The sequence below is a fragment of the Pseudomonas sp. LF-5 genome (assembly GCF_037626295.1).
GTDB lineage: Bacteria > Pseudomonadota > Gammaproteobacteria > Pseudomonadales > Pseudomonadaceae > Aquipseudomonas > Aquipseudomonas monsensis.
In genome coordinates this window covers 342,682-384,885 of the sequence record NZ_JARKMT010000004.1, presented here as the reverse complement: position 1 = coordinate 384,885, position 42,204 = coordinate 342,682, and the positions used below count along the sequence as shown (strand labels likewise).

Here is a 42,204-nt window from a genome sequence, read left to right as displayed (position 1 = left end):
GATCTCTCGTTAGCGGGAGGCGAATTCTACAGCGTTACTCGCTGTTGTCAACACCTCTTTTTCTCCGCTTTCGACCGAGAAGATCGAACCGTTGAAAGCGCCAGATCAACCGGCATTTCCAACTCCTTCCAGACTTCGATCAACTGAAGCAAGTCGCTGTCGAAAACTGCGTAACTCATTGAATCTCAAGGAGTTTTCCGTTTCGACTGCGCCGGAAGTGGGGCGAATTATAGACTTCCAGAATCTGCCGTCAACACTTAATTCTGTTTTTCTATCGCTCCAAGAAAAAACGACCTATATATAGACGCCACCGCACTGAATGCGCAGTATATTGCCCAATATCTACAACAATACCCTGCTCTTACCTTGGACGATGCCGCGCAATGAATGACCAACCTCGCTCTCTTGCCTCAATGCTGTTCCCGGTTGGCCTGCTGTTAATAGCCATGGGGTCAATCCAGTCCGGCGCGTCTTTGGCCAAGAGCATGTTCCCGGTGGTAGGCGCCCAAGGCACCACCACGCTGCGATTAGTCTTCGCCAGTGTAATCATGTTGCTACTGCTGCGCCCATGGCGTGCCAGGCTGACCTCCAGATCATTGCGCACCGTGATCGTCTACGGCATGGCATTGGGTGGCATGAACTTCCTCTTCTATATGTCCCTGCGCACCGTGCCGCTGGGAATCGCGGTTGCGCTTGAGTTCACCGGTCCATTGGCGGTTGCCATCTATGCATCGCGTCGAGCCATCGACTTTCTATGGATCGGCCTCGCCGCCATCGGATTGCTGCTCTTGATTCCGACGGGCGCAACCTCCAGCGGGATTGATCTGCTGGGTGCCGGTTATGCGTTAGGGGCCGGCGTCTGCTGGGCGCTCTATATTCTGTTCGGTCAAAAGGCTGGGGCTGACAACGGCGTCACCACCGCGGCTCTAGGTGTAATGATCGCGGCACTGTTTGTTGCGCCGATCGGTATCGTGCATGCCGGCACTGCGCTGCTGACACCGTCACTGATACCTGTCGCCATTGGCGTCGCCATCTTGTCCACCGCCCTGCCCTACACCCTGGAAATGGTTGCACTCACGCGCATGCCCGCCCGTACTTTCGGTACGTTGATGAGCATCGAGCCTGCATTCGGCGCATTGTCTGGCCTGTTGTTCCTGCAGGAATACCTCTCGCTGTCACAATGGATGGCCATCCTCTGCATTATTATGGCTTCCGTCGGCGCCACCCTGACCATGGGCAGCGCCGCCAAACCTGCCATTGCGGCAGATTGAAGCGGGATTTCACGAAGGTCTGGCAATTGGCGCTCATTTAGGCCATGTTTAGGCCTTAACTTGATGCCATACATGGATTTTTCGAGCAGGGATTTGAAAGCGCTCAGAGCGCAAGCGAAGACAGGCAGACCCGAGCGTCAGACTCGCGGCCGCTATAAGGACGGTAATGAAACGAATTTTGATACTTATCGCTGTACTCGCGATTGCGGGCTGTGCGGCGACGTCGAAGACCCAGGTAAAACACGGCAAAAAAGGGCTGCATATCAATTGTTCTGGACTGTCGTCCTCTTGGGACAAGTGCTACACCAGCGCAGCCAACTCCTGCGCTCCAAAAGGCTACAAAGTCATCGCCAAGTCCGGAGACACCGTAGAAGAGCCGGGTGATTATCCGTTTGGCCTTAACCCTGCGGGTTATACCAGCCGCAGCATGATCGTCATTTGCAAATAGTTCAGCCCTGCCCGGCGAGCTGGCGACCGATTTCTTCATGGCTGGACTTCAGCACTTCGCGCTGAATGTCCGGCGTGGCCAGCATCCGCGCCACCACCAATGCCCCGACACACTGCGACAGAATCGACCACGCGAGGCTGTCGCTTTCCAGTATTTGCGCCCAGCTTTTCTGCAGCCGACAGATCCACAACTCGGCCTGCTCGCGCACCTGCAATTCGGAACGGGCGATTTCCGCGCCCAGCGCCGGCAACGCGCAGCCGGCCTCGGGCTGCTCAACATGAGACATGCTCAAATAGTGTTTGAGACAGCGCTCCAGTCGCGTCCGGTCCTGCGTGCCCTGCCCGCCCAGGCGCTCCAGGCTTTGACCCAGTTCGCGCTCAACGATGGCCGTAAACAACGCATCCTTCGAAGAGAAATGACTGTAGAACGCCGCGCCACTCAGTCCAATCGCCTTCATCAAGCCATCGACGCCTACCGTGGAAAACCCGGAACGCTTCGCCGAGAGCGCACTGCTGTGCAATAGCTTCTCCCGGGTTTCCTGTTTGTGACTGGCAGAGTAACGCATGAATGTGCCCCGAATTGCTCGTCTTGACGTTGCCCGGATCCTAGCATAACGTTCGTTCACTTAACGATCGTTTACTAAAGGGAATCCCCCATGAATAACAACAAGGTCGTATTGGTGGTCGGTGCAGGCGATGCGACGGGCGGCGCCATTGCCAGGCGTTTCGCCAGGGAAGGTTACGTCGCCTGTCTGACCCGACGCAGCGCCGACAAATTGCAGCCACTGGTAGAGGCGATTAATGCCGAAGGTGGCGAAGCCCACGGATTTGCCTGCGATGCGCGCAAGGAAGAAGACGTCATTGCACTGATTGAAGACATCGAAACCCGCTTGGGGCCAATCGAAGCGTTCGTCTTCAACATCGGCGCCAATGTGCCTTGCAGCATTCTCGAAGAAACCGCACGCAAGTATTTCAAGATCTGGGAAATGGCCTGTTTCTCAGGTTTCCTCAATGCCCGTGAAGTGGCCAAACGCATGGTCACCCGCCAACGCGGCACGATTCTGTTCACCGGTGCGACCGCCGGGCTGCGCGGCGCTTCCGGGTTTGCCGCCTTCGCCGGTGCCAAGCATGGCATTCGTGCTCTGGCGCAAAGCATGGCGCGGGAGTTGGGGCCGATGAACATCCACGTTGCTCACGTGGTGGTGGACGGCGCCATCGACACCGACTTCATCCGCAACAGCTTCCCCGAAAAATACGCCACCAAGGATCAGGACGGCATACTCAATCCCGAACACATTGCCGAGAATTACTGGTATCTGCACAACCAGCCACGGGACGCGTGGACATTCGAGCTGGATCTGCGCCCATGGAACGAGCGCTGGTAAGCCCTACTTCATAACAATAAATAGAGAGAAGCGACGATGCGTAAAACCGTTGAGTTCTATTTCGACCTAGGGAGCCCGGCCACTTACCTGGCTTATACCCAGTTACCGAAACTGTGTGCCGAAACCGACAGCGAGTTGATTTACATCCCGATGTTGCTGGGAGGTGTGTTCAAAGCGACCGGCAACGCCTCTCCGGCGATGATTCCGGCCAAAGGCCGTTACATGTTTCAGGATCTGGATCGCTACGCCAAACGCTACGGCGTGCCGTTGACATTCAATCCGCACTTTCCGATCAACACGCTTATGTTGATGCGCGCCGTCACCGGTATCCAGTTGCGCCAGCCTGAACGCTTTCACGCGTTTATCGATTGCCTGTTCAACGCGTTGTGGGTCGAGGGCCGTCCTCTCGATGAGCCGGCGACCGTCGCGGCGCTGTTGAGCGAGCACGGCTTCGATCCCGCCGAAGTCCTGGCGTTGACCAACGACGAAACGGTAAAGGCTGCGCTGAAGGAAAATACCGAAACCGCCGTTAAACGCGGGGTTTTCGGGGCACCGAGCATGTTTATCGGCAACCAGATGTTTTTTGGCCAGGATCGTCTGGACTTTGTCGAGCAGGCATTGCGCCAGCTTTAGCCCAAACCGGTGACTCAGGCGCTGGTGTCAGCGCCTGAGCTTCAGCCGGTCAGATGGCAGCGGTGCGGGTGTTCAGCCACTCGAGCGCAGGGCCCTCGAGCAGCGGGCTCAAACGCTCGCGCACTTCGGCGTGGTAAGCGTTAAACCACTGCTTTTCTTCCTGAGTCAGCAGTGACGGCAACAGGCAACGCGTGTCGATCGGGCACAGCGTCAAGGTTTCAAACTTGAGGAACTCGCCGAACTCGCTACTCCCGGCCTCGCGGTTCATCGCCAGGTTTTCGATGCGCACGCCCCAACGACCTGGACGATAAGTGCCGGGCTCGATGGAAGTGATCATCCCCGGCTGCATTGCCGTCTGCGGAGCGGGCGCCGCCTGATAGGCAATCACCTGCGGGCCTTCGTGAACATTGAGGAAATAGCCGACACCGTGACCGGTGCCATGACCGTAATCCACACTTTCTGCCCAGATCGGTGCACGGGCGATGGCGTCCAGCAGCGGCGACAGAATGCCTTTCGGAAAATGTGCCCGCGACAATGCGATGACGCCTTTCAACACACGGGTGCAATCGCGTTTCTGCTCTTCGGTCGGCGTACCGACCGGCACCATCCGCGTGATATCGGTGGTGCCGCCCAGGTATTGCCCCCCGGAGTCGATCAGCAACAGCCCATCCCCCTCGATCACCGCGTGTTCTTCTGCGGTGGCGTGATAGTGCGGCATCGCGCCATTGGCGTTGAAGGCGGCAATGGTATTGAAACTCAGCGATACATAATCCGGACGACGTTCACGGGCTGCGGTGAGTTTTTCGTCGATAGTCAGTTCGGTGATGCGCTCGCGGCCCCACGCCGATTCCAGCCAGGCGAAGAACTCACACAACGCGGCACCGTCCTGCTCCATCGCTTTGCGGATGTGCTGCGCGTCGGCTTCACTCTTTTGCGACTTGGCCAGTGTCGTCGGGTTGAGGCCTTCAACAAGTTTCACACCGCTGTCGAGGTTATCCAGCAAACCGCAGGTGACTCGCGCCGGGTCCACCAGCAGGCTTGCACCACTCGGCACAGCGCGCATCGCATCGGCGACTTCGCTGTAATCGCGCAGCGTCACACCATCCTTCTCCAGCACCGAGCGCAAATCAGCATCGACTTTGCTAAGTGTAACGAACAGCGTGGCGTGCTGTTGATTGATCAACGCAAACGAAACAAACACCGGGTTGAACGACACGTCGCCGCCGCGCAGGTTGAACAGCCAGGCGATGTCGTCGAGGGTGGCGATGAAATGCCAGTCAGCCCCGCGTTCCTGCAAGGTTTCGCGCAACCTGGCGAGTTTTTCGCCACGGCTGACGGTCGCCTGCGGCGGCAGATGTTGATAAATCGGTGCGTTTGGCAGGCTCGGGCGATCGCTCCAGACGTCATTCAACAGGTCGATATCGGTACGCAGACGGGCGCCACGCGCCTCGAGTTTGCTGCTCAAGGTGCGCGCCGAGGCCACAGCCATGACCGCACCGTCGACCGCGACTACGCCCCCTTCCGGGGTCTGCTCGGCCAGCCAGTCCAACGGGCTCGGTTGACCCGGTTGCAATTTGACCAGCTCGATACCGCTGCCTGTGAGTTCCTTGGTCGCCTGCTCCCAGTAACGACTGTCGGCCCAGATACCGGCGAAATCAGGAGTGACAATCAAGGTGCCAACCGATCCGTGGAAACCCGAAAGCCATTGGCGGCCCTGCCAGTAACCTGGCAGATATTCCGACAAATGCGGGTCGGCGGACGGCACCAGCAGCGCGTGGATGCCTTCGCGACGCATCAGTTCACGGGTGTGCGCCAGGCGCTGGGGCACCGATCCTTCGGTCGAGGTCTGGGTACTCATCATGTCTCCTGCTAATCACTTCATCGTTATTGTTCGTCGCCGTCAGGCGGCTGGTTAATGCCCGGTCGCCCAGAATGCCGGAGCACTGGCGCAGGCGGTCTTGATCAGTTCGACAGCCTTGTCGATATCTTCGGCCGTGGTGAAACGACCGAGGCTCAAGCGAAGGGTACGCGCGGCCAGTTGCGCGTCATGCCCCAGCGCCAACAACACGTGGGAAGGTGCGTTGCTCGCGGAGTTGCAGGCAGAGGTCGCAGAGAATGCAATCGAATGACTCAGCGCCGCGCTGTTGAACTCGCCTTCGCTGAACGTCAGGCTCAAGGTATGCGGAATGCGTTGGCTGGCGCTGCCATTGAGGCGCACGCCCGGCAGGCTCAGCAATTGCTCAAGCAGACGCTCGCGCAGGGCAACGATGGACTGTTTTTCTTCATCGAATGCTTCTGCAGCCAGGGCGAACGCGGCGCCCATGCCGGCAATCTGATGGGTCGCCAGGGTGCCGGAGCGCAAGCCGCCCTCGTGACCGCCACCGTGAATCTGTGCCTGCAAACGCTGCTGCGCCCGCGGGCCGACGTACAACGCACCAATGCCCTTGGGGCCATAGAGTTTGTGTGCCGAAAAGGACATCAAATCGACCGGCCAGCGCGCCAGGTCGATCTTCACTTTGCCCGCACCCTGCGCCGCATCGACATGGAACAACGCCTCGCGGCCGCGCACGACTTCGCCAATGGCCTGCACATCGTTGACCGTGCCGAGTTCGTTGTTGACCAGCATCAGCGACACCAGAAAGGTGTCATCGCGCATCGCTTCGCTGACCGCTTGCGGGGTGATCAGGCCATCGGCGTCCGGCACCAGATAAGTCACGGCGATGCCGGCGTCCTGCAACTGGCGGGCGGTATCGAGGATGGCCTTGTGTTCAATCTGACTGGTGATGAGGTGACCGCCGGACACGCCGCGAGCCTGGGCGACACCCTTGAGGGCGAGGTTGTTGGATTCAGTGGCACCGGAAGTCCAGACAATCTGCCGGGCCTCGGCGCCGACCAGTTCGGCGACTTGCCGCCGCGCCTGCTCGACCGTGTGCCGGGCCTGCTGGCCGAAGGCGTGGGAGCTGGAGGCCGGGTTGCCAAAGTTACCGTGAAAGCCCAGACACTCGATCATCACCTGGATGACCCGCTCGTCCACCGGAGTGGTGGCGGCGTAATCGAAATACAACGGACGTATGTTCATAAAAGACTCGCAGAGCGTGTTCCGGGATCAGGAGGCTCGTGTCTGCAAACGGCAAAGCGCAGCCTTGTGAGCTGCGCGTCGGTTCGAGAGCGTCATCAATACCTGATCGGATGCCGTTAAAGAAGAACAACTTCATTTAAAAGTGCGTAGGAACGCTCCTGAAGCCGAGCTTAACAGGCATCGGGCCGGCGGTTGAAGCAATGCGTCAGCTAAAGCTTTCGAGAAGTAACGGATACAACGAGATCACTAACAACGCCGCCATGCCCCAGTTGAACACGCGCAACCAGCGCGCCTCCTTCAGCACATTGCGCAACAGCGTGCCGCACGCCGCCCAGAGGCCGACACTCGGCAGGTTGATGATGGCGAACACCGCTGCGATGACCACGACATTGGTGAAGTAACCCTGCATTGGCGTGTAAGTGCTGATGGCACCGATGGCCATGATCCATGCCTTGGGATTGACCCACTGAAAGGCTGCTGCGCCGAGGTAGCTGATCGGTTTTGCCTCGCCGTCAGCGTTGTCTGCGACCGGCCCCGAATGGGCAATTTTCCAGGCCAGGTACAGCAGATACGCTGCGCCGACGTAACGCAGAACGCTGTAGAGCAGTGGATATGTCTGAAACACCGTGCCCAGGCCAAAGCCCACCGCGAGCACCAGCACGAAGAATCCACAGGTGATGCCGAGCATATGAGGGATGGTGCGGTTGAACCCGAAGTTAACGCCCGATGCCAGCAACATCGTGTTATTCGGCCCCGGGGTAATCGAGGTGACAAGGGCAAACAGGGCAAAGCCCAACAAAAGATCAAGCGAGAGGGTCATGGCAGCAATCCGGCAGGGTCATTCAGGTGTTGACCCTATCCCACGCGACGCGGCAAACCCACGGACAGTTAGCGAAAATTTCGAGCAGTACAATTTCTTTTCAGCTTGGACGGCCGTGCAACTGTACGGCACGCCCGGCGCTCATCTCACCCTTCTGGTCGAAACCGAGCGTCTTCTGTGGCTGACCGACTAATTGCGCTTTTTTCGCGTGGTATTCGTCGAAGGACAGGCCGCTGCGATTGAGCGCCTCCATCGCCAGTTCTCGGGATTCTTCCGCGGTGTAGGGGCGCAGTTCCGGGGATACATGGCTGGCACAACCGGCGAGTACGGAGACAGCGAGCATCAGGGAAACAGTCAGTAAGCGATTCATGGGGAGCGTCCTGGCGAGCAATGGGAGTCGATGGACAAAGGCTACGCCCGCCCCCGCTCGCGCAAAAATCAACACGCTCAATAGTGGCTATCAGGAAATCCACAGAAGCGTCGCATATCTCCGAAAGCTCTATAAATATCAATTAAGGTTCTTTTGCGGAATAACAAACAGCCTTTATAAATCCCTGCATGCCCTGGCGACTGTTGCTCCAGCAACTGTTGCCTAGCCAACAGTCATTCAACAAAGCCACCTGAAACTCACACAGCAGATCATCACGATAACGCTCAACGCCCCGTAAACCGGGCGCTCCAGGAATTGGTACAGCGTTTGCTCAAGTCCGGTGACTTACTCACTGCTCGTTGAGCAACTGTTGAAAAAGGAACTGAACATGTCGCGTCCCCTGAAAGTCGTCGCCCTCTCCGGCGGCACCTGGCGTCCGTCCCGTACCCTGGTGCTGACCCAGGCGCTGCTCGCCGAACTGGCCGGACATTTGTCGATCGAGAGTCATCTGATCGAACTCGGCGACATCGCCCGTCCGCTCGGCGGCGCCCTTTCGCGTCAGGAGTTGAGCGCCGAAGTCGAGGCCGAACTGCGCGCCATCGAACAGGCCGACCTGTTGATTGTTGCTGCGCCGGTTTATCGCGGGTCCTACCCGGGTCTGCTCAAGCATCTGTTCGACCTGATCGACCTCAACGCACTGATCGACACCCCCGTCCTGTTAGCCGCCACCGGTGGCAGCGAACGCCATGCGCTGGTGCTCGATCACCAGTTGCGCCCGCTGTTCAGCTTCTTCCAGGCAGTCACCCTGCCGATCGGCGTTTATGCCACCGAGGCCGATTTTGTCGATTACCAGATCACCAGCGAACCGCTGAAGGCGCGTATCCGTCTCGCCGCCGAACGCGCCGCGCCGCTGTTCGCCACACAAATCAAACCGTTGCTGAAGATCGCTTAAGGAGCTGTTCATGGATGTTTTCTGGTTCCTGCCGACCCACGGTGACGGCCATTATCTGGGCACGACACAAGGCGCCCGCCCGGTCACCCTCAATTATCTGAAACAAGTGGCCCAGGCCGCTGACAGCATCGGCTATCACGGCGTGTTGATTCCCACCGGGCGCTCCTGCGAAGACTCGTGGGTGATCGCGTCGGCGCTGGTGCCTTTGACCGAACGCCTGCGCTATCTGGTGGCGATCCGACCGGGGATCATTTCACCCACTGTCTCGGCGCGCATGGCGGCAACGCTGGACCGACTGTCCAACGGCCGCCTGTTGATCAACGTCGTGACCGGTGGCGACCCGGATGAGAACCGTGGTGACGGCAGTTTCCTCAGTCACAGCGAACGCTATGAAGTCACTGACGAATTCCTGCAGATCTGGCGCCGGGTGTTGCAAGGTGAGGCGGTGGATTTCGAGGGCAAGCACCTGAAGGTGCAGAACGCCAAAGCGCTGTATCCGCCGGTGCAGAAACCTTACCCGCCGCTGTACTTCGGCGGTTCGTCCGACGCGGCCCATGACCTGGCCGCCGAACAGGTCGATGTCTACCTGACCTGGGGTGAACCACCCGCCGCCGTCGCGGAAAAACTCGCTGATGTGCGCGAACGCGCCGCGCGGCACGGACGCAAGGTCAAGTTCGGCATTCGCCTGCATGTGATCGTGCGCGAGACCGCCGAAGAGGCGTGGAAAGCCGCGGACAAGCTGATTGAACACATCAGTGACGAAACCATTGAAGCCGCGCAGAAATCCTTCTCGCGTTTCGACTCCGAGGGTCAGCGGCGCATGGCGGCGTTGCACGATGGCCGTCGCGACAACCTCGAAATCGCGCCAAACCTGTGGGCCGGTGTCGGTCTGGTGCGCGGCGGTGCCGGTACCGCGCTGGTCGGCGATCCGCAACAAGTGGCGACGCGGATCAAGGAATACGCGGACCTGGGCATCGAGAGTTTTATCTTTTCCGGTTATCCGCACCTGGAAGAGGCTTACCGTTTTGCCGAACTGGTGTTCCCACTGTTGCCGGAACCTTACGCGAGCCTGGCCGGGCGCGGCGTGACCAACCTCACCGGGCCGTTTGGCGAAATGATCGCCAATGATGTGCTGCCCACCAAGTCCTGACCCGCGCCCACAGAGGGACTGCAATCGATTTCGAGGAACACCGTGTGACTGCCAAACCGCAAAGTACCCTGCTTTCCCCACTTCAGACCGCCCGCCAACTGGCCGCCGAATTTGCCCTGACAGCCGTCGAGCGCGACGAACGTGGAGGCACGCCGAAAGCTGAGCGCGATGCCCTGCGCGACAGTGGCCTGCTGGCCCTGAGCATTCCCGTTCGCTACGGCGGCCTCGGCGCGAGCTGGAGCGAAACCCTGCAGATTGTGCGCGAGTTCGCCAAGGTCGACAGCTCCATCGCCCACGTCTTCGGCTTTCATCACTTGATGCTCGCCACCGTGCGCCTGTTTTCCCGCCCGGAACAATGGCAACCCTGGTTCGAACAGACGGCGCGACAGAACTGGTTCTGGGGCAATGCGCTCAATCCCCTCGACACCCGCACCGTGGTCAAGGATCTCGGCGGCTGGCGCGAGTTTTCCGGGAAGAAAAGCTTCTGCTCCGGCGCCAGCGACTCGCAGATGCTGATCGCCTCGGCGGTGGATGAAAACGCCGGCGGCAAGTTGCTGATCGCAGCGATCCCCAGCGGGCGCAGTGGCATCACCCTGCACGACGACTGGAACAACATCGGCCAGCGCCAGACCGACAGCGGCAGCGCCACGTTCGAACGGGTGCGGGTCGAGGAGTCGGAATTGCTCCTCGATCCCGGCCCGCTGAGCACACCGTTCGCCTGCCTGCGGCCGTTGATCGCGCAACTGACCTTCACCCACATGTTTCTCGGCATCGCCGAAGGCGCTTTCGAGGAAGCGCGGCAATACACCCTCAAGGAAACCCGGCTGTGGCACAAATCGTCGGCCCGCGATGTGCGCGAAGATCCTTACGTGCTCGCCCATTACGGCGAATTCTGGGTCGCCCTGGAAGGCATCCGCCTGCTGGTCGAGCGCGCCGCGGCATTGCTCGATGCCGCGTGGGCCAAGGGTGCGAGCCTCAGCGCTGAAGAGCGCGGCCATGTCGCCACCGCGATTGCCACGGCCAAAGTCGCGGCCAGCCGCCAGGGCCTGGAGATCTGCAGCCGTCTGTTCGAGGTGACCGGCGCACGTTCCACCCATGCCTCGCTGCGCCTCGACCGCCACTGGCGCAACCTGCGTACGCAAACCCTGCACGACCCGCTGGATTACAAACTCCACGAGTTGGGCGACTGGGCGCTGAACCAGTCCCTGCCAGTGCCGACGTTCTATTCCTGATCCTGCCTCCATAAGGACGCGCCCATGCAACTGCTGACCCTACCGCCCTCACCCGCCCTGGCGACGTCGATTCGCGCTACCGCGCAGGTGTTCGAAGACCCGAAATCCCAGGCATTGCTCGCGCACCTGCAACAGGTCGCGCCGAGCGAGGCCAGCGTGCTGATCATCGGCGAGACCGGCACCGGCAAGGAATTGGTGGCGCGGCATATTCATAACCTGAGCCATCGCCGTCATCGTCCATTCATCGCCGTCAATTGCGGAGCGTTTTCCGAATCGCTGGTGGAAGCCGAATTGTTCGGTCACGAAAAAGGCGCGTTCACCGGCGCCCTGAGCGCCAAGGCCGGGTGGTTCGAGGAAGCTGATGGCGGCACCTTGTTCCTTGACGAAATCGGCGATCTGCCGATGGCGATTCAGGTGAAGTTGTTGCGCGTGTTGCAGGAGCGCGAGGTGGTGCGCCTCGGTTCGCGCAAGAGCATTCCCATCGACGTGCGGGTGCTGGCGGCCACCAACGTGCAACTGGAGAAGGCCATTAATGCCGGCAACTTTCGCGAAGATCTGTATTACCGGCTCAATGTGGTCAATCTGGAACTGAGTCCGTTGCGCGAACGGCCCGGCGATATCCTGCCGCTGACCCGGCATTTCATCGAGGCCTACAGCCAGCGTCTGGGTTACGGCCGCGTCAATATCAGCCCCGGCGCCGAGCAAAAACTGCGCGCCTACGGCTGGCCGGGCAACATCCGCGAGCTGGAAAACGTCATCCATCACACCTTGTTGATCTGCCGCAACGGCGTGATCGAGCGTGATGATCTGCGCCTGTCAAACCTGCGCATCGAGCGACCGGACGATCACCACAGCAGTGCCGACGATTCACCGGAAGCCTTGCTGGAACAAGCCTTTGAAAAACTCTTCGCGCAACAGGCCGGTGCGTTGCACGAAAAAGTCGAAGACGCCTTGCTGCGCGCCGCTTATCGCTTCTGCCATTACAACCAGGTGCATACGGCGGCGCTGCTCGGTCTGAGCCGCAACGTCACGCGCACGCGCCTGATCAAGATCGGTGAACTGGCGGTGAACAAGCGGCGACATTGCGAGAACCTGCAAGGTGAGCGTTTGATCCAGTTGTCGATCTAGCCGACCAGGTTGCAGTGCAGCGCATCGTCGTGACTGCGGGCAATGCTGCTCAGCACCTGGAAGGAGTTGAACGTGATGGTCCGCGCGTGATGGGCGTGGATCAGTTGCCAGAAGTCTTGCTCGCCGCTTTCGAAACTGCGAAACGCGGCCTCTCCCGCCTCACGACTCTGCCATTGCAGAAAGCTCAGCACACGCCGGCCATCGTCGCTGGCCTGCACACTGGCGCTGACGAAACCGTCGTAACGCTGGGCCAGGCGTTCGGTCTGCACCGACAGCGCGCTGACCAGAGCCGGTTGCTGACGGGGTTCGATTTCAAATTCGATCAATTGGGTAAAGCTGCGGTTTTTCATGGAAAGCCCCCACTCGGCGTTAGACGAATCTTGCGACTCGAAGGCCTGCAGGGTAAAACCTCTAGTTAAGTCAAGGTCAAGAGCATTTTGCAATGATCACCAAGGAAAACGTACACAAGCCGCTCACCGTCGGCGAAGTCGCGGCCCGCAGCGGCGTCGCGGTCACGGCCCTGCACTTTTATGAATCGAAGGGACTGATCAAGAGCCAGCGCAATGCCGGCAATCAGCGGCGGTATCCACGGGCGGTGTTGCGGCGGGTGGCATTGATCAAAGTCGCCCAGCGTCTGGGCATCCCCCTGGCGGAGATTGGCGAGGCGCTGAAGCGGCTCCCGGAGGATCGCGCCCCGACGGCGGCGGACTGGAAGGTTTTGTCCGAGCAATGGCGACAGGAACTGGATGAGCGGATCAACCAACTGACCCTGCTGCGCGACCGGCTCACCGGTTGCATCGGCTGTGGGTGTCTGTCGATGGAGGCGTGTCCGCTGCGCAATCAGGGCGATGTGCTGGGGGAACAGGGGCCGGGGGCGCATTTTCCCGTCGAGCCTTAATCGTTCGTTGTGGCGAGGGAGCTTGCCACAAGGTCAACGTGAGCGTGGCCTTGCGGGTGCTGCTCGTCGGTTGAAAATCCTGGCCGTCAGGACAGTTCTATAGTGATTCTTCCGGAAAACCGGTGAAGCCCATTTATAGAACAACAATCAGGGAGAACGTCATGAGCGTCAAACCCATTCCCGAGGGGTATCACAGCATTACCCCGTATCTCGGCATCCATAAGGCCACCGAAGCCATCGACTTCTACAAGAAAGCCTTCGGTGCCACCGAAGTCATGCGTCTGGACATGCCCGACGGCCGAATCGGCCATGCGGAGCTGCGCATCGGCGACAGCGCGATCATGCTCGGTACGCCTTGCGATCAGGGGCCGTTGAGCGGCCCGGACAACGCGGTGTCGGTCGGTTTGCATCTGTATGTCACCGACGTCGACAAATCATTTCAACGGGCACTCGACGCCGGGGCGACGACGGTGTCCGAGGTCAAGGATCAGTTTTACGGGGATCGCAGCGGGACGTTGAAGGATCCCTATGGGCACCTGTGGTTTCTCGCTTCGCGCAAGGAAGATCTGACCGAAGCGCAGATTCGGCAGCGGGCGCTGGAGATGTTTCAGCAAGCCTGAGTTTGTTCGGCGCCAGCAATGGCCTCTTCGCGGGCAAGCCCGCTTCCACAAGGGAACGCATTCCAAATGTGGGAGCGGGCTTGCCCGCGAAGAGGCCGGCACACGCACCACACATCACACTTCATGAACCGCCACACCACGCTTCCCGTATTGCCCCCAGCGCCACACCCTTTCAGGATGCATCCAACAAGAACCCTGAAAAAGGATCAGCCCGATGTTTGCCGGATTTCTCAAGGACCAGCGCCACATCAACGGCGTCGACATTGCCTGCCGCGTCGGCGGCAGCGGACCGGGCCTGTTGCTGCTGCACGGTCACCCGCAAACCCACGTGATCTGGCACAAGATTGCCGAGCAACTGGCCGAACACTTCACCGTGGTCGCCGCCGATCTGCGCGGCTATGGCGACAGCGCTCGCCCCGCCGCCGATGAGCTGCACCGCAATTACTCGAAACGCGAAATGGCCCGCGACAATGTCGAGTTGATGCAAGCGCTGGGCTTCGAGCGGTTTTCGATACTCGCCCACGACCGGGGCGCGCGGGTCGCCCACCGCCTGGCCCTCGATCACCCGCATGCCGTGCAGCGCATGATGCTGCTCGATATCGCGCCGACCCTGTCGATGTACACGCAGACCAACGAAGCATTTGCCCGCGCCTACTGGCACTGGTTCTTCCTGATCCGCCCGGCGCCATTGCCGGAAACCCTGATCGAAGCCGATCCCGAGGCTTATCTGCGCAGCGTGATGGGCAGCCGCAGTGCCGGGCTCAAGCCGTTCACCGACGAGGCTTTCGCGGAATATCGACGCTGTCTGCAACAACCGGGCAGTGCCCGCGGCATCTGCGAAGACTATCGCGCCAGCGCCGACATCGACTTGCAGCACGACCGCGCCGACATCGCCGCCGGACACCACCTGAAGTTGCCGCTGCGCGTGTTGTGGGGCGCCGAAGGCACCGTCGGGCGTTGCTTTGATCCGCTCAAGGAATGGCAGCAGGTGGCAGCCAACGTCAGCGGCCAGGCATTGCCCGCCGGCCACTACCTCGCCGAAGAAGTCCCGGAACTGTTGCTCGCCGAAGCGCTGACCTTTTTGCGCTGACCGCCGCTTCGCCCTGACCTGAACCGTTTCCTGCCACGGGCCTCGACTGGCCCGTGCGGGATCGTCATGCCCGAAATCCGTCTCGAGATAATAACAATGACTATTCGAAAACTACTGGGAACCCTTTATGTACAGGTGATCGTCGCCATCGCCCTCGGCGTGCTGATCGGCCATTACTGGCCGCAGGCCGGAGTCGAACTCAAGCCGCTGGGTGACGGTTTCATCAAACTGATCAAGATGATCATCGGCCCGATCATCTTCTGCACGGTGGTCTCCGGCATCACCAGCATGCACGACGTGAAACAGGTCGGCCGGGTCGGCGGCAAAGCGTTGCTGTACTTCGAAGTGGTGTCGAGCCTCGCCCTGGTGATCGGCATCCTTGCCGCGCATCTGCTGCATCCCGGCGCCGGTTTCAACATTGACGTGAAGACCCTCGATTCCTCGGCGATTGCCGGTTTTGTCGGTCAGGCCGAGCACGGCGAGGGCATCACCGGGTTTCTCCTGCATGTGATCCCGACGACGTTTTTCGACGCGTTCTCCAAGGGAGAAATTCTCCCGGTGCTGTTCGTTTCGGTGCTGTTTGGCGTGGCGCTGGTGATGGTCGGTGAAAAGGGCCGGCCGCTGGTGGGCATCATCAATCAGGCCAGTGAAGTGTTCTTCCGCATTGTCGGCATGATTGCCCGGGTGGCACCGATTGGCGCGTTCGGCGCGATTGCCTTCACCATTGGCAAGTATGGGGTCGGCTCGCTGCTGCCGTTGTTGAAGCTGATCGGCACGTTCTACCTGACCGCGTTTATCTTCGTGGCCTGCGTGCTCGGCGCGATCGCGCGGTACGCCGGATTCAGCATTTTCAAACTGCTCGGCTATATAAAGGCTGAACTGCTGATCGTGCTCGGCACCAGCTCCTCCGAATCAGCGTTGCCACAACTGATCCAGAAACTGGAAAGCCTGGGCGCCTCGAAAGGCGTGGTCGGCATCGTGGTGCCGACCGGTTACACCTTCAACCTGGATGGCACCAACATCTATATGACCCTGGCGGTGTTGTTCCTTGCCCAGGCGACCAATATCGACTTGTCGCTGGAACAGCAGCTGACCTTGTTGGCGGTGGCCATGCTCACCTCCAAAGGTGCGGGCGCCGTGGTCGGTGCCGGATTTGTCGCGCTGGCGGCGAGCCTGGCCGTGGTGCCGACCGTGCCGGTGGCGGCAATGGTGCTGATCCTCGGCGTCGACCGTTTCATGGCCGAATGCCGTTCACTGACCAACATCATTGGCAACGCGGTTGCTGCATTGGTCATCGCCGCGTGGGAGGGTGAACTGGATCGCGACAAACTCGCGCCCATCGCCCTCAAGTCCGGCCGTCATGCCCGTGCCGCCAAAGCCAGAGTTGCCACCGAGTAATCGCCGCCAACGGCAATGCTATTCTGGCGGCTTGTGCCGCCAGTGTTCGTTTTTGACATGTCCCAGAAGAAAGACACCGTGCCCCTGCCCGAAGACCTGCGTGTGCTGCTCACCGTGATCCGCCAGAACGGCTTCGCCGCCGCGGCCGATGAGTTGGGCCTGTCACCGGCCTACGTCAGCAAACGCATCCAGATTCTCGAAACCACCCTCGGCACTCGCCTGCTGCACCGCACCAGTCGTCGTGTCTCACTGACCGAGGACGGCGAACGGGTGCAGCGCTGGGCGTTGCGCATTCTCGATGACTTTCAGCAACTGCACGACGAGCTGTCCGACGCGCACGACAGCCCACGTGGGCGTTTACACATCTGCAGCAGTTTCGGTTTCGGGCGCAATCACGTGGCACCGGCGGTGTCGTTGCTGGCGGAACGTTATCCGCACCTGGAAATTCGCCTCGACCTGTTCGACCGGGTGGTGGACATCATCAACGAAGGCTTCGACCTGGAGATCCGCGTTGGCGATGACATTCCCGGCCAGCACCTCGGCCGGCGTCTGGCCAGTAACCGGCGGGTGCTGTGCGCCGCCCCCGGTTATCTGCAACGTCGCGGCACACCGCAGACCCTGGATGAACTGCAACAGCACGATTGCCTGGTGATCAAGGAGCGCGACAACGCCTTCGGCATCTGGAATCTGGATCGCGATGGCGGACAAGAGAGCGTGCGGGTCAGTGGGCCATTGTCGTCAAACAACGGCGAGATTGTCTTGCAATGGGCGCTGGACGGACGCGGGGTGTTGCTGCGCTCACTGTGGGATGTGAAACCGCTGCTGGCGCAAGGGCGGCTGGTGCAGGTGCTGGAGGACTACAGCCAGAGCGCGAACGTCTGGGCGGTGTACCCGACGCGGCTGGCGCATTCGGGAAAATTGCGCGCGTGCGTAGAGTTCTTGCAGGAACATTTCAAAGGGTTATCGCTGTAGCCCCGACACCACAACCCTCCCTGTAGGAGTGAGCCTGCTCGCGATAGCGATGGATCAGTCAGGACCGTTGTACCTGACACACCGCCATCGCGAGCAGGCTCACGCCTACAAGGGATATCAGGAAAGCCAAGGGTTGTTGGCCAGGTGCTGGCGTTCGAAATCTTTGATCTGTTCGCGGCGTTGCAAGGTGCTGCCGATGGCGTCCAGCCCCAGCAGCAGCGCGGTTTTGCGCAAACTGTCGATCTGGAACCCGATCACGCTGCCATCCGCCAGGGCAATGTGTTGCGCCTCCAGATCAATGCTGATCCGCGCCGTTTCAGGCTGACCGACAAGCGCTCCGATCCGCTGTACCTGCGCGCCGTCCAGGGTAATCAACAACACCCCGTTGCGCTGGCAGTTATCAAAAAAGATCCCGGCAAAACTGCTGCCGATCAGCGCGCGAATGCCCATTTGCTGCAAGCCCCACACCGCGTGTTCACGGCTGGAGCCACAGCCGAAGTTAGGACCGACCACCAGGAAACTCGCACCCTGCCACGCAGGCTGGTTCAGCACGAATGCGGGATCGGGCGTGCCATCCGGCCGGAATCGCAGGTCGAAAAACAATCCGCGATCCAGCCCCTGACGGTCGATGCCTTTGAGAAACTGCTTGGGCATGATTACGTCGGTGTCGACGTTGGCCGCCAGCAATGGCGCGGCCTGGCCGCTGACGTGGGTGAAGGGTTGCAGGCTCATGGGCGTTCTCCAAAGTGGCGGATGTCGGTGAGACGACCGCGGATCGCGGCGGCGGCGACCATCGCCGGGCTCATCAGGTGGGTACGCGCACCGGCACCCTGGCGGCCTTCGAAATTGCGGTTGGTGCTGGAAGCACAGCGGTCGCCGGGGGCGAGCACGTCATCGTTCATCGCCAGGCACATCGAACAACCGGACTGACGCCATTCGAACCCCGCGTCGATAAAGATCTGCGCCAGGCCTTCAGCTTCGGCCTGGGCGCGCACCTCACTGGAGCCGGGCACGATCATCGCCCGCACATGCCCGGCCACTTGCTGACCACGCACAACACTGGCGGCATCGCGCAGGTCTTCGATCCGGGCGTTGGTGCATGAGCCAATAAAAGCGTGGCTGATGACGATATCGCTCAGCGCCATGCCCGGTTCCAGGCCCATATAGTTGAGGGCGCGGCGCATGTCCTGACGCAGGATCGGATCGCTGACGGTTTGCGGATCGGGCACTCGCGCGCCCATCGGGGCAACCTGGTCCGGACTGGTGCCCCAAGTGACCATCGGTTCCAGTTCACGGGCATCGAGGTGGATTTCCCGGTCAAACAGCGCCCCGGGATCACTGCGCAATTCGCGCCACGTCTTCAGGCCTTGTTCCCACAGCTCACCTTGCGGCGCACGTGGTTTGCCTTTGAGATAAGCGAACACTTTCTCATCCGGGGCCATAAAAGCGCCGCGGGCGCCGGCCTCGACCGCCATGTTGCAGATGGTCATGCGGGCTTCGACGCTCAGGGCATCAATGGTCGCCCCGCAGAATTCGATGGCGTAACCGGTGGCCCCGGACGCGCCGATCCGGCCGATCAGCGCCATGATCAGGTCTTTCGACGTCAGGCCCGGTGCCAGCTCGCCATCGACGGTCACTCGCAGGCTTTTCAGGCGTTTATAGACCAGGGTCTGCGAGGCCAGCAGGTGCTCGATCTCGGAGGTGCCGATGCCGAAACCGAATGCACCCAGCGCGCCGTAGGTCGTGGTGTGGCTGTCGCCAGCGGCAATGACCATGCCCGGCAGGATGAAACCCTGCTCCGGGGCGATCACATGTTCGATGCCCTGGCGCTTGTCGAGGATGTCGAGCAGTTCGATCCCGAAGTCACGGCAGTTTTCCGCCAGATACGACACCTGCCGCGCCCCGCCGGCATCGGGCATTGCGGCGATCCGCAGCGGCGCTGTCGGGTTGACGTGATCGACCACCGCCAGCGCCGTGCCCGGCCGCCAGACCGTGCGGCCGGCAGCCCGCAAACCGCTGAAGGCCTGCGGGCTGGTGTATTCGTTGATCACCTGCCGGTCGATATAGAGCAGCACGTGGCCCTGATCGTCGAGGCGGCACACCGTGTGCGAGTCGATATGTTTGTCGTAGAGGGTTCTGGGGGTCATCAAAGCGCTCACTCAAGGAAACCGTGTGGTTTCCATCATAGGGAGCGGGGGCTGGCCATCAATCGGCGGACAGTGATGGCGCAGATCATGAATCGTGTTCAATCCCGGCCTCGAACGCCCCTTGTGGGAGGGCATCGAGCGAACTGCGAAACATTTACTTTCATATCCTCTATCGGGATTTGCCTTGCTCATCCGTCCTATAGAGATGCAGGCCGTTCGCGTAGGCAAAAGCCACGACCGGTCTTTCGGGGAATGCCGTGCTGCGAAGCCCGTAGCCACGCGCCCTTTCACCGCTATCAAGACGCGCAATCATGTCGAAGAAATCCCGCTCCAAACTGTGGTTCCTGGTGCATAGCTGGCTGGCGTTACCGATCTGGTTTTTTGTGTTGATCGTCTGTGTCACCGGCACATTGGCGGTGGTCAGTCAGGAAATCGTTTGGCTGGCCAACCCGCAAATGCGCGCCAGCCCGCCGTCGGACGACGCCCCACGGCTCAGTTACGACGAGGTTCTGGCGGCGATCAAAACCGCCGAACCGCAAACCCTGGTGCAAAGCATCAGCCGGCCGGACGAGTCGCACTTTGCCCTGGACGTTGAAGTCAGCTACCCCGACGGGCGCTCGCTGACGGTCTACGTCAATCCGTACACCGGGGTGATCCAGGGCACCGCGCCCAGCTTCGATTTCAAAGCCTTCACCCGCGCCCTGCATGGCTGGTGGCTGGTGCCGTTCACCAACGGCTACAGCTGGGGCTGGTACCTGGTGTCGTTCCTCGGCGTGCCGATGCTGGTGTCGTTGATCACCGGCCTGGTGGTCTACAAAAAATTCTGGAAAGGCTTCCTGCGCCCGACCCTGCGGGTGCGCCATGGCGCCCGGATCTTCTGGGGCGACTTCCATCGCTTGTGTGGTATCTGGTCGATCTGGTTCATCGCAGTAATCTCCATCACCGGCATCTGGTTCCTGATTCGCGCGATTCTGTTCGACAACCAGATTTCCATCTCCAGCGAGCCGATCATTCCGGCGATGTCCCGTGAGAGCGTGCCGATTTCCGCGGCCGGCACACCGCCGCCACGGATCAGCCTGGACCGGGCCGTCGAAATCGCCCAGCAGAAGATTCCCGGGCTGGAAGCCAGTTTCGTCAGCCTGCCGGGCAATGCCTACAGCCACATGAGCGTCGGTGGACGCGGCTGGTATCCGCTGATGTTCCAGACCGCCACGCTCAACCCGTACAACGGCGACATGGCCGCTTCACGGTTGCTCTCCGATCGTTCCTCGCTGGAGTTCGTCACCGAGTCGATGCGCCCGCTGCACACCGGTGACTTCGGCGGTATCTGGATCAAGCTGATCTGGTTCTTCTTCGGCCTGCTGCTGAGCCTGATGGTACTCAGCGGCCTGCTGATCTGGACCAAGCGCACCGCCCTGGCCACGGCCAACGCGCTCAAGCGCGAGGACAAGAAAAACCGCATCAAGGCGCAACCGGTCATGAGCCGTGAACCTTCGGAGGCCAGCCTGTGAGCAAGTCCAAGGCGACCACGCCACCTTCGCCCCTGTCACGCTTGTGGCGCAAATGGCGTTTCCACATCAATGTCCTGCTGTTGTTGATCCCGCTGGGCTTCATGCCCAAGTACTTCGCCGACGCCTCGCTGTTTCGCGGCGACAGCGGTCTCGGGCAACGGGAAATCGGCGAAATCCAGGTCGGTCCGTGGAGCCTGCGCCTGGCCGAACTGCGCAACGAAGCGCCGGTACTCACTGGCCCGGCCGGCTACATGAAGAACTTCAGCGCTGCGCTCTGCGACACCTGCATCGAGCAGGTCAAGGCCACCTACCTGCGCATCGGCAAGCCACGCAGCCTGCGCGCCGCCGGCACCATTTTCTTCGGCACCCCCTACCGCATGGGCACGCAAATGCCGATCCCGGAAAAGACCCGTCCCGACGCCGAACTGTGGATCACCATGGAAGGCTGGGACGGCAGCATGCATCAGGCCTCGATCCCATTGAGCCAGGCCTCCCCCGCCACGCTGGCCTGGCTGAACAAACAAGGAGCCAAACCATGACCCGCTCTCAACGCTCTCTGCGCCTGCGGTTGAGTGCCGCCCTGCTGGTGCTCGGCGCCGGTTTCAGTACCGGCGCCATGGCGCATAACCCGATGTGCGAGTGCAAAGCCATCGACGCTGAGCAGATCAGATGCACCGGCGGTTTTTCCGACGGCAGCGGTGCGCCAGGGGTGACCCTCGATGTGATCGGTTATGACGAGACCATTCTGGTACCGGGCAAACTGGGTGCCGATTCGACCCTGACCTTCAAGAAGCCCGGTGCCGAATTCTACGTGCTGTTCGACGCGGGCCCCGGCCACGTGGTCGAGATCGACCAAGCCGATATCGAGGCCCCATGACGAAGCCAACCATACACATCGTGCGCCCGGCCGGCGCCGGGCATGAAACCCTCAATGTGCTGCTGTTGTGCCTGCTGATTCTGGCGATTGCCGGTTCGGTGGTGGCGTGGCGCGGGGTGGACCATGAGCCGGAGCCGGTCGCCAGCAACCAGCTGGACGCCCGCCGCGATCTCAGCGCCGCCGAGCAAGGCATCTATGCCGACCTGCGGGTGACGCTGGACGAAATTCGCCTGCTGCGCGAAGAACAGCACACCCTGCCGACTCCGCAAAATCTTGCCGATGAAGGATTCGCGCCGTTTGCCCAGGATGCCAGTTCGGTCAGTCGCGGCGGCCACGCCTGGCAATTGCTGGCGGACAGCGCCTATTTCGGCCATAGCCAGACGCCTGCCGTCGCCGGTTCGTTCGTGATGCTGCCCGGCGCCGACGCGCAGGCCGCGCCGGACATCTGGCTCAACCGTGACGTGGCCGTGCAAACCCCGAAACAGCTGGACGCCGCCGCCCTGTCCGCTGCCGGCTGGAAACAGATCGTCGCGCAATTCGATGCCGGGGTTACCCGCGAACATCGCCATTGATCCTTCGCCCGCATTCGAGAGAAGACCGTTTGCCCATGTCTATTTCATCCCCTCGCCGTCCGTTGTTGCGTCTGTTTCTGGCAGGCCTTTGCGCCTGCCTGCTGAGCCCGCTGGTCAGCGCCGATCCGGCCAAGCGCCTGCGCATCGGCATCACCCTGCACCCTTATTACAGCTACGTGGCGAACATCGTCGGCGACAAGGCCGACGTGGTGCCGCTGATTCCCGCCGGCTTCAACCCGCACGCCTACGAGCCTCGGGCCGAAGACATCAAACGCATCAGCGGACTGGACGTGATCGTGCTCAACGGGGTCGGCCATGACGACTTCGCCGACCGCATGATCGCCGCCAGTGAAACGCCGAACATCAAGACCATCGAAGCCAACGAAAACGTGCCGCTGCTGGCCGCCACCGGCACCGCCGCGCGCGGGGCCGGCAAAGTGGTGAATCCGCACACGTTCCTGTCGATCAGCGCGTCCATTGCCCAGGTCAACAACATCGCCCGCGAACTGGGCAAGCTCGACCCGGACAACGCCAAGACTTACACCCAGAACGCCCGCGCCTACGGTAAACGCCTGCGGCAGATGCGCGCCGACGCACTGGCCAAACTGACCCAGGCGCCGAACGCCGAACTGCGCGTGGCCACGGTGCACGCGGCTTACGACTACCTGCTGCGCGAGTTTGGTCTGGAAGTGACCGCCGTGGTCGAACCGGCTCACGGCATCGAGCCGAGTCCGAGCCAATTGAAAAAGACCATCGATCAACTGCGCGAACTCGACGTGAAAGTGATCTTCTCGGAGATGGACTTCCCGTCGACGTACGTCGAAACCATCCAGCGTGAGTCCGGCGTCAAGCTGTACCCGCTGTCGCACATTTCCTATGGCGAATACACCGCCGACAAATACGAAAAGGAAATGACCGGCAACCTCAACACCGTGGTACGGGCGATTCAGGAGTCCGGCGCATGACTTCCAAAGAAAACCTGATCGCCGACAACACCGAAACCCCGGTGGGAGCGACGGTGCGACGATTCGACTTGCTCGCGAAGGCGCCGGATCTGCCGACATCATTGTTGAATGACACACCGCATTCGCGGGCAAGTCGAATCGTCGCACCGTCGCTCCCACAGGTTTCGGGGCCGACGCTGGAATTTGCGCAGGTCAGTCTGACGCTCGGCCGCACAACCATTCTCGACAACGTCAGCTTCCAGGTGCAGCCCGGCAGCGTGCACGCACTGGTGGGCCCCAACGGCGGCGGCAAGAGTTCGCTGATCAAGACCTTGCTCGGGCAGATGCCGCATCAGGGCCAGCTCAGCCTGCAATGGCCCGGCGCGCCCGGCACCATCGGTTACGTGCCACAAGCATTGGAGTTCGATCGCGGCTTGCCAATGACGGTCGACGATTTCATGGCCGCCATGTGCCAGCGTCGCCCGGCGTTTCTCGGTTTGAGCAAGCGCTACGCCGGCGCCATCGGTGAAGCGCTGGAACGCGTCGGCATGCAGGACAAACGCAAACGCCGCATGGGCGCCTTGTCCGGTGGCGAACGGCAGCGCGTGCTTCTCGCCCAGGGTTTGATCCCGGCGCCGCAATTGCTGGTCCTCGATGAGCCGATGTCGGCCCTCGATGAAGCCGGGATTCAGGTGTTCGAACGCCTGCTCGCAGACTGGCGTGCCGCAGGCATTACCGTGTTGTGGATCGAGCATGACCTGGAAGCCGTTGGCCGTCTGGCCAATCGCGTCACCGGTCTCAACCGTCGCGTGCTGTTCGACGCCACGCCGCAACAGGCACTGACCCCGGAACGCCTGCTGACCTTGTTCTCGACCCATCCACGGAGTGCTGCCTGATGAGTTACGAAGCCTTCCGTTTGATGGTCCAGGGTTGGGCCTCGTCCGGTTATCTGCCGGAAGCATTGGCCTACGGTTTTGTCGTCAATGCGCTGCTTGCCGGGCTGTTGATCGGTCCGGTACTCGGCGGCCTTGGCACGCTGGTGGTGGTCAAGCGCTTCGCGTTTTTCTCTGAAGCGGTCGGCCACGCGGCGCTGACCGGCGTGGCCATCGGCATTCTGCTTGGCGAACCCTACACCGGGCCGTACGGCAGCCTGTTCGGTTACTGCCTGTTGTTCGGCATCCTGCTCAACTACCTGCGCAACCGCACGGGTCTGGCGCCGGACACCTTGATCGGCGTGTTCCTCTCGGTATCGCTGGCCCTGGGGGCGAGCCTGCTGCTGATTCTGGCGGGCAAGATCAACGTGCACATTCTGGAAAACGTGCTGTTCGGCTCGGTACTGACGGTCAATGGCAATGATCTGGCGGTGCTGGCCATCGTCGGTTCGCTGGTCATGGCCCTGGCGCTGCCGCTGTACAACCGCATCATGCTCGCCAGTTTCAACCCGCAACTGGCGGCGGTACGTGGCGTGGCCGTGAAGACCCTGGATTATCTGTTCGTGATTCTGGTGACGCTGATCACCGTCGCCGCAGTGAAAGTGATCGGCGCGATTCTGGTCGGCGCCCTGCTGGTGATTCCCGCCGCCGCTGCGCGGTTGCTCAGCCAGTCGCTGAAAGGCTTTTTCGGGTGCTCGGTAGTGATCGCCACGGTCAGCACCTTGTGCGGGATTCTGGCGCCGATCGTGTTCGATCTGCCGATTCCGTCCGGCGCCGCGATCATTCTGGTCGCCGGCATTGCCTTCGCCCTCGCCGCCATCGCGCGCGGGGTTGTCCCGAGTCTGAAAGGGAACCTTGGATAAATGACTTTTTCACTGCGAAAACTGACCCTGGCCATCACGCTGTGCGGTGTGGTCGGCACACCGTTGCTGGCGGCCGAAAACGCCAAGCCCCTGCGCGTGCTGGCCTCGCTGCCGATCACTTACGGCTTGGGTGAAGTGCTGCTCAAAGGCACTGACGTCAACCTTGAACGTGCGGCGCCGGCAAATCTGCCGGGCAGTCGGCAGACCGCGTACTTCACCGGTCGTGGTGCTCCGGCGCTGGGCAAACTGGCGACCGATGCCGATGCCGTGATCGGCGTGCGCTCGCTGTGGGCCGATGATCCGCTGTACCCGATCGCTCGGCGCAGCAATATCCGCATCGTTGAAGTCGACGCCGCGCGCCCGGTGGACGGCGCCCTGCCCGGCATTGCCGTGCAACCGGGCCTGAAGGTTGATGGCCTGAACAGTCAGCCCTGGCTGGCGAGCAATAACATGGGGCGCATGGCCGACGTGATGGCGGCGGACCTGGTGCGCCTGGCCCCTAGCGCCAAGCCTGCCATCGAGGCGAATCTGGCGGCATTGAAACAGCGTCTGCTGAAACTCAGTGCCGACAGCGAGGCGCGTCTGGCCAGCGCTGACAATCTGAGCGTGATGAGCCTCAGCGATCACTTCGGTTATCTGATCGGCAGCCTCAATCTGGAGCTGATCGGCCAGGATCCTCGACCGGATGCGGAGTGGACGGCAGAGGATCTGAAGAAACTCACGACAACGCTCAAGGACAACGATGTCGCGGTGGTGCTGCATCATCGCCAGCCTTCGGAGTCAGTGAAAGCGGCGATTGCCGAATCGGGTAGTCGTCTGGTGGTGTTGAGCACCGATGCGGCGGATCCGGTGGCGGAGCTTGAGGGCAATGTAAATTTGCTGCTCAAAGGTCTGAGCGGGGCTTAGTTTCAGCCGAAACCGCGTTACCGTTCATCGCTAGTCTGCTAGCGATAGGGCCTGCCCAGCCAACACAAATCCGGGCATGAAAAAACCCGCTGACCGTCTCCGGTTCAGCGGGTTTCTTTTTGCCCGGCAGCTTATTGCGCGGCAACCTGCGCTTCCATTTTCTGCCGCAGGCTCAGTGGGCGCATATCGGTCCAGACCTCTTCGATGTAGGCCAGGCATTCCTTTTTCAGGCCGCTCTTGCCCACGGTGCGCCAGCCTTGCGGCACGGCTTTGTAGTCCGGCCAGATCGAGTACTGCTCTTCGTGGTTGACCACGACCTGAAAGAGGATGTCCTCGCGGTCGAATACTGACGTCATGCTGGTTCTCCATCGTTGTAAGGTGGGCTGCACCACAGGTGCAGCCGGGTATGTAGAAAGAACGTGCGGCGCGGCAAAAAATTTACAGCGCAGCGGTGGCAGCGGCTAACGCGCGACCGAAGATCTCGGCGACGCGATCAATTTCGGTGGCAGTGATCACCAGCGGCGGCAGGAAGCGCACCACCGCGCCGTGACGACCGCCCAGTTCGAGGATCAGGCCGCGTTTGAGGCACTCGCGCTGCACCAGCGGCGCCAGGCGAGCGAAGGCCGGTGGATGACCGAGCGCGTCCACCGGGCCACTCGGATCGACCAGTTCAACCCCGAGCATCAGGCCCCGCCCACGGATATCGCCCAGTTGCGGGAAGTCGCGCTGCAGAATGCGCAGATGCTCGCTGAGGCGTGCGCCCATGGCTTCGGCGTGCTCGCACACCTTGTGTTCGACCAGATAACGCATCACCGCAGAACCGGCGGCCATCGCCATCTGGTTGCCACGGAACGTGCCGGCGTGGGCGCCCGGCTGCCAGGTATCGAGCCAGTCGCGGTAGACCACCACCGCCAGCGGCAGGCTGCCACCGATGGCTTTGGACAGCACCACCACGTCTGGGGTGATGCCGGCATGTTCAAAGGCGAACATCTTGCCGGTGCGAGCAAACCCGCTCTGGATCTCGTCGATGATCAACGCCACGCCGGCCTTCTCGGTGATACGGCGCAAACCGCGCAGCCACTCGATGTCCGCCGGGATCACACCGCCCTCGCCCTGCACCGCTTCGACAATCACCGCCGCCGGCAACTGCACGCCGGCCTCCGGATCGTTGAGCAGGTTTTCCAGGTAGCTCAGGTTGGCGTTGACACCGGCAGCGCCACCGAGGCCGAACGGGCAGCGGTAGTCGTAAGGGAACGGCATGAATTGCACGCCGTTACTGAGCAAGGCGCCCAACGGTTTTTTCGGCCCCAGGCTGCCCATCAGGCTCAACGCCCCCTGACTCATGCCGTGGTAACCGCCAGAGAACGACAGCACGGTGCTGCGCCCGGTCGCGGTGCGCACCAGTTTCAGCGCGGCTTCCACGGCATCGGTGCCGGTCGGGCCGCAGAACTGGATTTTCGCCTGCGCTGCCAGCGCCGGCGGCAGCAGACCGAACAGATCCTGCACGAACTGATCCTTGACCGGCGTGGTCAGGTCGAGGGTGTGCAGCGGCAACTCATCGGCCAGCACTTGCTGGATCGCCTCGATCACCACCGGGTGGTTATGCCCCAGTGCCAACGTGCCGGCACCGGCCAGGCAGTCAATGAAGCTGCGTCCTTCGACATCTTCGACGTACAGGCCCTTGGCACGCTTGAGCGCCAGGGGAATGCGCCGTGGATAACTGCGCGCATTGGATTCCTGCTGGCTTTGGCGAGCGAGCAACGGTGATTCATGGAACTGGTACAACGTTTCGGCCGGCGCCGAGGCGACCCGGGCCGATGACTGTTCGATAAGGCTGGTGGCGACTGACATCTCTCGACCCCTCAATACGCTATGGATAGTGACCAAAACAGCACACTGGACAGGTGCGCGTTCCGGTCGCGGAGCGCACATGCAGGTTTTCCTGTTCTGGAAACGCTTAAGCGTCCCGAGGATTTAGGCCCTTGATCGTTTGTCAGGCGCAGGCGGGAAACGACCGGACCATGGGCAGAGTCTGCAAACCTTCATGGGTCAAGGGCGGCGCCGCTTGGCGATAGCCCAGGTGTCGATAGAACGCCTCGCCGGTACGGGTGCTGTTGAGACTGACCCGCTGCACCCCGCGCAGGCGCAACCAGCCTTGAAGATCATCCATCAGCGCCCGCCCGACGCCACGGCGGAAGCACTCCGGCTGCACGTAGCACAGGGTGATGTCGCCACTGGCCAGCGCCATGCCGACTCCCACCGGTTTGTCCTGCAACAGGGCGAGGTTGAGGTAGAAACGTGCATCGGCGAGCCACGTACAGAGGTGTCCGGCGGACTGCTGGCGGACCCAGGCATCGACTTGCCGGGGATTGTTGCGGTGATCGAGTGCACAACCGATGCGGATCGAACGCTCGATGATGCGGCTGATAATGCCGGTGTCGGCCAGGGTGGCCGGACGAATACAGATGGGTGCTTCCATGGCGCGATCCCCTCAATCCATTGAGTCAAAGCTGCAGCGACCTTAACCCCGCAGCGGCCGGATGACTAATGGAGAGAAGTTACATTTGATGTGCCAATACACAGAGCTGACGGGGTGAACTCAGACGGCTTGCAACGGCATGGTCAACTCCACGCGCAAACCGTCCGGGCGGCTGTCGAAGTGCAGCGCACAGTCGCAACGCTGAACGATTGCCTGAACGATCGCCAGACCGAGGCCGCAACCGGTGCTCTGACCGTTGCGCCAGAAGCGTTGGGTCAAATGCTGCAAATCGTCCGGGGGGATGCCCGGGCCATGGTCGCGCACGACAAAGCGCACGCGGTTGCCGATGGTTTCCAGGCTCAGTTCGACTGCACAGTCCTGCGGCGTATGACGCAGGGCGTTGTCGAGCAGGTTGCGCAGCGCCGCAATCGACAGCACCGCCGGCATCTGCAGCGCAGCGGTCGACAGATCGGCCGGCAGTTTCAACTGGATCCGCAGGCGCTCACCGCCGGTGGCGTCGGCAATCGCCAGCCTGGCGACTTGCTCGGCGCTGCACTGCGAGCCGTCATCGAACGACAGACTGCCCTCGACCCGCGCCAGCAACAGCAATTGCTCAAGGGTGCGGTGCAGGCGGTCGGCGCCCTCCTCGGCCCGCGCCAGCGACTGATCACGGGCGCTGCCCTCGGTCATGCGCGCCACTTGCAGGTGGGTCTTGATTGCGGTCAGCGGGCTGCGCAGTTCGTGGGCGGCGTCACCGGTAAGGCGGCGTTCACGCTCGATGGTTTTGCCAATGCGCTGGAACAGTTGATTCTGGGTGTCGAGCAACGGTTTCAATTCACTGGGAAACGATTGCAATTGCAGTGGTTCAAGCGAATCGGCATTGCGCCGCATCAAGGCTTCGCGCAGTCGGTTGAGCGGCGCGAGGCCCTGTCCGATCCCCAGCCACAGCAGGCACAGACACCCGAGCAATGCCACACCCACCGGCACCGAAGCGGCCAGCAGAATCGACATGTTCAACGCTTCGCGTTCGATTTGCCGATCGGCTGTGGTGATGCGGACATCGCCTCGGGCAAGGGTGAAGCTGCGCCATGGCGCACCGTCGATCATCTGATCGTGAAAGCCCATTTTCTCGGCTTCCAGAGCCTGCTCGGGACTGCTGTGACTGCGGGCGAGAATTTCCCCGCGCAACGAACTGACCTGGCACGCCATACCGCCGGGAATGTTCAACTGTTCGGCACTGAAATGCGTGCCCTCGCCCTTGCTCGGCAAGGCCGGCAATTGCTCCAGCAGCCCGGCGACCATGCGTGCGGAGGCCACCAGCCGCTGATCGAGGGAAAACATCATCTGATTGCGCAGATCGCTGAGCATCCAGGCCGCCGCCAGCGCCCAGATCAGCGCAAACGCAGCGCCGAGGGTCAGGCTCAGGCGCAGTCGCAGACTCATCACTTGCCTTGATCTCCACCGTCGGCCGGGCCCAGTCGATAACCGAGGCCGCGCACCGTTTCGACGATGCCCTTGCCGAGTTTGCTGCGCAGGTGATGGATATGCACGTTCAGCGCATTGCTCTCCAGTTCATCGTTGAAGCCGTAGACGCTGTCCTTCAACTGCTCGGTGGACAGCACCCGGCCACGGTTGTGCAGCAACGCTTGAAGCAGCGATTGCTCGCGCCGCGACAAGTCCACCGGCTGCCCGGCCAGAGTGGTCTCGCGACTGCTCGGGTCGTATGTCAGCGCACCGTGTTCGATCAGGTTGACACTGCGCCCGGCCACCCGCCGCAGCAGGGTTTGCAGGCGCGCGAACAGTTCGCGCAGATCGAATGGCTTGAGCAGGTAATCGTCGGCCCCCGCCTGCAAACCGTCGACCCGGTCAGTGACCGAGTCGCGCGCGGTCAGAATCAGCACCGGAATCTCCAGGCCACTCTGACGCAGTTGTTGCAATAACTTGAGGCCATCTTCGTCGGGCAGGCCGAGATCGAGCACCATCACGTCAAATTCGGCGACCTTGAGCATCGCCCGCGCCTTGGACGCGGTGTTGACGTGTTCGACCGTCAGGCCCTGAGCCGTCAGACCGGCAACGATCCCGCTGGCGATCAACTCGTCGTCTTCGCAAACCAATACGTGCATGGGCGCTCCATGAATAAAAAGGCGAGTCAAACAGGCGAGGATTAAGTGGCAATTATGGCCGCCGCGCCGGCTGACGGAAAGCGCACCGCACGGTAACCCGCTCGCTGTGTGACCTGGAATTCGACCAGGTCAGACTAGCCATCGGTTTGATTACCAACACTGAAACAGTTTGCGCCTGTCTATCCGTTTGGTGCTGGTTTAGCCTGCGGTCGAAACTGACTGCTACTACAACCCTTAAACGGATTTAAGAACAATGCCTCATTTAAAAAATGTCGTCGCCGTGGATTGGCGCTCGGGGCCTGACCGGATCTACTTTTTTTTCAAGGACTCCAATACCTATTCACGCTTCAACATCGGCACCAACCGGGTGCCCGCCGAATATCCCGCCGAAGCCAACGCCGATAACTGGGGCGAATTTCATCGACACGTACGCAATCTGCGTTTTGGATTCACCACCACGGGAATCATTCCTGACTCGCAAAGTGGCTTCGACGACGATGTCTTGTGGCTTTTTTATAGCGACAATGGCCGACCGATGGTGTGTAAATACGATCAGGACCTGGATAAGGTCCGCAGCATGGAGCCTCTGGAAAATACCGTCTGGGCGCGACTTCGCCCTTACTTTGAGCGCATCGTTGCCGGTACCTGGTGGCAAATGACCGGTTCCAGTAGCCAGGTGTTCCGGTTTCTCATGAATGACGGCCATACCGTCGCAATCAACCTGTCCAACAGCGATATCCAGCACGAGAGCATCAACGCCGAATCCTGGCCGGGCCTTGAGCCTTACCGGGACAGGATCATCACGGCGGTGCAGAATGATCGTACGTTCGCGGCCAGTTACTTCTACATTTTCCTGAACAACAACCAATACATTTGCTACAACATGCAGCGCAATCGGGTGGAATACGGCCCTATCGATGTGGATGAAGACAGCTGGCCCGGTTTGCTCTGCGGCCTGCCTTGAACCGGGCGCCTCGGCCGGTTAATCATCGGTTAATCGCCACCGCCCATTGTGCACCTCACTTGCACAGGGACAAGGCTCCTCCATGCGTCATTTTTTTCTTTTGTTTGCTCTGCTGATGTCCAGCCTGGCCCAGGCTGGAAACAATCCATTTGATACAAAACCGGAGTTTCTGCCGGTCGACAAGGCTTTCGTGCTCACCTCCGAACGTCTGGAGTCTGGGGAAACCCAGTTGTTCTGGCAGATCACCGACGGCTATTACCTGTATCAGAAACGCCTGAAATTCGACGGTCTGGCGGCGGCGCACCAACCGGCGCTGCCTGAGGGCGAGTCCCACAGCGACGAGTTTTTCGGTGAACAACCGGTGTATCGCCAAGGCCTGGAAGTGAAAATCCCGGCGACGGCCAGCGGGCAGATCAAGGTCAGTTACCAGGGCTGTGCCGATGCCGGACTGTGTTATCCGCCGCAAACCCGGGTCATTGATCTGGGCGGCAAGGCATCCGCCACCACGGCGAGCGACGAAGCACCGGATCAAGCCCTGGCCAGCAGCCTGCAACAGCGGGCGCTGGGCTGGAGTCTGCTGGTGTTTTTCGGCCTTGGCCTGTTGCTGGCGTTTACCCCGTGCTCGTTGCCGATGTTGCCGATTCTGGCGGGCATGATCGTCGGCAGTGGCGCGACACCCCGTCGTGGTTTTGCGCTCGCCAGCAGTTACGTGATCTGCATGGCACTGGTGTACGCCGCCATGGGCGTGATTGCCGCGCTGCTGGGTGCCAACCTTCAGGCCTGGTTGCAGAACCCGTGGCTGCTGGGGGCGTTCGCTGCGGTATTTGTGGTGCTGGCACTGCCGATGTTCGGCTTCTTTGAACTGCAATTGCCGGTGGCGTTGCGCGATCGCCTCGAACACGCCTCGCGCAGCCGCAGCGGTGGCAGCCTGATCGGTGCCGGTGTGCTGGGCGCCTTGTCCGGTCTGCTGGTCGGCCCATGCATGACCGCACCACTGGCCGGAGCCCTGTTGTATATCGCCCAGAGCGGTAACGCGCTGCACGGCGGCTTGATTCTGTTTGCGCTGGGCATCGGCATCGGTGTGCCGTTGTTGTTGCTGGTAACCGTCGGCAATCGCTTCCTGCCCAAACCCGGCGCCTGGATGAATCTGCTCAAGGGCATCTTCGGTTTCCTGTTCCTCGCCACCGCGTTGCTGATGTTGCGCCCGGTACTGGATTCGTCGTTGTGGCTGGGCCTGTGCGGCGCGCTGCTGCTGATCGCCGCGTTCTGCGCCTGGAAGCAATCGGAAGGGTATGGCCGGGTCGCGCAGGTGTTCGGCGCCATCTCGTTGTTGCTGGGACTGTGGGGCAGCCTGCTGATGATCGGCGCGGCGGGCGGCAGCGACGATCCGTATCAACCCTTGCAGGTATACAGCGCCGGCCGTGTGGCCAGCGCGGCACCGAGCGGTCATGAAGCGTTCACCACGATCAAGGACCCTGCAGCGCTGCAACGCGAACTGGATGCCGCCACGGCCCAGGGCCAGTGGGTGCTGCTCGATTATTACGCCGACTGGTGCGTGTCGTGCAAAGTCATGGAGAAGCAGGTGTTTGGCCAGGCCAAGGTGATGCAGGCGCTGAGCGACGTGCGTCTGCTCAGGCTGGATGTCACCGCTGACAATGCGGCCAGCCGCGAACTGCTTGGCCGTTACAAGGTTCCGGGCCCACCGAGTTTCGTGTGGATCGGCGCCGACGGTGAAGAGCGCCGCAGCCAGCGCATCACCGGCGAAGTCGATGCCGAGACGTTCCTGCAACGCTGGACCACCACCCGAGACGCTCATTAATGCTGACTTTCACCCTCGGCACCTTTGCCATCGCGCTGAACCATCTGCTGCTGATCAGTGCCTTGGCGCTGGCGACCTTTGTCGGCTGGCGGGTGGCCAAACGCGGTGGCGAGAACCCCGAGTCGGCGCTGTTCAGTCTGTTCCTGCTGGGCATGCTGGCGGCGCGTATCGCGTTCGTGGCGGTGTACTGGTCGCATTATCGCAGTGACCCGTGGCAGATCGTCGACCTGCGCGATGGCGGCTTCCTCGCCTGGCCGGGGGTGATCGTGTTGCTGCTCGTTGCGCTGTATCGCGGCTGGCGACGCCCGGGGTTGCGGCGCCCGCTGGGTTTTGGCGTAGCCAGTGGTGTGCTGTTCTGGCTGTTGGCGACCCTGTCACTGAACATCTACGAACAAGGCACCCGTCTGCCGGACATCGCCCTGCGTAACGCAGCCGGTGAAACCATCAAGCTCAGCGATTATCAGGGCGGTCCGCTGGTGATCAACCTGTGGGCGACCTGGTGTCCACCGTGCCGGCGCGAGATGCCGGTCCTGGAAAATGCCCAACTGCAACGGCCTGACCTGACCTTCCTGTTTGTCAATCAGGGCGAGAGCATGCAAAGCGTGGCGACATTTCTCGAAACCCAGGGCCTGAGCCTGACCAATGTGTTGTTCGACCGCAGCGGCCAAGTGGGCCAGGCCGTGGGCTCCATGGCATTGCCGACTACCCTGTTCTATAGCCCCGACGGTCGCCTGCTGAGCAGCCACCTGGGTGAGTTGTCCAATGCCAGTCTGGCTCGCGCACTGGAAAATTTCGATGCACCACACTCCCAATCGAACCCGGCCATTGCTCCGGCCACCTCTGCAAGGAAACTGCCATGCCCCGCCTCCGCCACCTGCTGACGCTGACAATGGGCGCTGCCCTGTTGCATTTGCCGTCGCTGCAGGCTGCTGAAGAACTGCCTGCCGCGATCAAGCAGATCGAGGCCAAAGGCGCAAAAATCGTCGGCCAGTTCGATGCGCCTGATGGTTTGCGTGGTTACGCGGCGCAATACCAGAACCGTGGCATGGCGCTCTACCTGACCCCGGATGGCAAGCACGTGCTGCTCGGCAACCTGTACGACGCCGACGGCAAAGACCTGAGCAGCGAACCGTTGCAGAAACTGGTGTATGCGCCGATGGCCAAGGAAGTCTGGGCCAAGTTCGAGGCGAGCAACTGGATTCAGGACGGCAACAAGGATGCACCGCGCACGGTATACCTGTTCAGCGACCCGAACTGCCCGTACTGCAACATGTTCTGGGAACAGGCACGCCCTTGGGTCAAGGCCGGCAAAGTGCAGTTGCGGCACATCATGGTCGGGATCATTCGCGAAGACAGCCCGGGCAAGTCCGCCGCGCTGCTGGCAGCCAAGGATCCGGCCAAGGCGCTGGAGGATCACGAGAAGGCTGGCAAGGCCAGTTCGCTCAAGGCCTTGAAGGACATTCCGGCGGCGGTGCAGACCAAACTGGCGGCCAACATGCAGTTGATGGAGGACCTGGACTTGCAGGCGACCCCGGCGATTTTCTACATGGACGACAAGGGTGAGCTGCAACAACAGCAAGGGGCGCCTTCGCCGGACAAGCTGGCGAAGATTCTCGGCCCCAAATAGCTCCGGACCTTTCGAAACCTGGCGGCCCTTTCGCGAGCAAGCCCGCTCCCACCCTGGATTGAAATCCTCTGTGGCAGCGGGCTTGCTCGCAAAGAACGTTTACGCGGTGTGGCGGTTGCGCTCGCTCAAGAAGCTGAACAGCACCTCGTTCACAAACGCCGGATTCTCCAGACTGGAGATATGCCCTGCCTCCGGCACCAACAACCACGGGCAACCAATCAACTCAGCCATTTCCTGCGTTTCCGCCGGTGGCCGTGGTTTGTCCTGATCGCCGCACAGCACCAGCGTGGCCTGCGCATTCAACTCGCCCAGACGTGGCAACAGATCATCCCGACTGAAGGTGATACGCCCCATTGGCACGATGCTGTCGCGCAGACGGTCAGACGAATACGCCGCCAGTTTCGCGCGGAAATCCTGGTAAAGCGCCGACTGCGGATCAATGCCCGGACGGAAGAAGATCGGCACGACGATGTCGAGCAAGAGGTCAGAGATTTCGCCGGATTCTTCGATCTGCTTGAACAGCGAAAAATAGTACTGGCGGGTAGGCTCTGGCTCGACGCCGACGTAAGTGTCCATCAGCACCAGGCCGTTGACCCGTTGCGGCGCCGACAATGCCAGGCGTACGCCCCACATGCCTCCGACCGACAACCCGACCAGAGTGACCCGGTCGATCTCCAGGTGATCGAGCAACGCCTGCACCTGACGGGCGATGTCGTCCAGCGAAGTGGTGCCTTGCGGCAACGCGCCGGACTCACCGTGGCCCCAAAGATCCAGGGCGATCACCCGATAGTGCGGCGACAGTGCAGCAATCTGCGGCGCCCACATGGCGGTGTCCCACAGATAACTGCCCGCCAGCAACACGGCCGGGCCGGTGCCTTGATCAATGTAGTGCAGCGCTTGTCCGTCAACCGTGAAAAAAGCCATCGACCACCCCCGCGGTAGAAAAAGAGAACCGGCAGCCTGAGCTGCCGGTGGTTTGTCGTCAACCTGGGAAATGTACGTGAATGTGCCGGTTTATTTGTGTTGAATTCACTGACGTCATCGCTGGCAAGCCAGCTCCCACAGGTTCTACGCTGCACACAAATGTTGTGAACACGTTCGATCAGTGTGGGCGCTGGCTTGCCAGCAATGGGGCCGCAGATTACAACCCTTCCAGCTCCGCCATCAGGTCATTCAAGCGATCCACCTTGTCCTCGGTGATGTCACTGGCCGCCAGGCCTTCGATGTACTCGGCCAGTTCCTGCACCGTGCTGCACTCGAACATCGCCCGCAGCGGCACATCGCGTTGCAGGGTTTTCTGCACCCGCGAAGCGATCTGCGTAGCCAGCAACGAATGCCCGCCCAACTCGAAGAAGTTGTCGCGCACGCCGACCTTGTCGACCTTCAGCACCTCGGCCCAGATATCGGCCAGGGTCTGCTCCAGCTCGTTGCGCGGGGCCAGGTAATCCGCGCTCTGCAACTGGCCGATCTCCAGCGCCGGCAGGGCCTTGCGGTCGAGTTTGCCGTTGGCGTTATGCGGCAGCTGATCCAGCCACAACCAGTGCAGCGGCACCATGTATTCCGGCAATTCGCTGCGCAGGCGTTGCTTGATCCGTTCCAGGCGTTCGCTCGGATTGAGCGCCGAATCCGCCGCGACCAGATAGCCGACCAAGTGCTTGCCGTTGACCCCTTCCTGCACCCCGACCGCCGCATCACGGACTTCCGGTTGCTCGTGCAGACGCGCCTCGATTTCACCCAGTTCGATGCGGTAACCGCGAATCTTCACCTGATGGTCGACCCGACCGACGTACTCCAGCACACCGTCACTGCGGCGTCGCGCCAGGTCACCGGTACGGTACAGACGCTCGCCCGGCGCGCCGAACGGGTTCGGTACGAACACCGGCGCGGTCCGCAGCGGATCGCTGACGTAACCGCGACCGACGCCAGTACCGGCCACGCACAACTCACCCACCGCACCCAACGGCACCAATTCCAGCGCGCCATCGACCAGATAGAGCAGGTTGTTGTCGGTCGGCGTACCAATCGGCAAGTAGCTGCCGCGGGTCGAGGCCAGATCGACGCGGAAAAACGCCACGTCATCGGAACATTCTGCCGGACCGTAAGCATTGACCAGCCCGATCTGCGGATAACGCAACAGCCACTGATGCGCCAGTTCCGGTGGCATCGCTTCGCCAGTCGGCAGCATCCAGCGCAGGCCGTCGAGGCTCAGGCGCTCCGAGGCAAGCATGCCTTGTATCAGCGACGGCACGCTCTCCAGCACGGTGATGCCCTGCGCCTGCACATGCATCAGCAACCCCTGCGGATCGTGGGCGATGGTGTTCGGCACAATGTCCACCCGAGCGCCGAACAGCGGCGCGGCGAGGAACTGCCAGACCGAAATGTCGAAGCTTTGCGAAGCGGTCTGTGCGATCACATCGGCCTCGCTCAAATCGAGGTACGGACGCTTGCTCAACTGGTTGTTGAGCATGCCGCGCTGCTCGACCATCACGCCTTTCGGCAGGCCGGTCGAGCCCGAGGTGTAGATCACATAGGCGAGGTTGTCCGGGCCGCTGTGAATACCCGGGTTTTCCACCGATGTCGTCTGCGCTTGCAGCGTTTCCCAGACCAACAGACGCGGACGGTTGGCACAGCTGAATTCATCCAGCAAGGCCTGCGCCTGTGCCTGGCAGGCGGCACTGCACACCAGCACCGGCGCCCGGCTCAGCTCAAGGATGCGTTGCAAGCGCTGGCCCGGCAGGCCGGGATCCAGCGGCAGGTAACCGCCACCGGCCTTGAAGCTGCCGATGATCATCCCGAGCAGATCGAGGTTACGCTCGGCCAGCAACGCCACCGGTTGATCCATCTGCAGCCCGGCTGCGACCAGGGCATGGCCGAGGCGGTTGGCGTTATGGTTCAGCTCGGCATAGCTCAGTTGCTGATCCAGGCATGTGGCAGCGATGCGTTGCGGGTGCGCCGCCACCCGCGCTTCGAACAGCGCCACGTAGCTCTGCTCCAGTGGATAATCGTGTGCGCTCTGGTTGCAACCGTGCAGCAGGAAGTCCTGCTCCTCACGGCCCAGCAACGGCAGTTCGGCCATGTCGCCATGGAAGCCATCGACCAGCGCCAGCAACAGACGCTTGAACTCGCCGAGCATGCGCTCGATGGTCGACTCGTCGAAGTAGCGCTGGTCATACGACAGATGCAACCCAAGGTCATCGCCCGGATAACACACCGCCGTCAACGGGAAGTTGGTGTGGGTGCGGCCAGAATCCGAGGTCGCGTTGAGGCTCTGCGCACGGTCCAGTACCGAGACTTCCACCGGCGCGTTTTCAAACACGAACAGGCTGTCGAACAGCGGCTGGCCTTTCGGCAGTTCGCTCTGTTCCTGAATGTTCACCAGCGGCAGGTATTCGTACTCGCGCAGTTGCATGTTGCTGTCGAGCAGCGCGCTCAGCCACTGGCGCACGCTGCTGCGCTGATCGTCCTCGGGCATTTTCACCCGCAGGGCAATACTGTTGATGAACAGGCCGACGGTGCGTTGCATCTCTGGCATGTCCACCGGACGTCCGGCCACGGTCACACCGAACAGCACGTCACGATCACCGCTCAGGCGGCGCAGCACCAAGGCCCACGCCGCTTGAGCGAAGGTGTTCACTGTCAGTTGATGGGCCTGGGCCAGTTCACGCAGACGTGCACCGTCCTCGACCTTGAGGCGGGTGTAGCAGTCGCCGACGATCATGCCGCCGCTTTCGCCGGCATGTTCACGCAGGAACGGCCGGTCGCTCGGGATCGGCGTGGTGCGTTCGAACCCTTGCAGGTTCTGCTGCCACCACTGGCGCGCCTCGGCCAGGCTCTGGCGTTGCAGCCAGCCGATGTAATCGCGGTAACGCGGCGGCACCGACAATTGCGCTTCGCGACTTTCACCGAGGGCGGTGTAGATCTCGAAAAAATCGTTCATCAGCAACGAGCGGCACCAAGCATCAATCAGGATGTGGTGGTTGCTCATCATGAACCAGTAACGCGCCGCGCCGACCTTGATCAGGCGCAGGTGGAAGGGTGCCTGATTGAGCAGATCGAAACCGGCCTCGCGCTCGCTTTTGAGCAACGCCTGCAGCTTCGGTTCTTGCTCGGCCTCGGCAACGTTGCTCCAGTCCAGGTACTCGATCGGCGTGCGCCCCGGGGAGTGAATCACTTGCAGCATGTCTTCGCCGACGTTCCAGCAGAACGACGCACGCAGCGCTTCGTGACGGGCGACCACCGCTTGCCAGGCCTGGGCAAAACGCTCGGGATCGAGTTCGCTGTTGATGCGGTAGCGATCCTGCATGTAGTACAGGCCCGTGCCCGGTTCGAGCAAGGTGTGCAGGAGCATGCCTTCCTGCATCGGCGTCAGCGGATAGACGTCTTCGATGTGCGCCGCCGGCACCGGCAACGCATCGAGTTGCGCCTGAGTCAGTTTCGCCAGCGGGAAGTCCGACGGCGTCAACCCGCCGGCCGTGTCTTGCAGGCAATGGGCGATCAGGCTTTGCAGTTCGCCGAGGTAGGCGTCGGCCAGATCAACGATGGTCTGCGCGTCATATCGCTCGGCGCTGAAAGTCCAGCGCAGCAGCAGTTCACCGCCATACACCTGACTGTCGATGCTCAACTCGTTGGGCAGCGGCGCCTGCGGATCGTGAGCGGCGCCGACCGGTTCATCGAGAGGACGGAACAGCGCATCGCTGCCAAAACTCTGGTCGAACTGGCCGAGGTAGTTGAAGGTGACCGGTGCGTTGGGCAACGCCGCCATGCTGCGCTGACTGAGGTCATCGGCCAGATAACGCAGGACGCCATAGCCCAGGCCTTTGTGCGGCACCGCGCGCAGTTGCTCCTTGATCGCCTCGATCGAAGCGCCCTGCCCGGCCGCTTCTTCAATGTTGTGCGGGGTCAGGCGTAATGGATAGGCGCTGGTGAACCAGCCGACGGTGCGGGTCAGGTCGATCTCGTCGAACAGGGTTTCGCGGCCGTGGCCTTCGAGCTGAATCAGCGCCGACGGCTGCCCGCTCCAGCGGCACAAGACGCGGGCCAGCGCAGTCAGCAACAGGTCGTTGACCTGCGTGCGATAGGCACGCGGCGCCTGTTGCAGCAGTTGTTGAGTACGCTCGGCATCGAGGTGCACGCTGACGGTTTGCGCATGCCGGTTCTGCCGTCCACCCTGCGGGTTTTCGCATGGCAGGTCGGCGCTCGGCCCGGCCAGTTGCGTCTGCCACCAACTCAGTTCTTCGCGCAGGGATTCGCTGCCGGCGTAGGCCTGCAAGCGTGCCGTCCAGTCCTTGAAGGCACTGGTTTTCGCCGGCAGCTTCACCGCTTGTTCGGCGTCGAGTTGGCGATACACGGTTTGCAGATCGTCGAGCAGCACGCGCCACGAGACACCGTCGACCACCAGATGATGGATGGCAATGAACAACCGCTGCTGTCCTTCTGGCCCATCGACCAGCAACGCGCGCAATAACGGGCCGTGTTGCAGTTCGAGGCTGCGCTGGGCATCGGCGTACAACGCTTGGCACTGCTCCATCGCGGAAACCCGCACCTGCCACAACACATTGGCATCGGACACCGGTTGATGCGTGGCCTGCCACTGATCGTTGCCCTGGGTGAAGCGCAGACGCAAGGCGTCGTGCTGCTCGATCACCGCCAGCAGCGCCTGCTCCAGACGCTGCGGTTCCAGCGCCACGCTCGGCTCCAGCAGCAAGGCCTGGTTCCAGTGCTGACGCTCCGGGATTTCAGTGTCGAAGAACCAGTGCTGGATCGGCGTCAGCGCCGAGTCACCGCTGACCAGCCCCTGTTCGGCAGTCACTTGCTCGCTGCGGCTGGCGACCCCGGCGAGGGTCTGCACGGTCTGATGCTGGAACAGGTCCCGCGGGCTGAAATGGATGCCTTGCTGCCGCGCCCGACTGACCACTTGAATCGACAGAATCGAGTCGCCACCGAGTTCGAAGAAGTTGTCGTTGAGGCCGACCTGCTTGACGTTGAGCACTTCGCACCAGATCTGCGCCAGGGCCTGTTCCAGTTCGCTGCTCGGGGCGACGTAGTCTTGACGATTCAGCTCAGGATCCGGCGCGGGCAAAGCACGACGGTCGAGTTTGCCGTTGGCGGTGAGTGGCATGCGCGCCAGCAGGATCAGGTGCGTCGGCACCATGTAGTCCGGCAGTTGCGCTTTGAGGTGCGCCTTCAATGCGTCGCGCAGTTCGGCCTGTTGTACTTCACCTTGCTCGGCGACTTCGCTGACCAGATAGGCAACCAGTTGTTTGCCGCTCGGCGCATCCAGCGCCAGCACCACCGCTTCACGGATCGAAGCGTGATCAAGCAGGCGGGTTTCGATCTCGCCCAGTTCGATGCGGAAACCACGAATTTTCACCTGATGGTCGATCCGCCCCAGATACTCCACCAAGCCATCGGCACGCTGGCGCACCAGGTCGCCGGTGCGGTACATGCGCCCGCCATTCGCGGCAAACGGGTCGGCGACAAAACGCTCGGCCGTGATGCCCGGGCGGTCGTGATAACCCTGCGCCAGACCGGCGCCGCCGACGAACAACTCACCGGTCGCGCCTTGCGGCACCAGCGCCAGATCGGCGTCGAGAATGTACGCCAGGCGGTCGCCAATCACGCTGCCGATCGGCACGCTGCCGGCGCCTTCTTCCAGGACTTCCGGGGCCAGACTGGCGAGTGGCATGACCACGGTTTCGGTCGGGCCGTAGGCGTTGAAAAACAGGCTCGGTTTGAACGCAGCGCGAATCCGCTGCAGGTGTTCACCGGTCAGTGCTTCGCCGCCGGTGATGATCATCCGCACCGGCAGCGTTTGATTTTGCGTGGCGAGGAACTGCGCCAACTGGCTGCCGTAGCTCGGGGTGAAACCGAGGACGTTGATCTTGTGGCGGCGGATCAAACCGCAGATTTCTTCGGCATCCCACTGCCCTTGCGCCCGCAGCACCACCTGCGCGCCGCTGAGCAGCGGCACCAGCAGCCGCTCGGTGGCGGCGTCG

At 61.6% G+C, this 42,204-nt stretch carries 40 protein-coding genes (1 of these 40 only partly in view); 25 read left to right on the top strand and 15 right to left on the bottom strand.

Annotation, left to right across the window (positions count from 1 at the left end):
• Positions 1–383 precede the first annotated feature (383 nt).
• Positions 384–1,271: a threonine/homoserine exporter RhtA gene (rhtA, locus tag PseuLF5_RS16560; protein ID WP_340134038.1), complete on the top strand. Its 888-nt coding sequence runs from the start codon at positions 384–386 to the stop codon at positions 1,269–1,271.
• Between the two features lie 166 nt (positions 1,272–1,437).
• The gene (locus PseuLF5_RS16555) at positions 1,438–1,719 is read left to right on the top strand and encodes a hypothetical protein (protein WP_123466364.1); all 282 of its coding nucleotides are present in this window, start codon (positions 1,438–1,440) and stop codon (positions 1,717–1,719) included.
• A gap of 1 nt (position 1,720) precedes the next feature.
• Here PseuLF5_RS16555 and PseuLF5_RS16550 read toward each other — a convergent pair whose 3' ends face one another.
• Entirely contained in the window at positions 1,721–2,284 is a 564-nt protein-coding gene (locus PseuLF5_RS16550) for a TetR/AcrR family transcriptional regulator (protein ID WP_123466366.1), read from the bottom strand.
• Between the two features lie 90 nt (positions 2,285–2,374).
• On the opposite strand from PseuLF5_RS16550, the gene PseuLF5_RS16545 reads away from it, so the two are divergent.
• Complete coding sequence (locus tag PseuLF5_RS16545; RefSeq protein ID WP_123466368.1) at positions 2,375–3,103, top strand: SDR family oxidoreductase; 729 nt, start codon at positions 2,375–2,377, stop codon at positions 3,101–3,103.
• A gap of 36 nt (positions 3,104–3,139) precedes the next feature.
• Positions 3,140–3,736 (top strand): 2-hydroxychromene-2-carboxylate isomerase, encoded by a 597-nt coding sequence (locus PseuLF5_RS16540; RefSeq protein WP_128615672.1) that lies wholly within the window; start codon positions 3,140–3,142, stop codon positions 3,734–3,736.
• A 49-nt stretch (positions 3,737–3,785) separates the two neighbouring features.
• On the opposite strand, the gene PseuLF5_RS16535 is transcribed toward PseuLF5_RS16540, so the two are convergent.
• The 4 genes from PseuLF5_RS16535 to PseuLF5_RS16520 form a co-directional block, all read right to left on the bottom strand.
• Entirely contained in the window at positions 3,786–5,594 is a 1,809-nt protein-coding gene (locus PseuLF5_RS16535) for an aminopeptidase P family protein (protein WP_340134037.1), read from the bottom strand.
• Positions 5,595–5,648: 54 nt separating this feature from the next.
• On the bottom strand, positions 5,649–6,815 hold the full coding sequence (locus PseuLF5_RS16530) for an aminotransferase class V-fold PLP-dependent enzyme (RefSeq protein WP_222832390.1): 1,167 nt from the start codon (positions 6,813–6,815) through the stop codon (positions 5,649–5,651).
• Between the two features lie 205 nt (positions 6,816–7,020).
• Positions 7,021–7,635, bottom strand: coding sequence for a LysE family translocator (locus PseuLF5_RS16525; RefSeq protein WP_123466376.1), 615 nt, complete (start codon positions 7,633–7,635; stop codon positions 7,021–7,023).
• Between the two features lie 100 nt (positions 7,636–7,735).
• Complete coding sequence (locus PseuLF5_RS16520; RefSeq protein WP_340134036.1) at positions 7,736–8,005, bottom strand: hypothetical protein; 270 nt, start codon at positions 8,003–8,005, stop codon at positions 7,736–7,738.
• 388 nt (positions 8,006–8,393) lie between these two features.
• On the opposite strand from PseuLF5_RS16520, the gene msuE reads away from it, so the two are divergent.
• The 4 genes from msuE to PseuLF5_RS16500 are packed head-to-tail and all read left to right on the top strand — an operon-like array spanning position 8,394 to position 12,467.
• On the top strand, positions 8,394–8,957 hold the full coding sequence (gene msuE, locus PseuLF5_RS16515; RefSeq protein WP_267804523.1) for an FMN reductase: 564 nt from the start codon (positions 8,394–8,396) through the stop codon (positions 8,955–8,957).
• 10 nt (positions 8,958–8,967) lie between these two features.
• The gene (gene ssuD, locus PseuLF5_RS16510) at positions 8,968–10,107 is read left to right on the top strand and encodes an FMNH2-dependent alkanesulfonate monooxygenase (protein ID WP_340134035.1); all 1,140 of its coding nucleotides are present in this window, start codon (positions 8,968–8,970) and stop codon (positions 10,105–10,107) included.
• 44 nt (positions 10,108–10,151) lie between these two features.
• Complete coding sequence (locus tag PseuLF5_RS16505; protein ID WP_222832387.1) at positions 10,152–11,339, top strand: acyl-CoA dehydrogenase family protein; 1,188 nt, start codon at positions 10,152–10,154, stop codon at positions 11,337–11,339.
• Between the two features lie 24 nt (positions 11,340–11,363).
• Positions 11,364–12,467, top strand: coding sequence for a sigma-54 interaction domain-containing protein (locus PseuLF5_RS16500; protein ID WP_340134034.1), 1,104 nt, complete (start codon positions 11,364–11,366; stop codon positions 12,465–12,467).
• Here PseuLF5_RS16500 and PseuLF5_RS16495 read toward each other — a convergent pair.
• On the bottom strand, positions 12,464–12,817 hold the full coding sequence (locus tag PseuLF5_RS16495) for an antibiotic biosynthesis monooxygenase (RefSeq protein ID WP_123466389.1): 354 nt from the start codon (positions 12,815–12,817) through the stop codon (positions 12,464–12,466). The two genes, PseuLF5_RS16500 and PseuLF5_RS16495, sit on opposite strands and share 4 nt — an antisense overlap.
• A gap of 92 nt (positions 12,818–12,909) precedes the next feature.
• On the opposite strand from PseuLF5_RS16495, the gene soxR reads away from it, so the two are divergent.
• From soxR to PseuLF5_RS16470, 5 genes are all read left to right on the top strand, one after another.
• The gene (soxR, locus tag PseuLF5_RS16490; protein ID WP_123466391.1) at positions 12,910–13,365 is read left to right on the top strand and encodes a redox-sensitive transcriptional activator SoxR; all 456 of its coding nucleotides are present in this window, start codon (positions 12,910–12,912) and stop codon (positions 13,363–13,365) included.
• 161 nt (positions 13,366–13,526) lie between these two features.
• Positions 13,527–13,985: a VOC family protein gene (locus PseuLF5_RS16485; RefSeq protein ID WP_128615842.1), complete on the top strand. Its 459-nt coding sequence runs from the start codon at positions 13,527–13,529 to the stop codon at positions 13,983–13,985.
• Between the two features lie 214 nt (positions 13,986–14,199).
• On the top strand, positions 14,200–15,075 hold the full coding sequence (locus PseuLF5_RS16480) for an alpha/beta fold hydrolase (RefSeq protein ID WP_340134032.1): 876 nt from the start codon (positions 14,200–14,202) through the stop codon (positions 15,073–15,075).
• A 96-nt stretch (positions 15,076–15,171) separates the two neighbouring features.
• On the top strand, positions 15,172–16,473 hold the full coding sequence (locus PseuLF5_RS16475; RefSeq protein WP_340134030.1) for a dicarboxylate/amino acid:cation symporter: 1,302 nt from the start codon (positions 15,172–15,174) through the stop codon (positions 16,471–16,473).
• Positions 16,474–16,530: 57 nt separating this feature from the next.
• Positions 16,531–17,445: a LysR substrate-binding domain-containing protein gene (locus PseuLF5_RS16470; RefSeq protein ID WP_185015805.1), complete on the top strand. Its 915-nt coding sequence runs from the start codon at positions 16,531–16,533 to the stop codon at positions 17,443–17,445.
• Positions 17,446–17,562: 117 nt separating this feature from the next.
• On the opposite strand, the gene leuD is transcribed toward PseuLF5_RS16470, so the two are convergent.
• Both leuD and leuC read right to left on the bottom strand, forming a co-directional pair.
• On the bottom strand, positions 17,563–18,177 hold the full coding sequence (leuD, locus tag PseuLF5_RS16465) for a 3-isopropylmalate dehydratase small subunit (RefSeq protein WP_267804519.1): 615 nt from the start codon (positions 18,175–18,177) through the stop codon (positions 17,563–17,565).
• Positions 18,174–19,592: a 3-isopropylmalate dehydratase large subunit gene (gene leuC, locus PseuLF5_RS16460; protein WP_340134029.1), complete on the bottom strand. Its 1,419-nt coding sequence runs from the start codon at positions 19,590–19,592 to the stop codon at positions 18,174–18,176. The genes leuD and leuC overlap by 4 nt, the downstream gene beginning before the upstream one ends.
• 311 nt (positions 19,593–19,903) lie before the next feature.
• On the opposite strand from leuC, the gene PseuLF5_RS16455 reads away from it, so the two are divergent.
• From PseuLF5_RS16455 to PseuLF5_RS16420, 8 genes are read left to right on the top strand one after another with little or no spacing between them, the layout of a single operon-like run.
• Positions 19,904–21,103: a PepSY-associated TM helix domain-containing protein gene (locus tag PseuLF5_RS16455; protein WP_186746380.1), complete on the top strand. Its 1,200-nt coding sequence runs from the start codon at positions 19,904–19,906 to the stop codon at positions 21,101–21,103.
• Positions 21,100–21,642 carry a thiamine pyrophosphate-binding protein gene (locus tag PseuLF5_RS16450; protein WP_340134028.1) on the top strand — a complete coding sequence of 181 codons (543 nt, stop codon included), beginning with the start codon at positions 21,100–21,102 and terminating at the stop codon, positions 21,640–21,642. Before PseuLF5_RS16455 ends, PseuLF5_RS16450 begins: the two co-directional genes overlap by 4 nt.
• Positions 21,639–21,980: a hypothetical protein gene (locus PseuLF5_RS16445; protein ID WP_340134027.1), complete on the top strand. Its 342-nt coding sequence runs from the start codon at positions 21,639–21,641 to the stop codon at positions 21,978–21,980. The genes PseuLF5_RS16450 and PseuLF5_RS16445 overlap by 4 nt, the downstream gene beginning before the upstream one ends.
• Entirely contained in the window at positions 21,977–22,552 is a 576-nt protein-coding gene (locus tag PseuLF5_RS16440) for a DUF6162 family protein (protein ID WP_186746386.1), read from the top strand. The genes PseuLF5_RS16445 and PseuLF5_RS16440 overlap by 4 nt, the downstream gene beginning before the upstream one ends.
• 35 nt (positions 22,553–22,587) lie before the next feature.
• Entirely contained in the window at positions 22,588–23,517 is a 930-nt protein-coding gene (locus PseuLF5_RS16435; protein WP_222832381.1) for a metal ABC transporter substrate-binding protein, read from the top strand.
• Positions 23,514–24,392, top strand: coding sequence for a metal ABC transporter ATP-binding protein (locus PseuLF5_RS16430; RefSeq protein WP_340134025.1), 879 nt, complete (start codon positions 23,514–23,516; stop codon positions 24,390–24,392). Before PseuLF5_RS16435 ends, PseuLF5_RS16430 begins: the two co-directional genes overlap by 4 nt.
• A complete protein-coding gene (locus tag PseuLF5_RS16425; protein ID WP_123467302.1) occupies positions 24,392–25,291 on the top strand; it encodes a metal ABC transporter permease in 900 nt (299 codons plus the stop codon). The genes PseuLF5_RS16430 and PseuLF5_RS16425 overlap by 1 nt, the downstream gene beginning before the upstream one ends.
• A complete protein-coding gene (locus tag PseuLF5_RS16420) occupies positions 25,292–26,197 on the top strand; it encodes a metal ABC transporter substrate-binding protein (protein ID WP_340134023.1) in 906 nt (301 codons plus the stop codon).
• A 131-nt stretch (positions 26,198–26,328) separates the two neighbouring features.
• On the opposite strand, the gene PseuLF5_RS16415 is transcribed toward PseuLF5_RS16420, so the two are convergent.
• The 5 genes from PseuLF5_RS16415 to PseuLF5_RS16395 form a co-directional block, all read right to left on the bottom strand.
• A complete protein-coding gene (locus PseuLF5_RS16415) occupies positions 26,329–26,553 on the bottom strand; it encodes an MbtH family protein (protein ID WP_123466418.1) in 225 nt (74 codons plus the stop codon).
• 82 nt (positions 26,554–26,635) lie between these two features.
• Entirely contained in the window at positions 26,636–28,048 is a 1,413-nt protein-coding gene (locus tag PseuLF5_RS16410) for an aspartate aminotransferase family protein (RefSeq protein ID WP_340134022.1), read from the bottom strand.
• Positions 28,049–28,190: 142 nt separating this feature from the next.
• Positions 28,191–28,676: a GNAT family N-acetyltransferase gene (locus PseuLF5_RS16405; protein ID WP_186746401.1), complete on the bottom strand. Its 486-nt coding sequence runs from the start codon at positions 28,674–28,676 to the stop codon at positions 28,191–28,193.
• Between the two features lie 120 nt (positions 28,677–28,796).
• Complete coding sequence (locus PseuLF5_RS16400; RefSeq protein WP_123466424.1) at positions 28,797–30,119, bottom strand: ATP-binding protein; 1,323 nt, start codon at positions 30,117–30,119, stop codon at positions 28,797–28,799.
• Positions 30,119–30,799, bottom strand: coding sequence for a response regulator (locus PseuLF5_RS16395; protein WP_007908710.1), 681 nt, complete (start codon positions 30,797–30,799; stop codon positions 30,119–30,121). Before PseuLF5_RS16395 ends, PseuLF5_RS16400 begins: the two co-directional genes overlap by 1 nt.
• A 253-nt stretch (positions 30,800–31,052) precedes the next feature.
• On the opposite strand from PseuLF5_RS16395, the gene PseuLF5_RS16390 reads away from it, so the two are divergent.
• The 4 genes from PseuLF5_RS16390 to dsbG all read left to right on the top strand — a co-directional run bounded on the left by PseuLF5_RS16390 (position 31,053) and on the right by dsbG (position 35,209).
• Positions 31,053–31,763, top strand: coding sequence for a hypothetical protein (locus PseuLF5_RS16390; RefSeq protein ID WP_340134020.1), 711 nt, complete (start codon positions 31,053–31,055; stop codon positions 31,761–31,763).
• An 82-nt stretch (positions 31,764–31,845) separates the two neighbouring features.
• The gene (gene dsbD, locus PseuLF5_RS16385; protein ID WP_340134019.1) at positions 31,846–33,582 is read left to right on the top strand and encodes a protein-disulfide reductase DsbD; all 1,737 of its coding nucleotides are present in this window, start codon (positions 31,846–31,848) and stop codon (positions 33,580–33,582) included.
• A complete protein-coding gene (locus tag PseuLF5_RS16380; RefSeq protein WP_123466431.1) occupies positions 33,582–34,463 on the top strand; it encodes a TlpA disulfide reductase family protein in 882 nt (293 codons plus the stop codon). The genes dsbD and PseuLF5_RS16380 overlap by 1 nt, the downstream gene beginning before the upstream one ends.
• Entirely contained in the window at positions 34,439–35,209 is a 771-nt protein-coding gene (gene dsbG, locus PseuLF5_RS16375) for a thiol:disulfide interchange protein DsbG (protein ID WP_123466433.1), read from the top strand. The genes PseuLF5_RS16380 and dsbG overlap by 25 nt, the downstream gene beginning before the upstream one ends.
• Positions 35,210–35,308: 99 nt before the next feature.
• Here dsbG and PseuLF5_RS16370 read toward each other — a convergent pair whose 3' ends face one another.
• Both PseuLF5_RS16370 and PseuLF5_RS16365 read right to left on the bottom strand, forming a co-directional pair.
• Complete coding sequence (locus PseuLF5_RS16370; RefSeq protein WP_340134018.1) at positions 35,309–36,133, bottom strand: alpha/beta fold hydrolase; 825 nt, start codon at positions 36,131–36,133, stop codon at positions 35,309–35,311.
• A 217-nt stretch (positions 36,134–36,350) separates the two neighbouring features.
• Positions 36,351–42,204: the end of a non-ribosomal peptide synthetase gene (locus tag PseuLF5_RS16365; protein WP_340134017.1), read on the bottom strand. The gene runs 7,145 nt beyond the window's last position; the window shows 5,854 of its 12,999 coding nt (coding positions 7,146–12,999); its start codon lies beyond the right edge, outside the window; it ends in the stop codon at positions 36,351–36,353.

Bases quoted from the DNA above. Each gene is read 5' to 3' on its own strand.
- rhtA (WP_340134038.1), top strand. From the start codon at position 384: ATGAATGACCAACCTCGCTCTCTTGCCTCAATGCTGTTCCCGGTTGGC.
- PseuLF5_RS16555 (WP_123466364.1), top strand. From the start codon at position 1,438: ATGAAACGAATTTTGATACTTATCGCTGTACTCGCGATTGCGGGCTGT.
- PseuLF5_RS16550 (WP_123466366.1), bottom strand. From the start codon at position 2,284: ATGCGTTACTCTGCCAGTCACAAACAGGAAACCCGGGAGAAGCTATTG.
- PseuLF5_RS16545 (WP_123466368.1), top strand. From the start codon at position 2,375: ATGAATAACAACAAGGTCGTATTGGTGGTCGGTGCAGGCGATGCGACG.
- PseuLF5_RS16540 (WP_128615672.1), top strand. From the start codon at position 3,140: ATGCGTAAAACCGTTGAGTTCTATTTCGACCTAGGGAGCCCGGCCACT.
- PseuLF5_RS16535 (WP_340134037.1), bottom strand. From the start codon at position 5,594: ATGAGTACCCAGACCTCGACCGAAGGATCGGTGCCCCAGCGCCTGGCG.
- PseuLF5_RS16530 (WP_222832390.1), bottom strand. From the start codon at position 6,815: ATGAACATACGTCCGTTGTATTTCGATTACGCCGCCACCACTCCGGTG.
- PseuLF5_RS16525 (WP_123466376.1), bottom strand. From the start codon at position 7,635: ATGACCCTCTCGCTTGATCTTTTGTTGGGCTTTGCCCTGTTTGCCCTT.
- PseuLF5_RS16520 (WP_340134036.1), bottom strand. From the start codon at position 8,005: ATGAATCGCTTACTGACTGTTTCCCTGATGCTCGCTGTCTCCGTACTC.
- msuE (WP_267804523.1), top strand. From the start codon at position 8,394: ATGTCGCGTCCCCTGAAAGTCGTCGCCCTCTCCGGCGGCACCTGGCGT.
- ssuD (WP_340134035.1), top strand. From the start codon at position 8,968: ATGGATGTTTTCTGGTTCCTGCCGACCCACGGTGACGGCCATTATCTG.
- PseuLF5_RS16500 (WP_340134034.1), top strand. From the start codon at position 11,364: ATGCAACTGCTGACCCTACCGCCCTCACCCGCCCTGGCGACGTCGATT.
- PseuLF5_RS16495 (WP_123466389.1), bottom strand. From the start codon at position 12,817: ATGAAAAACCGCAGCTTTACCCAATTGATCGAATTTGAAATCGAACCC.
- soxR (WP_123466391.1), top strand. From the start codon at position 12,910: ATGATCACCAAGGAAAACGTACACAAGCCGCTCACCGTCGGCGAAGTC.
- PseuLF5_RS16485 (WP_128615842.1), top strand. From the start codon at position 13,527: ATGAGCGTCAAACCCATTCCCGAGGGGTATCACAGCATTACCCCGTAT.
- PseuLF5_RS16480 (WP_340134032.1), top strand. From the start codon at position 14,200: ATGTTTGCCGGATTTCTCAAGGACCAGCGCCACATCAACGGCGTCGAC.
- PseuLF5_RS16475 (WP_340134030.1), top strand. From the start codon at position 15,172: ATGACTATTCGAAAACTACTGGGAACCCTTTATGTACAGGTGATCGTC.
- PseuLF5_RS16470 (WP_185015805.1), top strand. From the start codon at position 16,531: ATGTCCCAGAAGAAAGACACCGTGCCCCTGCCCGAAGACCTGCGTGTG.
- leuD (WP_267804519.1), bottom strand. From the start codon at position 18,177: ATGAGCCTGCAACCCTTCACCCACGTCAGCGGCCAGGCCGCGCCATTG.
- leuC (WP_340134029.1), bottom strand. From the start codon at position 19,592: ATGACCCCCAGAACCCTCTACGACAAACATATCGACTCGCACACGGTG.
- PseuLF5_RS16455 (WP_186746380.1), top strand. From the start codon at position 19,904: ATGTCGAAGAAATCCCGCTCCAAACTGTGGTTCCTGGTGCATAGCTGG.
- PseuLF5_RS16445 (WP_340134027.1), top strand. From the start codon at position 21,639: ATGACCCGCTCTCAACGCTCTCTGCGCCTGCGGTTGAGTGCCGCCCTG.
- PseuLF5_RS16440 (WP_186746386.1), top strand. From the start codon at position 21,977: ATGACGAAGCCAACCATACACATCGTGCGCCCGGCCGGCGCCGGGCAT.
- PseuLF5_RS16435 (WP_222832381.1), top strand. From the start codon at position 22,588: ATGTCTATTTCATCCCCTCGCCGTCCGTTGTTGCGTCTGTTTCTGGCA.
- PseuLF5_RS16430 (WP_340134025.1), top strand. From the start codon at position 23,514: ATGACTTCCAAAGAAAACCTGATCGCCGACAACACCGAAACCCCGGTG.
- PseuLF5_RS16425 (WP_123467302.1), top strand. From the start codon at position 24,392: ATGAGTTACGAAGCCTTCCGTTTGATGGTCCAGGGTTGGGCCTCGTCC.
- PseuLF5_RS16420 (WP_340134023.1), top strand. From the start codon at position 25,292: ATGACTTTTTCACTGCGAAAACTGACCCTGGCCATCACGCTGTGCGGT.
- PseuLF5_RS16415 (WP_123466418.1), bottom strand. From the start codon at position 26,553: ATGACGTCAGTATTCGACCGCGAGGACATCCTCTTTCAGGTCGTGGTC.
- PseuLF5_RS16410 (WP_340134022.1), bottom strand. From the start codon at position 28,048: ATGTCAGTCGCCACCAGCCTTATCGAACAGTCATCGGCCCGGGTCGCC.
- PseuLF5_RS16405 (WP_186746401.1), bottom strand. From the start codon at position 28,676: ATGGAAGCACCCATCTGTATTCGTCCGGCCACCCTGGCCGACACCGGC.
- PseuLF5_RS16400 (WP_123466424.1), bottom strand. From the start codon at position 30,119: ATGAGTCTGCGACTGCGCCTGAGCCTGACCCTCGGCGCTGCGTTTGCG.
- PseuLF5_RS16395 (WP_007908710.1), bottom strand. From the start codon at position 30,799: ATGCACGTATTGGTTTGCGAAGACGACGAGTTGATCGCCAGCGGGATC.
- PseuLF5_RS16390 (WP_340134020.1), top strand. From the start codon at position 31,053: ATGCCTCATTTAAAAAATGTCGTCGCCGTGGATTGGCGCTCGGGGCCT.
- dsbD (WP_340134019.1), top strand. From the start codon at position 31,846: ATGCGTCATTTTTTTCTTTTGTTTGCTCTGCTGATGTCCAGCCTGGCC.
- PseuLF5_RS16380 (WP_123466431.1), top strand. From the start codon at position 33,582: ATGCTGACTTTCACCCTCGGCACCTTTGCCATCGCGCTGAACCATCTG.
- dsbG (WP_123466433.1), top strand. From the start codon at position 34,439: ATGCCCCGCCTCCGCCACCTGCTGACGCTGACAATGGGCGCTGCCCTG.
- PseuLF5_RS16370 (WP_340134018.1), bottom strand. From the start codon at position 36,133: ATGGCTTTTTTCACGGTTGACGGACAAGCGCTGCACTACATTGATCAA.